The 57,671-nt window shown below is 49.6% G+C and carries 53 protein-coding genes (1 of these 53 only partly in view); 33 read left to right on the forward strand and 20 right to left on the reverse strand.

Going from position 1 to position 57,671, the window contains the following annotated elements; translation table 11 throughout:
* Window positions 1-60 precede the first annotated feature (60 nt).
* The gene (locus tag NY07_RS09870; RefSeq protein WP_033539188.1) at window positions 61-255 is read right to left on the reverse strand and encodes a DUF4250 domain-containing protein; all 195 of its coding nucleotides are present in this window, start codon (window positions 253-255) and stop codon (window positions 61-63) included.
* Between the two features lie 184 nt (window positions 256-439).
* Here NY07_RS09870 and NY07_RS09875 point away from each other — a divergent pair, with 184 nt between their 5' ends.
* From NY07_RS09875 to NY07_RS09890, 4 genes are all read left to right on the forward strand, one after another.
* Window positions 440-1,348, forward strand: a complete 909-nt coding sequence (locus tag NY07_RS09875) for a LysR family transcriptional regulator (RefSeq protein ID WP_033539189.1) — start codon at window positions 440-442, stop codon at window positions 1,346-1,348.
* A 346-nt stretch (window positions 1,349-1,694) separates the two neighbouring features.
* Window positions 1,695-2,141: a DoxX family protein gene (locus tag NY07_RS09880; protein WP_033539270.1), complete on the forward strand. Its 447-nt coding sequence runs from the start codon at window positions 1,695-1,697 to the stop codon at window positions 2,139-2,141.
* A gap of 128 nt (window positions 2,142-2,269) precedes the next feature.
* The gene (locus tag NY07_RS09885; protein ID WP_033539190.1) at window positions 2,270-3,262 is read left to right on the forward strand and encodes a glutathione S-transferase family protein; all 993 of its coding nucleotides are present in this window, start codon (window positions 2,270-2,272) and stop codon (window positions 3,260-3,262) included.
* Window positions 3,263-3,318: 56 nt separating this feature from the next.
* On the forward strand, window positions 3,319-4,209 hold the full coding sequence (locus NY07_RS09890; protein WP_235363915.1) for a DODA-type extradiol aromatic ring-opening family dioxygenase: 891 nt from the start codon (window positions 3,319-3,321) through the stop codon (window positions 4,207-4,209).
* A 112-nt stretch (window positions 4,210-4,321) separates the two neighbouring features.
* Here the strand turns inward: NY07_RS09890 and NY07_RS09895 are convergent, their stop codons facing one another.
* From NY07_RS09895 to NY07_RS09915, 5 genes are all read right to left on the reverse strand, one after another.
* Entirely contained in the window at window positions 4,322-5,683 is a 1,362-nt protein-coding gene (locus NY07_RS09895) for a KAP family P-loop NTPase fold protein (protein WP_033539191.1), read from the reverse strand.
* A gap of 89 nt (window positions 5,684-5,772) precedes the next feature.
* On the reverse strand, window positions 5,773-6,225 hold the full coding sequence (locus NY07_RS09900) for a hypothetical protein (RefSeq protein ID WP_140946884.1): 453 nt from the start codon (window positions 6,223-6,225) through the stop codon (window positions 5,773-5,775).
* Window positions 6,226-6,985: 760 nt separating this feature from the next.
* Window positions 6,986-7,555, reverse strand: coding sequence for a hypothetical protein (locus NY07_RS09905; RefSeq protein ID WP_033539193.1), 570 nt, complete (start codon window positions 7,553-7,555; stop codon window positions 6,986-6,988).
* Window positions 7,548-9,224, reverse strand: a complete 1,677-nt coding sequence (locus NY07_RS09910; protein ID WP_181404209.1) for a choice-of-anchor X domain-containing protein — start codon at window positions 9,222-9,224, stop codon at window positions 7,548-7,550. The genes NY07_RS09905 and NY07_RS09910 overlap by 8 nt, the downstream gene beginning before the upstream one ends.
* Before the next feature lie 957 nt (window positions 9,225-10,181).
* Window positions 10,182-11,471, reverse strand: coding sequence for an alpha/beta fold hydrolase (locus NY07_RS09915; protein ID WP_033539194.1), 1,290 nt, complete (start codon window positions 11,469-11,471; stop codon window positions 10,182-10,184).
* 159 nt (window positions 11,472-11,630) lie between these two features.
* Here NY07_RS09915 and NY07_RS09920 point away from each other — a divergent pair, with 159 nt between their 5' ends.
* The 7 genes from NY07_RS09920 (at window position 11,631) to NY07_RS09950 (ending at window position 19,138) form a co-directional block, all read left to right on the forward strand.
* Entirely contained in the window at window positions 11,631-12,275 is a 645-nt protein-coding gene (locus NY07_RS09920) for an MBL fold metallo-hydrolase (protein WP_033539195.1), read from the forward strand.
* A gap of 146 nt (window positions 12,276-12,421) precedes the next feature.
* The gene (locus NY07_RS09925) at window positions 12,422-13,453 is read left to right on the forward strand and encodes an XdhC family protein (RefSeq protein ID WP_033539196.1); all 1,032 of its coding nucleotides are present in this window, start codon (window positions 12,422-12,424) and stop codon (window positions 13,451-13,453) included.
* Window positions 13,450-14,094: a nucleotidyltransferase family protein gene (locus tag NY07_RS09930; RefSeq protein WP_033539197.1), complete on the forward strand. Its 645-nt coding sequence runs from the start codon at window positions 13,450-13,452 to the stop codon at window positions 14,092-14,094. The genes NY07_RS09925 and NY07_RS09930 overlap by 4 nt, the downstream gene beginning before the upstream one ends.
* Window positions 14,095-14,160: 66 nt before the next feature.
* Window positions 14,161-14,655, forward strand: a complete 495-nt coding sequence (locus NY07_RS09935) for a (2Fe-2S)-binding protein (RefSeq protein ID WP_052125587.1) — start codon at window positions 14,161-14,163, stop codon at window positions 14,653-14,655.
* Window positions 14,652-16,895, forward strand: coding sequence for a xanthine dehydrogenase family protein molybdopterin-binding subunit (locus tag NY07_RS09940; protein WP_033539198.1), 2,244 nt, complete (start codon window positions 14,652-14,654; stop codon window positions 16,893-16,895). The genes NY07_RS09935 and NY07_RS09940 overlap by 4 nt, the downstream gene beginning before the upstream one ends.
* A gap of 229 nt (window positions 16,896-17,124) precedes the next feature.
* The gene (locus NY07_RS09945; RefSeq protein ID WP_033539199.1) at window positions 17,125-17,619 is read left to right on the forward strand and encodes a DUF1097 domain-containing protein; all 495 of its coding nucleotides are present in this window, start codon (window positions 17,125-17,127) and stop codon (window positions 17,617-17,619) included.
* Window positions 17,620-17,689: 70 nt separating this feature from the next.
* The gene (locus NY07_RS09950; RefSeq protein ID WP_033539200.1) at window positions 17,690-19,138 is read left to right on the forward strand and encodes a methyl-accepting chemotaxis protein; all 1,449 of its coding nucleotides are present in this window, start codon (window positions 17,690-17,692) and stop codon (window positions 19,136-19,138) included.
* 74 nt (window positions 19,139-19,212) lie between these two features.
* Here the strand turns inward: NY07_RS09950 and xthA are convergent, their stop codons facing one another.
* The 3 genes from xthA to NY07_RS09965 are packed head-to-tail and all read right to left on the reverse strand — an operon-like array spanning window position 19,213 to window position 20,890.
* The gene (gene xthA / locus NY07_RS09955) at window positions 19,213-20,022 is read right to left on the reverse strand and encodes an exodeoxyribonuclease III (protein ID WP_033539201.1); all 810 of its coding nucleotides are present in this window, start codon (window positions 20,020-20,022) and stop codon (window positions 19,213-19,215) included.
* Between the two features lie 23 nt (window positions 20,023-20,045).
* A complete protein-coding gene (locus NY07_RS09960; RefSeq protein ID WP_033539202.1) occupies window positions 20,046-20,345 on the reverse strand; it encodes a YciI family protein in 300 nt (99 codons plus the stop codon).
* The gene (locus NY07_RS09965; RefSeq protein ID WP_033539203.1) at window positions 20,345-20,890 is read right to left on the reverse strand and encodes a septation protein A; all 546 of its coding nucleotides are present in this window, start codon (window positions 20,888-20,890) and stop codon (window positions 20,345-20,347) included. The genes NY07_RS09960 and NY07_RS09965 overlap by 1 nt, the downstream gene beginning before the upstream one ends.
* 397 nt (window positions 20,891-21,287) lie before the next feature.
* Between NY07_RS09965 and NY07_RS09970 the strand changes: the two genes are divergently transcribed.
* On the forward strand, window positions 21,288-22,469 hold the full coding sequence (locus NY07_RS09970) for an HD-GYP domain-containing protein (protein WP_033539204.1): 1,182 nt from the start codon (window positions 21,288-21,290) through the stop codon (window positions 22,467-22,469).
* Window positions 22,470-22,481: 12 nt separating this feature from the next.
* Here the strand turns inward: NY07_RS09970 and NY07_RS09975 are convergent, their stop codons facing one another.
* The 8 genes from NY07_RS09975 to NY07_RS10010 all read right to left on the reverse strand — a co-directional run bounded on the left by NY07_RS09975 (window position 22,482) and on the right by NY07_RS10010 (window position 30,862).
* Window positions 22,482-22,997, reverse strand: a complete 516-nt coding sequence (locus NY07_RS09975) for a CIA30 family protein (RefSeq protein ID WP_052125590.1) — start codon at window positions 22,995-22,997, stop codon at window positions 22,482-22,484.
* 80 nt (window positions 22,998-23,077) lie between these two features.
* Window positions 23,078-23,683: an HAD family hydrolase gene (locus tag NY07_RS09980; protein WP_033539205.1), complete on the reverse strand. Its 606-nt coding sequence runs from the start codon at window positions 23,681-23,683 to the stop codon at window positions 23,078-23,080.
* Window positions 23,684-24,134: 451 nt separating this feature from the next.
* Window positions 24,135-24,938 carry a tryptophan synthase subunit alpha gene (gene trpA, locus NY07_RS09985; protein WP_033539206.1) on the reverse strand — a complete coding sequence of 268 codons (804 nt, stop codon included), beginning with the start codon at window positions 24,936-24,938 and terminating at the stop codon, window positions 24,135-24,137.
* Window positions 24,931-26,148 (reverse strand): tryptophan synthase subunit beta, encoded by a 1,218-nt coding sequence (gene trpB, locus NY07_RS09990; RefSeq protein ID WP_033539275.1) that lies wholly within the window; start codon window positions 26,146-26,148, stop codon window positions 24,931-24,933. Before trpB ends, trpA begins: the two co-directional genes overlap by 8 nt.
* Before the next feature lie 54 nt (window positions 26,149-26,202).
* A complete protein-coding gene (gene trpCF, locus NY07_RS09995) occupies window positions 26,203-27,672 on the reverse strand; it encodes a bifunctional indole-3-glycerol-phosphate synthase TrpC/phosphoribosylanthranilate isomerase TrpF (protein ID WP_033539207.1) in 1,470 nt (489 codons plus the stop codon).
* Window positions 27,673-28,710: an anthranilate phosphoribosyltransferase gene (trpD, locus tag NY07_RS10000; protein ID WP_033539208.1), complete on the reverse strand. Its 1,038-nt coding sequence runs from the start codon at window positions 28,708-28,710 to the stop codon at window positions 27,673-27,675.
* Window positions 28,710-29,312: an aminodeoxychorismate/anthranilate synthase component II gene (locus NY07_RS10005; protein WP_033539209.1), complete on the reverse strand. Its 603-nt coding sequence runs from the start codon at window positions 29,310-29,312 to the stop codon at window positions 28,710-28,712. The genes trpD and NY07_RS10005 overlap by 1 nt, the downstream gene beginning before the upstream one ends.
* Window positions 29,309-30,862: an anthranilate synthase component 1 gene (locus NY07_RS10010; protein WP_033539210.1), complete on the reverse strand. Its 1,554-nt coding sequence runs from the start codon at window positions 30,860-30,862 to the stop codon at window positions 29,309-29,311. The genes NY07_RS10005 and NY07_RS10010 overlap by 4 nt, the downstream gene beginning before the upstream one ends.
* Before the next feature lie 435 nt (window positions 30,863-31,297).
* On the opposite strand from NY07_RS10010, the gene rnm reads away from it, so the two are divergent.
* The 7 genes from rnm (at window position 31,298) to NY07_RS10045 (ending at window position 39,577) form a co-directional block, all read left to right on the forward strand.
* Window positions 31,298-32,158, forward strand: a complete 861-nt coding sequence (gene rnm, locus NY07_RS10015) for an RNase RNM (protein ID WP_033539211.1) — start codon at window positions 31,298-31,300, stop codon at window positions 32,156-32,158.
* Window positions 32,155-32,775, forward strand: coding sequence for an L-threonylcarbamoyladenylate synthase (locus NY07_RS10020; protein ID WP_033539212.1), 621 nt, complete (start codon window positions 32,155-32,157; stop codon window positions 32,773-32,775). The genes rnm and NY07_RS10020 overlap by 4 nt, the downstream gene beginning before the upstream one ends.
* 156 nt (window positions 32,776-32,931) lie before the next feature.
* On the forward strand, window positions 32,932-33,720 hold the full coding sequence (locus tag NY07_RS10025; RefSeq protein ID WP_033539213.1) for a segregation and condensation protein A: 789 nt from the start codon (window positions 32,932-32,934) through the stop codon (window positions 33,718-33,720).
* A 15-nt stretch (window positions 33,721-33,735) separates the two neighbouring features.
* Complete coding sequence (gene scpB / locus NY07_RS10030) at window positions 33,736-34,347, forward strand: SMC-Scp complex subunit ScpB (RefSeq protein WP_033539276.1); 612 nt, start codon at window positions 33,736-33,738, stop codon at window positions 34,345-34,347.
* Window positions 34,340-35,206, forward strand: a complete 867-nt coding sequence (gene rluB, locus NY07_RS10035) for a 23S rRNA pseudouridine(2605) synthase RluB (RefSeq protein WP_033539214.1) — start codon at window positions 34,340-34,342, stop codon at window positions 35,204-35,206. Before scpB ends, rluB begins: the two co-directional genes overlap by 8 nt.
* Before the next feature lie 134 nt (window positions 35,207-35,340).
* Window positions 35,341-36,276 (forward strand): hypothetical protein, encoded by a 936-nt coding sequence (locus NY07_RS10040; RefSeq protein WP_033539215.1) that lies wholly within the window; start codon window positions 35,341-35,343, stop codon window positions 36,274-36,276.
* Between the two features lie 682 nt (window positions 36,277-36,958).
* Window positions 36,959-39,577: a TonB-dependent receptor gene (locus NY07_RS10045; protein ID WP_033539216.1), complete on the forward strand. Its 2,619-nt coding sequence runs from the start codon at window positions 36,959-36,961 to the stop codon at window positions 39,575-39,577.
* Between the two features lie 115 nt (window positions 39,578-39,692).
* Here NY07_RS10045 and NY07_RS10050 read toward each other — a convergent pair whose 3' ends face one another.
* Both NY07_RS10050 and dusC read right to left on the reverse strand, forming a co-directional pair.
* Window positions 39,693-40,049, reverse strand: a complete 357-nt coding sequence (locus NY07_RS10050; protein ID WP_033539217.1) for a TraR/DksA family transcriptional regulator — start codon at window positions 40,047-40,049, stop codon at window positions 39,693-39,695.
* A 174-nt stretch (window positions 40,050-40,223) separates the two neighbouring features.
* Window positions 40,224-41,153 carry a tRNA dihydrouridine(16) synthase DusC gene (dusC, locus tag NY07_RS10055; protein WP_033539218.1) on the reverse strand — a complete coding sequence of 310 codons (930 nt, stop codon included), beginning with the start codon at window positions 41,151-41,153 and terminating at the stop codon, window positions 40,224-40,226.
* Window positions 41,154-41,477: 324 nt separating this feature from the next.
* Here dusC and NY07_RS10060 point away from each other — a divergent pair, with 324 nt between their 5' ends.
* The 13 genes from NY07_RS10060 to NY07_RS10120 all read left to right on the forward strand — a co-directional run bounded on the left by NY07_RS10060 (window position 41,478) and on the right by NY07_RS10120 (window position 56,000).
* Window positions 41,478-41,951, forward strand: coding sequence for an HvfA family oxazolone/thioamide-modified RiPP metallophore (locus tag NY07_RS10060; RefSeq protein WP_033539219.1), 474 nt, complete (start codon window positions 41,478-41,480; stop codon window positions 41,949-41,951).
* A gap of 106 nt (window positions 41,952-42,057) precedes the next feature.
* On the forward strand, window positions 42,058-42,894 hold the full coding sequence (locus tag NY07_RS10065) for an HvfB family MNIO-type RiPP peptide maturase (RefSeq protein ID WP_033539220.1): 837 nt from the start codon (window positions 42,058-42,060) through the stop codon (window positions 42,892-42,894).
* Complete coding sequence (locus tag NY07_RS10070) at window positions 42,895-43,638, forward strand: HvfC family RiPP maturation protein (protein WP_033539221.1); 744 nt, start codon at window positions 42,895-42,897, stop codon at window positions 43,636-43,638.
* A 287-nt stretch (window positions 43,639-43,925) separates the two neighbouring features.
* Window positions 43,926-44,294 (forward strand): YbaN family protein, encoded by a 369-nt coding sequence (locus tag NY07_RS10075; protein WP_033539222.1) that lies wholly within the window; start codon window positions 43,926-43,928, stop codon window positions 44,292-44,294.
* Between the two features lie 147 nt (window positions 44,295-44,441).
* Window positions 44,442-44,996 carry an adenine phosphoribosyltransferase gene (apt, locus tag NY07_RS10080; RefSeq protein WP_033539223.1) on the forward strand — a complete coding sequence of 185 codons (555 nt, stop codon included), beginning with the start codon at window positions 44,442-44,444 and terminating at the stop codon, window positions 44,994-44,996.
* A 332-nt stretch (window positions 44,997-45,328) separates the two neighbouring features.
* Window positions 45,329-48,358 carry a DNA polymerase III subunit gamma/tau gene (gene dnaX / locus NY07_RS10085; RefSeq protein ID WP_033539224.1) on the forward strand — a complete coding sequence of 1,010 codons (3,030 nt, stop codon included), beginning with the start codon at window positions 45,329-45,331 and terminating at the stop codon, window positions 48,356-48,358.
* Window positions 48,359-48,486: 128 nt separating this feature from the next.
* Entirely contained in the window at window positions 48,487-48,816 is a 330-nt protein-coding gene (locus NY07_RS10090) for a YbaB/EbfC family nucleoid-associated protein (protein ID WP_033539225.1), read from the forward strand.
* A gap of 2 nt (window positions 48,817-48,818) precedes the next feature.
* Window positions 48,819-49,418 carry a recombination mediator RecR gene (gene recR, locus NY07_RS10095; protein ID WP_033539226.1) on the forward strand — a complete coding sequence of 200 codons (600 nt, stop codon included), beginning with the start codon at window positions 48,819-48,821 and terminating at the stop codon, window positions 49,416-49,418.
* Window positions 49,419-49,573: 155 nt separating this feature from the next.
* Window positions 49,574-51,493 carry a molecular chaperone HtpG gene (gene htpG / locus NY07_RS10100; protein WP_033539227.1) on the forward strand — a complete coding sequence of 640 codons (1,920 nt, stop codon included), beginning with the start codon at window positions 49,574-49,576 and terminating at the stop codon, window positions 51,491-51,493.
* 170 nt (window positions 51,494-51,663) lie between these two features.
* Window positions 51,664-52,503 carry a co-chaperone YbbN gene (locus NY07_RS10105; protein ID WP_033539228.1) on the forward strand — a complete coding sequence of 280 codons (840 nt, stop codon included), beginning with the start codon at window positions 51,664-51,666 and terminating at the stop codon, window positions 52,501-52,503.
* Between the two features lie 196 nt (window positions 52,504-52,699).
* The gene (gene adk, locus NY07_RS10110; protein ID WP_033539229.1) at window positions 52,700-53,344 is read left to right on the forward strand and encodes an adenylate kinase; all 645 of its coding nucleotides are present in this window, start codon (window positions 52,700-52,702) and stop codon (window positions 53,342-53,344) included.
* 137 nt (window positions 53,345-53,481) lie between these two features.
* Window positions 53,482-54,495, forward strand: coding sequence for a ferrochelatase (gene hemH, locus NY07_RS10115; RefSeq protein ID WP_033539230.1), 1,014 nt, complete (start codon window positions 53,482-53,484; stop codon window positions 54,493-54,495).
* 200 nt (window positions 54,496-54,695) lie between these two features.
* Window positions 54,696-56,000, forward strand: coding sequence for an inosine/guanosine kinase (locus tag NY07_RS10120; protein WP_033539231.1), 1,305 nt, complete (start codon window positions 54,696-54,698; stop codon window positions 55,998-56,000).
* Between the two features lie 77 nt (window positions 56,001-56,077).
* Here the strand turns inward: NY07_RS10120 and NY07_RS10125 are convergent, their stop codons facing one another.
* The gene (locus NY07_RS10125; RefSeq protein WP_033539232.1) at window positions 56,078-57,397 is read right to left on the reverse strand and encodes a dicarboxylate/amino acid:cation symporter; all 1,320 of its coding nucleotides are present in this window, start codon (window positions 57,395-57,397) and stop codon (window positions 56,078-56,080) included.
* Between the two features lie 216 nt (window positions 57,398-57,613).
* On the opposite strand from NY07_RS10125, the gene NY07_RS10130 reads away from it, so the two are divergent.
* On the forward strand, window positions 57,614-57,671 hold the beginning of the coding sequence (locus NY07_RS10130) for an Ig-like domain-containing protein (protein WP_033539233.1). 2,399 nt of this gene lie beyond the right edge of the window; 58 of the gene's 2,457 nt are visible here — the first part of the coding sequence; it begins with the start codon at window positions 57,614-57,616; its stop codon lies off the right edge, out of view.

The raw sequence follows: 57,671 nt of genomic DNA on the forward strand, positions 1-57,671 counted from the left end.
GAGCAGGGGCTCGGAGGCCCCAAGAGTTGCTATCGTGGCAGATAATTGCTGTGAAAGCCTTTATCTGCAGGCGCGGTATTGGTTGCTGATGGGGTCATATTCAAAGCCTGATGCGGCCAACTTCTGCTCCAGTTGCTCTTTGGGAATATCTAACTGGTAAAAGAGTTCCTGTTTATCCTGGCAGTTCAGCCTGAGCTGCTCGTTAACTATTCCCACAAGTATATCGCCGCTTAGCTGAGTTAAGTGGTAATCCATCTTTGTCTCCTGCTTATCTTGGTATGCATCTGTTATAGGTTTAGCCCAGTTTTTAAGGGCTGACAACGGCGTGCACAGCTTATACTGATTGTTTTACTTATTTTAAATTACCTTCTTTTATTTTGGTAAATGGACTATTTTATCTCTGATTATCAACATAAGCTGACTAATTGAGGAGCGGGCGGTGGATAGAATTGATACTATGAAGGCCTTTACGGCAGTGGTGCAGGAGGGTTCCTTTACCAAGGCGGCCGACAGGCTTGGGCTCTCCTCTCAGTTGGTCAGTAAATATGTGTCTCAGCTTGAGGAGCATCTTAAGGTGCGCCTGCTTAATCGCACCACCCGACGGGTCAATGTGACCGAGGCGGGTAGGGCTTATTTCGAGCGCTGTCAGCAGGTGCTTATCGATATCGAAGAGATGGACAATGCCTTGACCAACCTTAGCGAGACGGCCTCGGGTTTGCTAAAGGTCAGCGCGCCCATGTCCTTTGGCATCCATCACCTGCCAAGCGCACTCGTGAAATTTCAGCAGCAACATCCTGATGTTAAGTTAGATATCACCCTGACCGACAAAAAGGTGGATCTGTTGGAAGATGGCGTCGATGTGGCGCTGCGCATCGGTCAGCTCTCAAACTCCTCGCTGATCGCCAAGAAGCTCACCCCGATCAAGCTAGTTGTCTGCGCCTCGCCAGCATATCTGGCCGAGCGTGGTGAGCCCAAGACCTCGGCGGATCTTGTCCATCACAACTATCTGCATTTTAGCTACTCAGATCTGGGCGCGGCTTTCGGTCGGTTTGGCGAGCATTTCTCTGCGCTCAAGATCCCAAGCGATTTTGCCTGTAATAATGGTGACATGCTGGTAGAGGCGGCTATTGCGGGCCGCGGCATAGTGGTGCAGCCCACTTTTCTCGTGAGTAAGGCATTCCGACGTGGTCAACTCAAGGCAATTTTGACCGACTACGCCCCTGAGCCCTTTGGCCTATACGCCGTCTATGTGCACCGTAAGTTTCTCGCCAGCAAGGTGCGTTGTTTTGTCGACGCCCTGAGCCAATACTATGGTAAGACCCCATACTGGGATGCTATAGACGACTAGCTGGCGCTAATCAGCTTTCTCGCTCTGGCCAGCTTTCTCGCTTTAGCCAGCTCTCTTGTGCTCAAGCCCTAAGCCCAGGTTTATAAGCCCCAGTTCCCCCGGCCTTAGTCTCTGAGCCTTAATCTCTAGGCCTTAATCTCTAAGCTTTAGTCTCTAAGCTTTAGTCTCTAAGCCTTATCTGGCATCTCTACTTATTATCGCTATTTTGTTGCTAATTATTAAATGATAGCGATGTTTATCAATTTAACGTTGAGAGCTACATTTACCTCATCGGCAGCGAATGGCCAATGGCTTATACCTAATCCAAGCGAAAGGCTGCAAACCAAATATCTTTGAGGAGATCATTATGAACAAGCAAACCTTAATCAAACTACTTAACAGCGATGCAGGACTGGCCCCTTTGGTACTGCGCCTGCCCTTAGGGCTTATCCTGGCCGCCCATGGCGCCCAGAAACTTTTCGGTTGGTTTGGGGGTTACGGCCTGGAAGGTACAGGACAGTGGATGGCAAGCGTCGGCTTTGAACCAGGTTATCTCATGGCTCTATTGGCGGGTAGCGCCGAGTTCTTTGGTGGTCTGGCGTTGGTACTGGGATTACTCACTCGACCGGCTGCTGCGCTGGCGGCATTCACTATGGCGGTCGCCATGACGGTGCATCTGGGTAACGGCCTGTTTGTCTCTAACAACGGCTATGAGTTTGCCTTGATTCTACTGGCGGCTTCTTTATCACTGGCGCTGCAGGGCGGCGGACGCTACTCGGTCGATGCCATACTGACAGCGCGTCTTAAAGGCTAAGCATCACAGACTAAGCATCACAGACTAAGCAACACATATTAGGCATCAGGAACCAAGCATAGATTTTGATGCCTTTTGCCTAATAGATTCAACTCAATCCTTGTTGAATAAGAGCTAAGGAGCCATCCATGTTAGTTAATGGTCAATGGGCTGAGGCCTGGCAACCTGTGCAGGCGCAAGATAAGCAGGGACGATTTGTACGCCAGAGCAGTAGTTTTCGCAACTGGATCACCCCGGATGGCAAGGCTGGCCCTACGGGTGAGGGCGGTTTCAAGGCGGAGGCGGGTCGCTATCATCTCTATGTCGCTTATATCTGCCCCTGGGCCTCACGTACCCTGATGGTGAGAGCGCTTAAGGGATTAACTGACTTTATCAGCGTCAGCGTGGTCAACCCCGTGCTTTCGGAGCAGGGCTGGCAGTTTGGCGGGGCGTCAGACAGTAAAGTAGGTGGAGACGACACTAACCTAGAGCACGGTGACAGCCTCAATGGCCACAAGTATCTGCATCAGCTCTATACCCAGGTGGACCCACAATTTACCGGTAGGGCGACCGTGCCCGTGCTCTGGGATAAGCAGCGCCAGGTCATAGTGAATAATGAGTCGGCAGACATCATACGTATGTTGAACAGCGCATGCGATCATCTTACCGACTCGGCATTAAATCCGGCGTTAGACCTCTATCCACAGGATTTACATCAAGCTATCGATAGCCTGAATGAGCGTCTCTATCATCAGCTCAACAATGGTGTCTACAAGGCGGGCTTTGCCACCAGTCAGTTTGCCTACGAAGAAGCTTACCAAGGCGTCTTTAGCCTGCTCGATGAACTGGAGCAGACCCTGAGCGATGGTCGCCCCTACTTGCTCGGCGAGCAACTGACCGAGTCGGATATTCGCGCCTTTGTGACCTTAGTGCGCTTCGATGTCGCCTACTATGGTCTGTTCAAGTGTAACCGTGAGCTGATCGCCCAGAAGCCGCACCTGCAGGCCTATCTGCAGCGCATTTATACCCTCGATGGCATCGCAGCCACGGTCAATTTCGAGCATATCAAGCAGGGTTATTATTCGATCAAGGCCCTGAATCCAGCGGGCATAGTGCCTGTCGGCCCCCAGGTTAGCTTATGAGTTCAGAAAAGAGTTTAAAAGTGAGACCAAGCATGAGTGCAAACATGAGTACAAATATGAGCGCAAGTAAGAGCTTAAGACAGATCTCCCCTGAGGTGAGTGAGCAGCTAAATGCTGCAACCATAGAGACTGCAACCACTGCCGGGCTCATGCCGAGCCTGTTTGTCTCCCACGGTTCGCCCATGCTTGCCCTGGATGATAGCGATAATGCCGCGTTTCTCGCCGAACTGGGCCAGCTACTGCCAAGACCTAAGGCGATGCTGGTGTTCTCGGCCCACACGGATTTCAGTGGCAAGGTGCGTATCGCATCTGGCGAGGCCCCGCGCACAGTGCATGACTTCTACGGCTTTCCCGACGCCCTCTACCGGGTGAACTATCCCGCCCCAGGCGCGCCCAAGCTGGCCGCTAAGATCGCGGATCTTCTGCAGACCGCCGGGGTTGACGCCGAGTTAGATGACCAGCTTGGTTGGGACCACGGCCTCTGGACGCCGCTCTGTCGCCTCTATCCCGAAGCGGATATCCCACTGGTGCTGGTCTCTATCGACAGCCGCCGGGGCGCGAGCTATCACTACCGTCTGGGGCAGGCGATAAAATCCTTGCGCGCCGAAGGCATATTGGTACTGGGTTCGGGTGGCATCAGCCACAACCTAGGTGAGCTGTTTCGCCGACCCGGCGACCCACAAAAGGTGGAGAAGATGCAGAGCTTCGTGAATTGGATCGCCGATAAGCTTTCCCAAGGAGATCTGCCCGCGCTGCTGGATGTCGAGCGCCAGGCCCCACACGCCCGGTTCAACCACCCCAGCATAGAACACCTGATGCCCTTCTACGTCGCCCTAGGCGCAGGACAGGGCGAAGGGATTAATGAGGCTGGTAAGACGCCACTACGACTACACCAAAGCGTCGAACTACAAATCCTCGCCCTCGACACCTACACCTGGGTGGAGTGAATGGTCTGAATAGTTGAATTTAGATGTAGAATATAAGCGATGAAGAAGGGGCTAACATTTGCCCCATTGTCGTTAAAGGTTTATATAACGTAGGGATACCTATTATTTATTTTTAAGTCACGTTAAACATGTTCAATTTATTGATAAAGAATGGAATTATTTGCTCTCTTTCTAAGTTATATGCCCACAATGACTGATCAAAATGTATTATTCGATCATTCTCTTCTAGTTGAGCAAATTGTTCTTTTGTTATAAGAGAGAACTTAAGCCACATCGCAATAAACTTTAGCTTTCTTATGTAGTTATCTTCTTGTAGATATTCCGACAGTTCAGTCTTGTTGCAGAGTTCTTCGTAGGTTAATTTTTGATGTGAAAGAGCCTCGTATAAGTCAGGTTTAATCACTTTTATAACAGCTAGGAAAGAAATTATTGGGACAAGTCTAAATTGATTTTGTGCTGAAGAAGCGTAAAAAACAGCTAGGTATGTGTAGACACGCTCTAGTTGGCGTAGTGATAAATCGAAGTGTTTCGCTAGCGCCTCTATTGATTCAACTAGATGGCTGTTATCACCCCATGTTTCTATCTGATGTAAATCGAAAAGCCTTCTATTATATCGTGCGATATCTGTGTCGCGAAGATTACCTGATTTTTTTGGAATTGAGGTTTCGATGTTAATAAATTTTTGAAGATAGGTATGCGCATCTATATTGGAACCATAGACACACTTGACGGCTTCTTCAAGCTGTTTCCTATGCATAACAAGGATAAATACCACATTTTTTACAGAAAATAGGTGTTTTATTTTTTCGATTAACTCTACAGCATAAGTAGGTTTACAACGATCGAGTTCGTCAATTATTATCACAAAGGGTTTGTTCCCATCTTGACTAAGTAGGCTTGGCATCTCTGATAGTAACTTTTTAAACGATTGAAGCACCTCTACATCTTGTTTATGAGATGCAAGCCTTTCACCGACAAAGTCACCTACGACAGTTGATAGCCCTTTGGCTAAGTCAGATTTAATATCCTTTAGTTCTTCTATATCGCTATCTTTTATCGCGCCCAATGTAGCCGCTTTTATTCCTACTTTAGCAGTCCATGATAATAATTGAACCCCGACTTGTCTTGCTTTTTTATTGAAATTTTTAAGCTTTTCGTCATTTGGCTTTACTGCATTTGTTTCGATGTAAGCCATAATTGCACTAGCAACGGAAATAAATGCATCATCTATATAGTCATTCGCAAAAGCATCAATATAAATGTTAGGCACTTGGTCTTGGGTAAGCATACCTTGCCACATTTTTACAAATGTAGTTTTTTCAACTCCCCACTCCCCGTTGAGAGATATAACAAGTTCATCGCTTGACTTAGATATTAAATTCAATAGAGATTGACAAAAATTTCTTCGATCAAGTAAATCTTGTTCGAAGGATTCATTATCTTCAAGAATGATTGTAGGTGTGACAATGTTCATTTGTATTCCTTTACGTATAAAATCTAGAAGGTTGAAATTTAGTTTTTCACTGTGATCGTTTTAATTGATAACAATATTATAGTTAGATTCTACACTGTATTAACTTGTCGGAGGGGAGACTCTGGATTCAACTTTTCTAATTTTTTCTCTAGTTTTTCTTTGATTTTTGAGTAATTCAAGACAAAGTTTGTCACCCTTATACCTCGGCCCGCAAAGAAACCTGCGAACCAAGAAAGAATAGTAGATAGTAAGACATTTACTGCTTGGCTCTCAAGGCTGGTTTCAGGGAATTTGCTAACCAAAGATGCAAAAAAAACGACAGTGATTAATAAAAAAGTTTGTTTGAAAAGATATGCAGTTAGTATGGCTTGGTCTTTTTTATATTTTTCCAGTTGCTCTAGATCGCACTCTATCTTCTTGATTTTATTTTCAATTCTTTTGTTTGAGTAATGTTTAACTGCAAATGCGAGTTTATCCCATGCACCAACTATGGCTAGTAATAAACCTAGAATGGGAATTACAAAATTGATTAGTACATCCATGTTTGAAAAAACCTCTTGTAGAGTATTCTCTGAATATCTAATGAACTTCTGCCACATATAGCAGAGTTTTTATTAAAGCGAACATAACTTAACATTGCTTTTTTATCGTGACAACTTCTTGTCTTTACAATTTTCGCTAGTTTGAAGAGATAGATAACGAAGTGTAGATACGTTTCCGGACGTCGATGGCAGGGATTTCATCGTCGAGTCTCCATGGATACTCCCTTTAAAACAAAGAGTCGGCGTGTAGCAAATGTATCTGCACCTGCGGCAGCAATTGATAGAGATGAAGGTACGACTTTCCACTTACTTAGCGAATGAGCAGTTCCAAATGGCTATTCGTAACAAATGAAGCCAAATCGAAGAGACGTTAGATACTGAGTGTAGATACGCCAGTGAGCTTCCGAAACAGGGATGTTTCGGTAGAGCCTAAAGGGATTTATTCACGGCGTCTCACGGGTGTATCTGCACATCCCTCGCCGGGCAGGCGTTAGATTGCCATGAAGGTACGACCTTCAAATCACCTTAACAAACGCCAATCCCATTAACGGCGAAAGTAATCATGCTAGAAATGCGATAGAGCATGAACTCTAAAGCTGGGGGTGAGGAAAAATATGGTAATCAAATAAAGTATACTCTGACCCCACATATCACTGACTCCACATATCATATGGCTAGCCCGATTAATTTCTTTTGCGCTCTAGCGACGGGCTTGAATGATGTTGAAGTGTTGTTGGATGGTATCCATAATTTATGCGACTTATTTCTTATGCCAAATATATGAGGGATCGGATGACCATGTTCCACTTTTAATATCCAGAGTACCCCAAAATGATTCTCTAACAGACACCTCAAACCGCCCATACTTTTCTAGATCCCAAGAAACATCAGTTTCTACTTCACTGGGTACTCTATCGGCGTGAACACGAATAGCCCAATAATGAGGCCTAAATGGATCAAATAAGCTTCTAGTCCTTGGAACTGCTATGAAATCGCTATATAAGATATTGTTGTTATCCAAATACTGTGTCGCGGCGGCAACTATCTTGCTTGGGGGCTGATAGGCTCTTTTTTCAACAGGATATAACACGACTACAGCCAGCATGCCTATGGCCCCAAAAATCAACATATTCGGCCATTTAGCAGGCCCGAAATACCAAGCGACAAGACCGGATAATATCAGCCAGATAGCAAAGCATATGTAGAGCGGCTCCAAATCCAGCAACATAGGGAAAAAAGAGACACCTGTATCCCCGGGCGCTGCACTGTAAAACAGTGCAGCGCCGAATAATAGCGAACACAACGCCTCTAACATTCTTAACTTAATCAAACTGAATGCTCCACTGTGTTAATGTGCCAAGATTATCTTTCTTTTGATCGCTAACCTTGAGCAAATCACCGTCATATTCATTTTGGGCTACATGTATATACATGGCTTTTCCAGTAGAAGTGACCTCATCGCCTACCACAACGGGAATGGCATTCTCGGCCGTTGAACAGCCTCGAAAGTCCCAACAGGAATATAATGCACTGGTTGCCACATTCCTTTTAGATATAACATTGCCACCCTTTATTAATGGATACATGGTTAATTGTTTTATTTTCAATGCTGTGTTTGATTGTAATTTTGCAAAATCAGCTGCAGGAATGGAGAATGTAATTCTGTTAATCCCTTTCTTCAGTTCGATGTCAGGATTGCCATAGACTCCGACATGCTCGTCACCGACAGTGGTTATTGTGGCCGAATAGCCAAACTTTGCTGCTGCGGGAAGCGTATCGACATCAAAGGATACGTCAATCATTTCGATGAAACGCCCATCCACGCTGTCAATGGGCTCGAATGTCACATTACCTAAATAAAGTAAATCGTCTCGTTCCCAGGAATCTTGTTCAAAATATGAAGTAGTGTAAAAATTATCTTTATCTTGAATCCTCAAATAACCATAATCAAGCCAGAAATCTGAAACTGTAAATTTACCTGAATATCCTAGGCTCCTTAGTTTCTCCCCCTTAAACGTTACAAAAATTTTATTTTTTGTAGCATCCATTTTGTTCCCTGCAAAAATTTTAGTACCATCTTCGGTCTCTAACGTAACCCTATTGTAATAAAATCCTGTCGATTGAAATGGGCCTGCAGTCTCAAACTCCAATCTGAGTTCATCAATATAACCATCTTTATCTAAGTCGACCAATATCTCATTAACACTGCCGGTAATATATACTTGTGGGAGTATAGATTTAAAGCTTTGGTCAACACTGACTTCAAACCTCTCACCGTTTAAATTAGTACCATTAATTCTGACAAGCACAGTGTACTCCCCCTCAACCTCAGGGATGAAAAAAGCATGATAACTCCCATCACTGGCTTTGAAGTCCATTCCAGAGCCATCATCTACAGCTATAATCTTGCTGACTACAACACCATCTTTCACAAACTCAAAAGAGGCTTCGGCTGTAGCCAGTGGAACGCCATCATCATACAGTTGCACATCGACAGGAAACATATTTCCTACGCTAATTGGTTTTTTATTTGGACCAACCTCGCCAACTGTTAATGCGACATTTATTTTTGATGTAGGGAATTTTATACTGATTGGGATAAGAGTTTGAGAGCCACTCGCCTTTCCTGTAATGACATAGTTACCTGAGGTAACATTATTGAGCTCTATGATAAGGCTCTTTTCTAACGAAATTAAGTGTTCTTGCGGAGTCAATGGGGTAAAGAATAGAAAGTTACAATTGTAATTTGAAGCATTCTCAGAATTAATGACAACTCCACTCGGCATAATTAACTGAATATTGCTAATATTCGTATCATCAACCATAGAGATCGAAATGACAAACTTTTCAAGAGCAGGTGACATAAATGATGTTGAAAACTCACCATTTATAATCTCGCCAGACTTATTAATCTGTATGCTTTGTGGTATTGAACTAGCACTAAAAGTATTGAGTACAGCCAAGATACCTAAAAATGTACTTAAAATCAGCTTGTTCATTCAAATTACTCCACCCCAACATTCCACCAAGCACATCGTCTATGACTTGTCCATCTGTCCAGACCTGGTGCCAAGATTTCCATAAAGTACGATCGCGTGATTCCGGCTGTTTTCCCAATTAAATAGGGTCAGAGTTAACTTATTGAGGGATTTGATTGGTGCTTGTTGGTTTTTTCATTCCCTGTATGGCGTAGTCGATGTTTGAATCGAGTTGGCCAAGCTCTGTCCTTGACTGGTGAAACTTTAATCTAATCTATAGTTGGTATTCAACATGACGCGTCATATTTTATGCACTGTTTTCCTTAAAAATAATAGCTTATATCAACGAGAAACAGACGAAGCTAAATCGAAGAAACGATAGATACTAGGTGTAGATGCATTTGCGGACGTAGATGGCAGGGCCAAAAATGTTCCCTACATTTATTGGCATTTCCTACATCCATGTAGGTTAGATGCCATCGTCGAGCCTACATGGATGACTCTTTTTAAAACAAAGAGTCGGCGGGTAGCAAATGTATCTGCACATAAAGGTCGTTTATTCAAATCCCTGTGATCACTACATTGGTGCATCCATGCACTGCACCTGCTGCAGCAAATGATAGAGATGAAGGTTCGACTCCAAACTCACTTAACAGATGAACAGTTACAAAGTACTACTCGTAGTAAATGAATCCAAATCGAAGAGACGTTTATATACTGGTGTAAGCACACTTTTGGCTCTCGGCGGCATGGACGCCGCCGTGAAGCTCACACGGATGTGCTTGCGGCGTGCCAAAAGTGTGCTTGCACATCCCTCGCCGGGCAGGCGTTAGGTAGCCATGAAGGTTCGACCTTCAAATCACCTTAATTAATGACAATTTCATTCAACGATTAAAGTGAACCGTTACTATGAGCGAGCGAGCGGCCGGCCGAGAAGAGCAGGGGAAAAGGGGCGAGCGATACGCCCCCCGAGCAGATTTACCTAAGTCGTTCTCCACGATTAATCCCAATCAACCTATCCAAAATATGCTCACCATCCATACGGATGCCATTATGCTCATATTCAGAGGTAAGCCAGTACTTCAAGTTACCCACCTGAGCCGCTGTTTCCAGGCTGTAATTCATCTCCACGAACATATCTTCGCTGTAGATGGCCGCGGCCACCGGCACCTGGTTGTCGGCCAGCTTGGCGGGATCGTAGAGCATGGGCCAGTCGGCCTTGTCTGCCAGCAGGTGCGCCGCGTGTTTCAGTGGCTTGAGGTTAGTGAATTGGTCGAAGAACCAGGGATAGACCATCTCGCCAGTAAATAGAAAGGGCTTGTCCGCCTGGTAGTTAAACTCATCATAGGTTTGTCTGACCCTATGGGCCGCCCAGCTTGAGGCGTCTTGCTGACAATAGATGCTCTCGTGCAGTAGGGCGAAGATGGGGTTGGTGTTGTAATCCAGCAGCTGGCAGAAGTGAGCCAAAAACAGTGGGTTGACTTGAGTGCCCTGGGCCGTCTCTATCAAGGCCTGTTCCAGCAGGTAGTATACTGGCTCGCCGCCTTGCTCCATGCCGATGTTGATCCCAAGTAGTTGCAGCATCTCCACCGTGAGTCGCTCGCCGGTGGCGATCCGCACCTCGTTCTCTTGTATATAGGTCGCCAGACGTTTAACTAAGTCTTGAGCGTCCGGGAAACGGGCGAAGAAGTCCTGGTTTTTGGCCAGCACTCGCTTGTAGGTGGCCTGATAGACCTCATCGGCGGTGCGGGTGAGCGAGGGGATGCCGCCCGTGATATAGGCCTCACTGAGTCCTTGGGGCGCATCGTTTAAGTATTTCAATACGCAGAAGCCGCCAAAGCTCTGGCCGAGGATGCTCCATTTTTCATCGCCTATGAGCTGCGCCCTAATAAGCTCGGCATCTTTGATGATGCTGTCGGCGCGAAAATGGCTTAGATAATCGGCCTGGGCCTGTGAGTCGAGATGGGCTAATGATGCATAGTTGATGGGGCTTGAGAGGCCTGTGCCGCGCTGATCCAGCAATAACACTCGGTATTCCTGTAGGGCGCGCTTTATCCAGCCGCCGTTTGCTGCGGGTCTGATGGCGCCAAAACCTGGCCCGCCTTGGAAATAAACCAGATAGGGGAGTTTGCTCTCTCTGTGCTCTGGTGCCACCAGTTCGCGGGCGAAGATGGTTAGCTTTTCACCGTCGCTGGCGCTGTGATCTAAGGGCAGGCTAAAATAATGCTTGATACAATGGATGCCAGCAAGGCGTTGTGAGTCGGACATGGTGAACCTTATGATGAAATGTTGCCTGTAAGCGCAGACTTGTAGGGTACTAAATGACGCCGATAGGTTATCCTAGATCAATCTTTTTGTCAGTGTCATTAGAGAATCCTACCTTGATATCGTAACCTATGCCGAGGTGGATGAAAGTGGAAGAATAAGATGAAGTATCAAATTGTGCCCGTGACACCGTTTCAGCAAAATTGCAGCATTATCTGGTGTGAAAAGAGCAAGCGGGCGGCAGTGGTCGACCCGGGTGGTGATATAGAGCGCATCGAGCAGCAACTGGCCCATAATGGCTTAACCTTAGAGAAGATTTTACTGACCCATGGGCATATCGATCATGTGGGCGGCGCCAAGGCCTTGGCCGAGGCTACGGGCGTACCTATTGTCGGCCCCCATAAGGACGATGCCTTCTGGTTGGAGACATTGCCACAGCAGAGTAAGCATTTTGGTTTTCTGCCCGTTGCGTCCTTTGAGCCAGCGCAATATTTGGCGGCAGGCGATAAAGTCAGCGTGGGCGAGCAGAGCCTTGAAGTGTTGCATTGCCCCGGGCATACGCCGGGTCATATTGTGTTCTACAGCGAGTCGGATCGCTTGGCCTGGGTGGGTGACGTGCTCTTTAAAGGCTCAATTGGTCGTACCGATTTTCCGCAGTCCAGTCATCAGGCGTTGATCCAATCGATTACTCAAGTGCTCTGGCCGTTAGGCCGCGATGTGAGCTTTATCCCTGGTCACGGCCCCATCTCTACCTTCGGCGCCGAGCGGCAGCAAAACCCCTTTGTTGCCGACCAGCTGCTGAGTTGATCTGATAACGGCGACCTTAGGTCGCCGTTTTGCTCTTCATGATGCAATGAAATCTTTTGCAACGTATTGAACCTGTTTTCTTATTCCCGTCTCTGCTAGGTTAAAAGATCACGAATATCTTTTGCGGCAAACAGAGACACAGGGATATGTCACATCACATCGAAGATCTTGTTAGCGCCTGGGCGTCGGCACCCCAAGATGATTGGGTATTGGCGGTGGTGACCCGTGTAGAGGGGTCGGCCTATCGTAAGGTGGGCGCCATGATGCTGATCCATGGTATGGGCAAGAGTGTGGGCCTGGTGAGCGGTGGCTGCCTAGAGGCGGACCTGCGGCGACGGGCCCAGCAGGTCATCCAGACAGGGCAGGCGGTTAACGTCTGCTACGATGCGTCCGACGAGACAGACGCCAGTTATCAGCTGGGCTGCGGGGGGATAGTGTACTTAATGCTGGTGCCCCTCTGCGCAGATAATCATTATTTACACTTTAAGCGCTTAAAAGAGACCTTAGCCAATCAGGGACAGTGTCATTATGAGCTGCAGCTGACCGACCCGGTGACGCCATTACCTCGCGCCATGGTGTGGGGCGATCAGCAGGCCCTGGATGATGCCAAGGCCAACTGGTGTCTCAGAGACTTTCCCCGCGCCGGGATACTGGCAGGAGAGCAAAAATCCTTAATCATTCCTCTGCGCGCCCGTTACCGTATCGCTATTTTTGGCGGCGGCTTGGATGCCCAGCCCGTGAGCATGATTGCGCAGCAGCTTGGCTGGCAGGTCGATGTGATCGATAGGCGCACCAGTTACGCCAGAGAGTATGATTTTCCCGGAGCCAAAGTGATTAAGCAGCCGGTCGATGTGCTCAATGAGGCGTTTTGGGCGCGGATTGACGGCGCCATCGTGATGCAACACAACTTACAGCTCGATGCCGAGGCCTTAGGGCAGATCGCTGAGCACGCAACCCAGCTACAATATCTGGCGCTGCTCGGGCCTGGTCATCGGCGAGACAGGGTGCTGGCAATCGCCAACCTTAAGCAAGATGCCTTTAAAGCCTTCTTTTCTGCGCCCGCCGGGCTCGCCTTAGGCGGTGAGCTGCCAGCCTCTATCGCCTTAAGTATCTTGTCTGAATGTCATGGTGTGTTTCATCAGGGCAAACGGGTGGCGCTTAAAGAGGTGATGGCATGACAGGGCTTAAGCCTAAGGTGATGATCGCGCTGCTGGCTGCCGGTGAGAGCCGTCGATTTGGCGGCGCTAAACTGGCTGAACCGCTTTCTCAATCAGGGGCAGGCCGTGAAGAGCAACAAGCGCTCGATGAGCCGCTCATTCTGGCGCAGTATCGTACCCTTGAGCTGGTGGCGGAAGCGCTTGATGCTAGCCTGGTCGTGATCACCGGAGGTCATCAACAGAGAATAGAAGCTTGCCTGCCGACCTCGGCGCTAAAGGTGCATAACCCAGACTGGCCGTTAGGGCTGGCGCACTCGATTGCCACCGCCGCCCAATATGCCAAGGCGCAGGGGGCTGAGAGCCTACTTATTGCGTTGGGCGATCAGCCGGCTTTAGCCTCCCAGGACTATCTGGCGCTGTTTTCGGCGCGTCGCCGGGAAAATACCCGGGTTTGTGCCTATTATGAGTTAACTTTGGGGGCACCAGCCCTCTTTTGCCATGATGACTTTGAGTCGCTCATGGCTTTATCGGGGGATCGCGGCGCCAAAGCGTTGTTAACCAGGCTATATCGAGAGGGGCAGCTTATCGCCCTGGCGATGCCTGAGGCGGCGGTCGATATCGATACCCGGTCACAGCTTGAGGCCTACCGAGCGCGTTGTTAAGCCTATCTGGCCAAACTAAGTTTAATCGTCACCCTATCTATTTGCGGGGTCAACAAGGAGAAAGTGATGTCCAATCCTCAACTCGGACTGAAGATTAACGGCAAAGATTACACCTTAGATGCGGATCCCAATATGCCAGTACTCTGGGCGATCAGAGATATATTGGGCCTCACGGGCACTAAGTACGGCTGCGGGGCTGGCCTGTGCGGCGCCTGTACCATTCATGTCGATGGTGAGCCTACCAGGGCCTGTCTGACTAGCTTGAAGCAGGTACAAGGCAAACAGGTGACCACCATAGAGGGCTTGGCTGCCGACAAGCTGCAAACGGCGTGGCGCAAGCATAATGTGCCTCAGTGTGGTTATTGTCAGGCGGGGCAGTTGATGTCGGCCGCCGCCTTGCTTGCCCAATATCCAGAGCCCAATGATGCTCAGATAGAAGAAGCCATGGTGGGTAATCTCTGTCGCTGCGGCACCTATACCCGCATCAAGGCCGCAATCAAGGAAGCCGCCGCCGGGCCATCCGCCCTGGTTGACGGCCAGACGAGGGAGGTGGAAGCATGAGCCAGTTCAGCGCTGTACAAAATTTTAGTCGCCGGGACGTATTAAAGCTGTTTGGCGCCGCCGGTGGTGGATTGGCCTTAGGAGCCAGCGGGATCAGTTGGAGCCCCATGGCGCTGGCTCAAGGCGGTGAGACACGCCTTAATCTATTTATCGCTATCGGTGAGGATGACAAGGTCTATCTCACCTGTCATCGCTCCGAAATGGGCCAGGGGATCCGCACCGGTATTCCTCAGGTGTTGGCCGACGAGCTAGGCGCCGACTGGGACAAGGTGGTCGTGGTGCAGGGCTTGGCCGACAAGCGTTACGGCAGCCAAAACACCGATGGTTCGCGCAGTATACGTAAAGGCTTTGACAAGATGCGAGAGATGGGTGCCATGGCCCGTACCATGTTAGAGCAGGCCGCCGCCGAGCAGCTAAAAGTGCCGGTGAGCGAGTTAGAGACGGTCAATAATCAGGTGCGGCATCGCGTCTCTGGTCGCAGCTTACGTTTTGGCGATCTCGCATTGGCGGCCTCGAAATTGCCGCTTCCCGAGGTGTCTGAACTTAAGCTCAAGTCAGCCGATGCCTATACCCATATCGGTAAAGGGCACACCATAGTGGATATGGAGGCGATACTCGATGGCACCGCCCAGTATGGCTTCGATGTGCATCTGGACAATATGCTCTATGCCAGCATAGTGCGCCCACCAGTGTTGGGTAGCCAAGTAGCCAAACTTGATGATAAGGCGGCTAGAGCCGTTGCCGGTGTGGTGGATGTGATCAAACTGCCGACACCTCAGGGCGCCCCCAGTTTTCAACCGTTAGGCGGCGTTGCCGTATTGGCAACAAATTCGTGGAGTGCCGCCCAGGGGCGCGCCGCGCTGGCAATCGAGTGGACCAGTTCGGCCAACGATAGTCATGATTCGAGCGCCTATCTGACAGCTTTGAAGCAGGCGGTGCAAGAGAGCGGTAAGCCAGTGCGGCAAATGGGCGAGCAGCAACAGAGCTGGCCAGCAGACAAGACCATAGAAGCTGTCTATAGCGTACCTTATCTGGCTCACGCCATGATGGAGCCGCCGACAGCAACGGCGAATGTCACCGAGAGTGGCGTTGAGATCTGGGCATCGACTCAAACGCCACAAAGCGCCCAGGGGACAGTCGCTGGTGCGTTAGGGCTAGAGGCCGAAAAGGTGATTGTGCATGTGACTCTGCTCGGCGGTGGTTTTGGCCGTAAGTCTAAGCCTGATTACTGCGTCGAGGCTGCGCTGTTATCCCGTGACGTTAAGCGGCCGGTTAAGGTGTGTTGGAGCCGGGAAGATGAGCTGCAAAACGGCTACTTGCACGCCATCAGTGCCCAGTACTTTAAGGCTAGAGTGGGGGATAATGGGGTCGAGGCCATGCTGCAACGTACCGGTTTCCCAAGTATTAGCTCTACCTTCGCCGAAGGGGTCGATGAGCCAAGTGCCTCTGAGTTGGATCTGGGCTTTGTGGATGTGCCTTTGGCCATCGACAGCCTGCGCTGTGAGACAGTAAAAGCTGCCGCTCATACCCGTATCGGTTGGATGCGCTCGGTTTGCAACATACAGCACGGCTTCGGCATCGGTGTCTTTGTTGATGAACTGGCCCATAAGCGCGGGCTGGATACCATCAGTATGTGGCGCGAACTATTGGGACCCGATAGACAAGAGACCTTTGCCGATCAAGGCTTTAACTATGGCAATTATGGTGAAACCTTGGCCCGTCATCCGGTGGATACTGCCCGCTATAAGGGGGTGATCGCCGCGGTAGAGCAGAAGTTGGCGACTCAGCCTAAGGCGAAGGCAAACCAAGGCTGGGGCTTTGCGGTGCATCGCAGCTTTACCGCCTTTGTGGCGACAGCCAGTTTGGTTGAAGTCAGCAAGGATAAGCAACTTAAGGTGCTTAAGACAATCATTGCCATAGATGCGGGCACTTTAGTTAACCCAGATAGGGTGGCGTCTCAGCTTGAAGGGGCGGTGATGTTTGGCTTAAGTATCGCCTTGATGGGCAGGATAAGCTTTAAGGATGGGCGGGTAGAGCAGTCTAATTTTCATGATTATCCTCTGCTGCGCTTGTCACAATGCCCTGAAATCGAAACGATTTTGGTTCCTTCCGATGCGCCTCCTGCCGGGGTTGGCGAGCCGGGTGTACCGCCTGTTGCACCCAGCATAGTAAATGCAATCTTTGCCGCCAGCGGTGTTCGCGTGCGTGATCTACCGTTAAGTGATCATTTCAGCGTCTAGTTGTTACGGGCCGGTCAGCGTTGTCTGACTGGCCCAGCTTCCCTTTATCTTGTTTGGCTCCATGCCCGGTGGTTTCTCACTCATAAGTTACGTTCTTTTACTACATAGATCGGTTATTTTTTAATCTATTTAGATTAATTCCTGTTTATTTGGCCTGGATCCTATTTTTGTAACTCAAATTGAAGTAATTTAACCAAAAATAATATTCCAATGTAATGAGGGGTCATACATGGAAAATCGTATGCAGGTTGCATTATCTGCAGGGCTGCTTGCTGCCATCTGGGCAGGGGTTGCCGATGCATTTCACTTAGTCACTTGGGTTGGCTTTCTTGCGTGCAGTACCTTTTTTGCTCAGCCAAAGGCGGGGTTTCAAGGGGTACTCATGAGCTGGTTTACCAACCTGTCCGGTGTATTCTGGGCTTGGGTGGTCATTGCTGGCGGGAGTCATTTTGAGACGCCGCTGGTGGGATACCTGCTTACCGGCATAGTCACCAGCCTCATGTGTTTACAAGCCAGTTACCAGCGACTCGCCTTTATTCCCGGCGCCTTTATCGGTTGCTGTATCACTTTTGCCTTAGGCGGCGATATCGCCAGCATCATACCACCACTCCTTCTTGGTGCACTGCTTGGCTATGCCATGACCTTATTGACCGGGCAGCTGGTTGCCTTTACCGGCAGAACTTTGCCAGCCATTAAGTTACGTCTAATCAAGGCTCAAGATTAGAAAATGTGCTTAACTTGATCTGGTAGATCGAAAGTCGTTGTCAATTTAGCCTGATAAGAAGTGGGTTTCCATGAAAGCTATCCAGTTTAGAAAGATAGATGCCTTGCTGATCAAACTCAGCCTCAACGGTAAATTTTGGGTGGTCTGTACCATGGTGACGGCCATCACCTTGACCATCGCCATCCTTAACCTCAACGCGGCAGTGACGCATCTACAGGACGCCTCGGCCGCCAGGGTGCAGGCCAGTGTCGACGCGTACGCCAAGGTGGCTAGCGGTCAGGGGGTAAGCAGTGCTGAGTTGGCGACATTTGCCGCCAATAATGGTCTGACACTATCTAGTCGACCTGAGCAATCGCGTCGGGGTGACAAGGTGACCGCCAGTGCGCCGATCAACGGCCAATATCTGCAGCTCAGCCAAGAGGTGTCTGCCTGGGAAGCTCAGGGTAAAAGTGATGCCTGGTGGATGCTGTGGATTGCCCTTATCGCTCTCTATCCTTTGTATCAGCTCAGTTACTGGATCTCCACCTCTTTGGGGGGCGGACTTTGGGATATGTATATTGCTATTAAGCGTTTGGCCGATGGCGATCTCTCCTTCAGGCTCAATTTCTTTGGCAAAGACGACTTCAGCCTCATTGCTCGGGAGATCGATCGCAGCGCCGATAACATGTCCGAGATGGTCAAGGCGATCGGCAATAATGCCCAGACCCTGGCCAGGGCTTCACAAGAGTTTAATCAGCAGGCCAAGCAGAATGATGAACTGGCGCAATTCCAGCACCAATTTCTCGATACTGTGGCTGTGGCCATGGATCAGATGACAGCGGCTATCGAAGAGGTCTCTCATAACGCTGCCAATACCTCAGATCATACCAAGCAAAATGCAGCGGCCGCCGCAGACAGTAAGCAGCGGATCGCCGAGGCGGTGCGCCGTATTAGCCAGTTAACCGGCCAGATAGATGCGGCATCGAGCGCGGTGGACCAGCTGTCGGGCAATGCCACCGAGATTGGTGCTGTAGTCACTACGATTAACGGCATCTCAGAGCAGACCAATCTGCTGGCGCTAAACGCGGCTATTGAGGCGGCTCGGGCCGGCGAGCAGGGTAGAGGTTTTGCCGTGGTCGCCGATGAAGTGCGCACCCTGGCAGGACGAACGCAGCAGGCAACGGTTGAGATCCAATCTATGATTGAGGGATTGCAGTCGGGATCGGGTCAGCTGGCGGATATCACCCATGAGATTGTGAAGCAGGCCGAACTTGGCCGCACAGCGATTGAGTCTGTGGGCGGTGATGTGGATACTATGGCCGATTCTATCGATCACGTGTTTGATATGAGCTCGCAGATCGCCGCGTCCGCCGAGGAGCAGAGCGTATCGGCGCGGGATATCGCCTCGCAGCTCAATGAGATCCGTGATCAGTCGCAAACCATTAAAGATACCGCCGAGCGTTCGGTCACTTTGGCCAGCGAACTGCAGCAGTCTTCGGCAGAGCTGGATGGGATCTTGTCTCAATATCGTTTGCAGTAGCAGCTGGTTAAATGCTATCGAACAGAAAAAAGGCGCCATTGGCGCCTTTTTTAATGCTTAGTCGTGGCGAAACACTAATCTTTGAAACTGCTCCAGATTGGGGCGTGATCCGACGGTTTATCGATACCGCGCAGATCATAGTCCACATCTGATTCAGTAAGACGCTCGGCCAACGACGGGGTGGCTAAGATCACATCGATACGCAGTCCGCGGTTGTCGTCGAAGCCTTTGCTGCGATAGTCGAACCAGGAGTAACGCTCACCACGTGCCGGATGCAGCTGACGGAAGGTGTCTATCAGTCCCCAATCCAGTAGGGTTTGCAGCCATTGGCGCTCTTCAGGTTGAAAGCTGCACTTGCCTGTCTTTAACCAGCGCTTGGCGTTGACTTCCCCAATGCCAATATCCAGATCCACAGGAGAGATATTGATGTCGCCTATGATGGCAATGTCTTCATCTGGACTATGGTGGTCGTTGAGGTAGCTCATCAGATCCTGATAGAACTTACGCTTAGCCGGATACTTGGTTTCATGGCTGATATTTTCCCCTTGGGGGAAATAGCCATTCAGTACTGTCAGTGGGCGACCATTGGCTTGAGTAAAAGTGCCCATGATCATGCGTCGCTGGGCATCTTCCTCATCTGTGGGGAAGCCTTTTTGTACCTTGACCGGCGGCAACTTGGAGAGCATGGCGACACCATAGTGAGCCTTGCCACCATGATAGTGGACCTGATAGCCCATGGCTTCGACGTCGGCCAACGGAAAGGCCTCATCGTGAACCTTGGTCTCTTGTAGGCCAATGATGTCTGGGTGGTGGCTGTCGATCAGCGCCTGCAGTTGGTGCAGCCTAGCCCTTAACCCATTGATATTGAATGAAACAATTTTCAAAAGCTTGCTTCCTGGATTAAAAACTACGGGAGAACGCGCTTGAACGGCTTCACAATAACGCTTTGATAAACACCTGCGGCGATGTAAGGGTCTTGATCGGCCCAGGCCTGCGCCGCTTCCAGTGAATCAAACTCGGCAACGACTAAAGAACCAGTGAAGCCCGCTTCGCCTGGGTTGTCGCTGTCGATTGCTGGGTGCGGTCCGGCGATCATCAGGCGGCCTTCATCTGACAGCGCTTGCAGGCGCGCCAGGTGATCTGGGCGGGCTTGCAGGCGTTGTTCTAAACTGTTTTCAACATCTTGAGATGAGATCATGTACCACATTATTTGAGTTCCTTTTTATGTTCTTCAGGCATATGTTTATAGAGGTAAACGACAGTGATTACGGTATTGATCAGGGTCAGTGCCGTGAGGCCAAAGACCTTGAAATTCACCCAGGTTTCCTGGGAGAGGTTAAAAGCAACATAGATGTTAACCAGGCCACAGGCGACAAAGAAAGAGACCCAGTACCAGGTGACATGAGACCAGATCTTGTCGGCCACAATCAGTTCTTTACCCAACATCCCTTTGAGGATCGGCTTATTCAGATATTGGCTCAAGGCCAACGCCAGGGCAAACAGGGCATAAACGACAGTGACTTTCCACTTGATAAAGGCATCATCGTGAAAGACTAAGGTTAGGGTGCCAAAGAAGCTCACCATGGCAAAGGTGATTAGGTGCATCTTCTCGATTTTTTTATAAAGCAGATAGGTGACGATTAACTGCAAGGCTGTGGCCGCTATCAGGGCGCCGCTGGCGATATAGATGTCGAAAAATTTATAGACGGCGAAAAAGATCACCAAGGGTAAAAAGTCGAGCAGTTGTTTCATGTAGGCTACTTTACTAAACAATGAAGAGATATGAGTGGCAGTGTAACACGCCTCTTCAATGGGGCAAAAGATGATAGACGGCAGAAGCGCCGCATTTGTGATGAATTAAGTTTAATCTGCGCTGGTGCACATTTTAGCGAGTCACTTATGTTGCCTCACTTGCTGGGGAATCCACTAAAATGTTGTAAAGCACCTTGCTATGTTAATGATTAGATGTGGATTTTTTGACCTTCTTCAAAGCTTGAGCAAATTTGTTTACACTGATTCGCCCAAGGCTGTGATACATTCTGGCATACAAAGCTCATCAGACGATTATCGCCACACATTGACAAAGTGATCAATTGGCGAGGCGCAGGGCAGTAACAACAAATTTCCTCCTGGGGGAGGCGTAAAACGAATGATAGTGGAACTGGATGTTTCTGAATTGGCTGTTGGCATGTATGTGGTTGAGATCTCTCTACCCAAGAATAAATTCCATCTGGCCGAGCAGGGATGGATCGCTAAGCAGCAGGTCATAGACGGATTTAAGCGTAAAGGGGTCGAGAAGCTGTTGGTGGATACCAGCAAAAGACGCCTGGCTGCCACTGAGGTGGCTAAATCTGCTGCCCCGAAGCCCCCACAACGCTCATCAGGTTTTAAGCAGCAATTAACCCAGGCTAAGCAACTGTTTGAAGAGTCAAAAGCGATACAGGCTAGGCTGTTTGATGATGCTAAAAATGGTGTGCCGCTGTCGCTGGAGCCAGTAAAGAGTGTCACCGAGCAGTCGATATCAGCCATCTTTGAAAATCCCGATGCGCTGGCCTGCGTGATCAATATACGCCACAAAGATCAGTATCTATTAGAGCACTCTGTGGCCGTGTCAGTATTGATGACCATTTTTGCCTGCTATCTCAAGATAGATAAAGCGATTGTGCATGAGCTGGCCATTGGCGCCTTCTTGCATGATGTGGGTAAGATCATGATCCCACCCGCCATTCTCGATAAGCCGGGCAAGCTGACAGCCGACGAGTTTGAGGTGATGAAAACCCACGCCAACCATTCGATTCGTATCATTGAAGCCACGCCAAATATTACCCCGCTCAGTTTGGAGGTGGCCAAACTGCATCATGAAAAGCTCAACGGTAAGGGCTATCCCTATGGCGTGCGCGCTGAGCATATCTCGTTATACGGCCGAATGATTTCAATCTGTGATATTTTCGATGCCTTAACGGCAAATCGTTGCTATAAGGCGGGTTATCCCCAGGTGAAGGCCTTTAGTATTCTCAGGGCCTTAGGGGAGAACAAGGAGCTGGATGCTGAGTTGGTGGATCATTTCATCAAATGTATGGGGGTTTATCCCGTGGGCTCTTTGGTGCAGCTGGAGTCGAATCGTCTGGCCATTGTGGAGAGTCATAATCGTCAAGATCCTATTCGACCTAAGGTGAAGCCCTTCTACAGCCTGAATCCGAATCATTTTGAGGTGTCTGCCAATATCGATCTAGCGGCGATGCGTGACGATCTTATCGTAAAAAATGTGCGCGCCGATGATTTTGACCTCAATATGGATGAGATCATCGAGTTCCTCTCGCACCAGGGCTAGTGAGTTTAGCGTTTATTCTTGAATGCCGATCTCTCTTAGTTGCAGCTCGAAGTCGCCCTCTTGGCCATCACCAATGAGCAGGCCAACGGCGATGATCTGTGTAAAGTCAGGAGAGGCACGTTCTGGATAATCGTTACCGCGAAAGGTCTCTATAAAATCACTTGGTTCAAATGACCACTGCCCATCGGTGGCAGCTTGAGTGGTAAATCCCGCTTTATAGCCTACCAGTTGCCCCTGTTTGAGGACTTTAAGTCTTAGCTGATAGCGCTTGCCATCACCTAACGCCTCGATACTGATGCGTCTTGGATTGCTTTGCTGCAGTGTGTGTTGCTCTTCGTGGTTCAGCGAACGGGATACAGAGGCAAAACCGCCATTGTTTTCAAGAGATACCTGACCGCTAAAGCGCAGTATATATTCTTGCTGCTTGGTCAAGGCCTCACTGAGCCGACTCTGGGAGCGTCCGCCCATTACCCCATCGTTAACTATCTCCCAGTGACCAGGGTGGGCGAGTAGTTCTAATCCTTGCATTTTGGCATTGGCTCCTTGAGTCATTAGCAGGTATGGCATGAGCAGTAATGACGTCAGCAATAGGCGGCTGCTCATGGGGATTAAGCGCATAGCGAGATAGAGGGCAAGGCCCTATGGAGTTCAACAAGATCCTTAAAGATAAAGCTGGCACCATGTTGCTCACCATAGGATCGCTGCTTGCTAAGTAACACAGATTGCATACCAGCGCGCTTAGCAGCTTGGACATCATAGTGATGGTCGCCTACATAGGCGATATGCTGGGGGGCGATTTGCCAGGCCTTGGCCAACATCAGCAAGCAGCTGGGATCGGGTTTGGCAGGGCCATCGTCTCGGCTGTAAAGCTGGTCTATCGGTAGTGCACCGCGCTCTATTTTTAACTCGGCGGCCCGGCGACTGTTGCGGGTCACTATTGCCATGGGGATCTGTTGCAGTAGCAGAAAGTCCAATAGGGCTAAGGCGCCATCGAGCGGCTTGGCGCTAAGCGCATCTAAGTGTTCGGCTTGGGTGATGATGGCTAACGCTTGTTCTGATCGCGTCTTCGGCAGCTGTTTTACAAAGGTGAGAATATCGTGCTGTGATGGGCAACCAATCGCCTGCTTGAGGGCCTTAAAGTCGAGAGAACTGCTCACTAAGGTGCCGTCGAGATCGAAAATCACCCCTTTGAATGTGTTGTCAAACCTTTGCATGAAGTGTCCTTTTGTTAATTGAAGACTAAGGGCAAAGCCTTTAGCTCGAAAAGCCATTAGTGCACCAAGAGCCCTCAATATAAGCGCCGTCAGTAAAAAGTATCACTGCTAGAGCAATTATAGTCCTAACGGGTTCAGGCGCTGGGTGTTATCGATTCTCAGGCCCCAATTAGTCAGTTTTAACTGTTAGCGCTGCTTAACGCTGAGTTCAGCACAGCCCTGTTAAGCAAACTCCAGTTAAGCAAACCCCAGTTAAGACCACCCAAGTTAAGAAAATCTTGGGTAAGCGGTACGGGTTAATAAACAGGTACGCGACTCAAGAATAAAAGGATCAGTTAAGAGGAAAGGTTGAATAAAAAATCCCCGCAGCAGGCAGGGATTTTTAGGTGGTCTTGGAGAGCGCTTGGTTGTTAGTCCTTGGCGCTCGCTTTAAGCTTCAGGCGCTGGGGACTTAGGTTGCCGCTTTCATCTCGCGGGTGAACTTGGCTAAGGCGGCGAGCAGCGCAGGCTCATCATCTTGATGGGTCTCGATAATTTTCACCACGGCAGAGCCTGAGATGGCACCAAAGGCACCCGATGCGATGGCCGCCTTAACTTGTGCCGGCTCGGCAATGCCAAAGCCCAGCAGTGGCGGAGGCGCATCGAAGGTCTTAAGCTGCGCGAGAATATCGTCAAGGGGCATGCCCGCCTTTGACTCAGTGCCTGTCACGCCTGCACGGGATAGCAGATAGGTGTAGCCTTCGCCTGCCTCTGAAACTTGGCGCAGTGTCTCAGCATCGCCATTAGGCGGCGCGATAAAGATCGGCGCGATGTGGTGGGCTTTGGCGGCGCTGATAAAGGGCGTAGCCTCTTCTACCGGCACATCGGCGATAAGCACAGAATCGACCCCGGCGGCCTTGGCCTTGGCGTAGAAGTTATCGACACCGTTGGCGAAAACCAGGTTGGCGTACAGCAGCAGACCTATGGGTAACTCTGGGTACTGACTGCGCACCGCTTTGATAATGTCAAAACAGTCGCTTGGCGTGGTGCCTGCTGCCAGAGATCTTAAGTTGGCGCCTTGGATCACCGGGCCGTCGGCAAGCGGATCGGAGAAGGGAAAGCCCAACTCGAGGGCGTCGGCACCGTTGTCGACTAAGGTGTTAATGATCTTGAGTGACAGCTCTTTATTGGGATCGCCTATGGTCACGAAAGGCACGAAGGCGCCGCGATTATTCTGCTTTAGCGCGGCAAAGGCTGCCTGATAACGGTTACTCATTGCCGCTCTCCTTATTTGTGGCTGCTTGATTGTCTTTTTGCTCTAAAATATCGGCGACGGTAAAGATATCTTTGTCACCGCGGCCTGACAGGTTAACCACTAGCAGGGTTTCTTCAGTGGCGGTCTCGGCTAGCTTAATGGCATAGGCCAGGGCATGAGCCGATTCCAGCGCCGGGATGATCCCTTCACTGCGAGCCAGCAGCTGGAAGGCCTCGAGAGCCTCGTCATCTGTGGCCGACTCATAGGTGGCGCGCCCGGTGGCAGCCAGATGGGCGTGCTGTGGTCCCACTGATGGGAAATCCAGGCCTGCCGAGATAGAGTAAGACTCCTCAATCTGGCCCTCTCTATCCTGCATTAGAGGCGCCTTCATGCCGAAGAAGATCCCTGTTTTACCGTGTTTAAGCGGCGCGCCATGTTTTGGGGTGTCTATGCCTAAGCCCGCTGGCTCGACACCGATCAATTTGACTGAGGGTTCATCGATAAAGTCGGCGAACATGCCGATGGCGTTCGATCCGCCGCCGACACAGGCGATCACCGCGTCGGGCAGGCGGCCCTCTCGTTCGAGGATCTGCGCCTTGGTCTCTTCGCCTATCATGCGCTGAAATTCGCGCACTATGGTGGGGAAGGGATGTGGCCCGGCCGCGGTGCCCAATAGGTAATGGGCCTTGTCATAGCTACCGGACCAGTCGCGCATCGCCTCGTTGCAGGCATCTTTTAAGGTGGCAGAGCCAGAGGTGACAGGGATCACCTCGGCGCCCATTAGACGCATACGAAACACATTGGGTGATTGACGCTCAACGTCTTTGGCGCCCATGTAAACCTTACATTTTAGACCCAAAAGGGCACAGGCCAGCGCCGTAGCAACCCCGTGCTGACCCGCGCCAGTTTCGGCGATGATCTCTTTTTTGCCCATACGCTTGGCTAACAGGGCTTGGCCCAATACCTGGTTGGTCTTGTGGGCGCCGCCATGGAGCAGATCTTCACGTTTTAGGTAGATCTTCACCAGTGGGTTAGGGCTGAGATTACGGGTCAGGGTCAGGGCGGTTGGGCGACCGGCATAGTTTTTCAGCAGATCGCTGAATTCCGCCTTGAAGCTCTCATCGTTTTGGGCATCGACGAAGGCGCTTTCCAGCTGCTTAAGTGCTGGCATCAGGATCTGGGGGACAAACATGCCGCCATATTCACCAAAATAGGGGTCCAACTTAGTCATCATTTGTGTCTCTCGTTGCTTGGCGGCGCTGAGTGGGCGCCGCAAAATTAAAATTTAGTATTGTCGTAAGGCGGCAAAGGTGCGGGCGATCAACTCATGATCTTTAATACCTGGCGCCGACTCGATGCCTGAGTTGAAATCCAGCCCGAAGAAGCCCTGTTTGGCAGCGTCGAAGGCGTTATCTGCACTTAGACCGCCGGCTAACATGGCACTTGCCTTATTGGGCAACTGCTGCTGCCAGTTAAAGGATTGCCCCGTACCGCCAAACTGTACGCCGTTTGTCGCGCTTGTTTTGCTGTCGTAAAGCAGGCGATCGGCGTTGGCCGGAATGGTTAATGCTTGTGAGTCATCACTGTCGACATTAACACCGGCATCGACATTGACGGCAACCGCCTTCCAAATTTGGGTTTGGCTTCCTTGTGCGTTTAGGGCAAGTCTGAGTTGGTCGATATCGTATTCGCTCTCACTGCCATGAAGCTGCACCGCAAACAGCTCAAGGCGTTTTGCAAGTGCGCCGATGGTGGCAATATCTTCATTGACGAACACACCAACAAAATGCAGTGCTTTAGCGCTGCTTCGCTGCTGCTCGACCATCTCCTGCGCCTGCTCAGGCGTCACACAGCGAGGTGACTTGCTGGCGAAGATCAGGCCGCCATAGAGGGCGCCAGCATTGGCGACGGCGTTTACGTCTTCGACGCGGGTCAGACCGCAGACTTTATTGTGGCCAAGGGTGAGTGCGCGGCAGGCAAGGTCCAGATCGGCCTCTGCCATCAGCGAGCTGCCTACCAAGAAGCCATCCACCAGAGGACTCAATCTTCTGACCTGCTGCTGGTTGTAGATGCCAGATTCGCTGACGACTACTCGGTCTGCCGGGATATGTGGCGCGAGCGCCTCAGTGGTCGCCAGATCTGTGGTGAGATCTCTCAGGTTGCGATTGTTAATCCCTATGATGGCGGCATCCAAGGCGATGGCGCGTTTAAGCTCCTCTTCATTACTGACCTCGGTCAGCACATCCAACTGGTACTGGGCAGCCATAGTGGCGAGCGTTTTATACTGCTCATCGTCCAACACAGAGAGCATCAGCAAGATGGCATCAGCCCCCTGATGGGCCGCTAGCTTGACCTGATAGGGATCGACGAAAAAGTCTTTACACAAGATGGGCTGAGTGACCCGGGCGCGAACCTTAGGTAGATAGTCCATGTCGCCTTGAAAAAATTGCTCATCGGTCAGCACTGAGATAGCCGCAGCATAATGCTTATAAACATCGGCGATGGCTTCAACGTCGAAGTCTTTACGAATCAAACCCTTAGATGGGCTGGCTTTCTTACACTCGAAGATGAAACCGGCGTTAGGGGCTTTAAGCGCCGCAAACAGGCTGCGATCTGACAGCTTAGGTTGCAGTGAGTCTTCAGGAAATCTGAGTTTTAGGGCGGCAATGTGCTCTGCCTTGGTATCGACAATTCGCGTCAGCACATTGCTGGCGGCCTGTGGGGTGTCGTTCGAACTATTCACGCTGGCTCCCATTTAGTTGTTCCCCTGACTCGCGCTAGCGAGCTGTTCAAGTAGGCTGTAGGCCTTGCCATGTTTTAGGATTTCAAGTGCTAAAGCGACGCCTTGCGCCGGTGTATCGCTCAGGCCGGCCACATAGAGGGCGCAGCCTGCGTTGGCGGCAACCGCTTCAGTGTGCGCTAATTTTCCATTGCCTTGCAATATGGCGCGGGTAATTTCGGCATTTTCTTGAGGATCGCCGCCGCATAAGGCTTCTATGCTGGTTTGATGCAGCCCGAGCTGCTCAGGTGTCAGGCGATATTCGCTGATGGCGCCCTGTTGTAATTCACATACTAAGGTGTTGCCGTGAATGGCGACCTCATCCAGGCCACTGCCATGAACCACCATGGCGCGTTTGACATCCAGCGCCTTGAGCACGTCGCAAATTGGACGAACCAGCTTTTCATCATAGACGCCCAGTAGCATAAAGTCGGGCCGTGCCGGATTGATCAGTGGGCCTAAGACGTTAAACAGGGTGCGGGTTTTTAATGCCTGACGAACGGGCACCGCGTGGCGCACGCCGCCATGGTAGTGAGGCGCAAATAAAAAGCAGAGCCCGAGGTCGTCAAGACAGTCACGCGCTATCTCAGGTGCCATGGTCAAATCGATACCAAACTGCGCCAGCAGATCCGATGACCCTGACTTGCTCGATACGCTGCGATTGCCGTGTTTGGCGACCTTAGCCCCCGCGGCCGCTGCAACAAAGGCTGAGGTGGTTGAGATATTGATGGTGTTGTGACCATCACCGCCAGTGCCAACGATATCGACAACGCCCTGGGCGCGCGTGGTATCACTTGGTGTGGGGAATGGTTTGGCGGCCTGCAGCAGGGCATCGGCGGCGCCGGATATTTCATCTATGGTCTCGCCGCGCATCTTCATGGCGACCAGCATGCCGGCCATAGTTACAGGATCCATCTCACCCTGCACTATGTCGCCAAATAGGACTTTGGTGTCTTCGCGGCTGATGGCGTGGCCCTGGTACAGTCTGTCTAAAATGGGCTGTCGTTCATTCATTACTCTACTCCTTGGCCGTCAGCGTCTTGGGTCAGATAGGTCAATGTTTGCGTGAGCAGTTGGCTACCTAAGGTGGTTAAAATTGACTCCGGATGAAATTGAAAGCCAACGGCTTTTATCTGCTTGTGAGAGATGGCCATCGGCATCTCCTCTGTGGTGGCGATCACCTCTAGACATTCGGGTACCTCGGTGGCGACCAGACTGTGGTAGCGTGCGACCGGCAGCGGAGAAGGCAGCCCTTGAAACAGTCCTTGCCCATTGTGGCTGGTTGGACTGGCTTTGCCATGCACTACCTGTTTGGCTCGTTCGACCTTGCCACCGAAATGTTCGACCATCGCCTGGTGGCCCAAACAGATCCCCAGCATGGGTACCTTACCCGCCAAGAGGGCAATAAGTGGCATTAAGCAACCCGCTTCCTGGGGTGCGCCAGGGCCGGGGGATAGTACCAGGGCAGCCTTGCCTTGTTCTTGCAGCAGTTTGTCGGCAATAAATTGGGCATCGAGATCGTTGCGGTAGATCACCACCTCAAAGCCTAAGCTGCGGAACTGATCTACCAGGTTGTAGGTAAAAGAGTCGAAATTATCCAGTAGGTAGAGCTTCATAGTCCGCCTCCCATCTTAATGGCTGAAATAACGGCTTGGGCTTTTTGGCGGGTTTCATCGGCTTCGGCCTGGGGATCTGAGTCATAGACTACGCCAGCACCGGCCTGAATATGGGCTATGCCCTCTTTGACAAAGGCTGAGCGGATGACGATGCAGGTGTCCATATCACCCAGGCCATTGAGATAGCCGACCGCGCCGCCGTAGCTGCCGCGGCGTGTTTTTTCGGCGGTGCGGATAAGCTGCGCCGCGCTGACTTTGGGAGCACCCGTTAAGGTGCCCATATTCATACAAGCCTGATAGGCGTGTAGGGCGTCGAGGTCGGCTCTAAGCTGCCCCGTTACCCGGCTGACCAGATGCATCACGTGGGAGTAACGGTCGACCTTGAGAAGTTCGGCTACCTTGCGCGTACCACTTTGACTGATGCGGGCCACGTCGTTGCGGGCCAGATCCACTAACATCAGGTGCTCTGACAGCTCTTTCTTATCCAGACGCAGTTCAAGTTCGATGCGGCTATCGAGATCGAAATCTATCTCGCCTGTGGCCGTCTTACCGCGTTTGCGGGTGCCGGCGATGGGATAGATCTCTACCTGATTAGTGCTGGCCTCATATTTGAGTGCACTCTCTGGCGAGGCGCCAAACAAGGTAAAGTCATCGCCGCGAAAATAGAACATATAGGGGCTAGGGTTGGTTTGCCTTAGTGCGCGATAGGCGCCTAGCGTACTGGGGCAGGGAAGGCTGAAACTGCGTGAAGGCACGACCTGAAAAATGTCTCCGGCGACGATATGCTCTTTCAGATCTGTCACTATCGTCTTGAAGGTATCATCTGAGATGTTGACCTCGGCTTCATGGAGCACAGGCTTTAAGGGGGCCACGGGCGAAAGTGTCTGGCAGCTTTGACTCAGTTGTCGCAGGCGCTCGGCGAGCATGGCTTGAGTGCTGTCTTGCTGAGTGAAGTCATGGGTGATGATATCGGCGCTGCGCTGCTGATGGTCAACCAAGATAAGGGTTTCGGCTAGATAAAAGAGATAATCGGGGCAGCTGTTGGCACTGGGGGCGACTTGGGGCAGTGGCTCTATGGTATCGATAAGGTCGAAGGCTAATACGCCACCGAGAAACAGGGTTTCAAATTCGGTCTGCTTCCCGGTATCAATATGGTTAAGCAGGCTGCGTAACCCATCTAGCGGCGAAGTTGACTTAAGTCTGGCATCTTCATCTAACTGCCCGGCATCTTTTTGCAGGGTAAGGGTCAGATGATCACCCTCGAGTTGGCTATTGGCGACGTTAAAGAAGTTGGCGATGGGGGTAAGCAAAGCTCGACCATTGTCGCTCAATGCGCTGAAGGTCAGCTGGTATCCTTCACAACGAATCGCCAAGGCTGCGTGGGTCATGATGATACTTTTTAGGTGATCCTTACTGTCTATTTCTGCCGACTCCAGCAACATGGTATGTGCTGCGTCTTGCGTCAATTGCTGATAGAGGTTGAGGGGATCATCATGATAGGTGATCCGCTCCTTTATCGTGTTGACGCTGGCCAGAATCTCTTGCCCCATATTTGCGCTCCTACTGCCGGTAGTGGACTAACTTCGTTTAGTTATTGAGTTAGTGCTTGTTAAATCTATTAATAAAATTAGGTGATTAAATGCAAAAAGCCCGCATCGAGTGCGGGCTTTTTGTTTGAATCTTGTCTCTTTTACATGAGCACAGATATTCACACCACCCGCTATGTTGGGAAGTGCCACCACCAGTTAATGATGTTGAATAGCTGATTAGTCATTGAATGTTTGTCTCACGTAAAAGTTGAATCTTTGTCTTGGCTATATAAAAACATCCCATCTGTTGCCTTGTCAATTGAATATTTCTCTATTTGTGCCCTATTAACCTGGTTTTGATCTTAAGCTGTACAGATTGACAAGGATATTTAACGATTCTCATCCAATTTCATCCAATTAGATGTTTCTAATAACAAAGTCGAGTAGAATAAAGGGATGACAAATGAAACGCGTTTAATCGATCTTCACAGCCACACTACGGCTTCCGATGGCCAGTTAACCCCCTCAGAATTAGTGGCCAGAGCCCTAAGTAATGGGGTGCAGATGCTGGCGATTACCGATCACGATACCTTAGCCGGTTTAAAAGAGGCACACGAGTTCAACCAGAGCCAGGATGTGCCGTTGACCCTGATTAATGGATGTGAAGTGTCTACCCGTTGGAACAACTTTGATATTCATATCGTTGCGCTCAATATCGACACCGAGCATCAGGGGTTCAATGATTTTCTTATTGAGCAGCGGGCGCTGCGAGAGACGAGGGCTGAGGAGATAGGTACGCGTCTGGCTAAGGCTGGCATTGAGGGTGCCTATGAAGGTGCTAAGGCATTAGCCGACGGCGCCGCGCTGAGTCGCGGCCACTATGCCCGTTGGTTAGCCGACAACGGGTATGCCACCAATGCTGCCGCCGTGTTTAAGAAGTATTTGGCGCGGGGCAAGACTGGCTATGTGCCTAACAATTGGTCTGATATGGCAACGGCCATTGAGCTCATTCACCAATGCGGTGGTATCGCGGTACTTGCTCACCCCAGTGGTTACAAGCTGTCGGCAAAATGGTTGAAACGCTTGGTACGGGAGTTCAAGGAGGCTGGTGGCGATGCCATGGAGGTGGTGCTGGGTCAGCAAACCTTGGACGATCGTAATAATTTAATAGCCTTGAGTCGGCTCAATGGTCTGTATGCCTCGCTGGGAAGTGATTTCCACTTTCCAGGTAGTTGGCTAGAGCTGGGCAAAAATATGTTCCAACCCCAAGGAGTCGATTGGGTTTGGCAAATGGATAATTGGATGGAAACCCCATGAGTCAGTTTTTTTATGTACATGAGGAAAACCCTCAAACCCGCCTGATTAATCAGGCGGTCAATGTGATCAAGCAAGGTGGTGTGGTGGTATATCCCACAGACTCGGGTTATGCCCTGGGCTGCCTGCTTGGTGAAAAGGACGCGATGACCCGCATCGTGCGCATCCGTCAAATAGAGAATGATCATAACTTCTCTTTGATGGTACGTGACCAGTCGGAATTGGCGACCTATGCCAGGGTCGATAATCAGGCTTATCGCGTGCTGAAGCACAATACACCAGGGCCTTATACCTTTATCTTCAAGGCGACCAAAGAGGTGCCTAAGCGCCTGCAAAACCCTAAGAAGAAGACCATAGGTATTCGCGTACCTGACAATGTGATTGCACTGGCGCTGCTTGAAGCACTCGATGCCCCGCTGATGTCTACCAGTCTGATTTTACCTGGCGCTGAGTTTGCGGAGTCAGATCCCGAACATATTCGTGACATCTTAGAGCACCAGGTTGATGTGATCATTCATGGCGGATACCTTGGTGAGAAACCGACTACGGTAATCGATCTCTCCGAGGGCGATATCGAGATCTTACGTGAAGGCGCTGGTGACGTGAGTCAGTTTGGTTAAAGCCCTGTCTATTGGCAGATTTAGCAGGTATAATCGCGCGTTTGGTGTCGTTTAGCACACTATTTTTAGCGCTAAGATTCAAGCCCTAAGAGTCAAGGATTCATGCCCTAAGGTCTGAGTCATAACGCTTTTGGGGCCTGGTAATTGGGAGAGCGGATGCAGGGGACTCAACAAAGTTTACCTTTAGCCGTGGTCAGAGGCGAACCGGTTAAGCAACTGCCGGCGGATCTTTTTATTCCTCCCGAAGCGCTAGAGGTGTTCCTTGAATCGTTTGAAGGACCGCTGGATCTCTTACTCTATCTAATCCGCAAACAGAAATTGGATGTGGTAGAGCTGGCGATTTCGCCGGTAACGGATCAATATCTTGAATATATTGAGCTGTTACAAGGGGCGAGGGTAGAGCTGGCTGCCGACTATCTGGTGATGGCGGCGACCTTAGCCGAGATCAAGTCTAGGCTGCTACTGCCTAAGCCAGAGTTAGCCCAAGAGGAAGAGGACGACCCGCGGGCGCAGCTGATCAGGCAACTGAAAGCCTATGAGGTGATTAAAGATGCCCAGCAAAGGCTCGATGCCTTACCTAGGTTAGAGCGTGATGTGTTTCAGGCTAAAGTGCAACCGGCGCCAGATATTAAACCTGTGTTGCTGCCGCCATCTGTGTCGCTTGTAGAGTTAGCTGGCGCCTTTGCCGCCGTATTAAAGCGTGTGGAAGCGACTGAGCATCACCATGTCAGGCGTGAACACCTGTCGACACGGGAACGCATGACACAAATTTTGGCTATGCTAGAAGGCAAGTCTTATGTGCCTTTCGAGCAGCTGTTTGATGTTTCCGAAGGGCGAGCGGGCGTGGTCGTAAGCTTTCTTGCACTGATGGAGCTGGTAAAGGAGCTATTGGTCGACCTTATTCAGGCGCAGCCACTGTCGACCATACATGTTAGGGCCTATTGATTGTCGAGTAAGAAACTGCAAATAAACCCTGATCAACTTAAGCAATTGATCGAAGCTAGCTTGTTTGTGATGGCGAAAACTGTTTCTATCAAGCAGTTAAACGAGAGTGTGCTGGCAAATTTTAGCGTTTCCCGCGCTAAAGTGAAGGCCGCTATCGAGGAGTTGCAGCAGGACTATCAAGGGCGCGGTATCGAGTTAGTCAAGGTTGCCGGGGGATATCGTTTTCAGTCTATCGAAACCCTGAGCCCCTACTTACAGCCCTTGTGGCAAGAGAAGGCGCCGCGTTATTCACGAGCGACCTTGGAAACCCTGGCGGTGATCGCTTATCGCCAGCCGGTGACCCGTGCAGACATAGAGTTTGTGCGCGGTGTGGCAGTAGGAAGCCACATTATCAAGAGTTTATCCGATAGACATTGGATTAAGATTGTTGGTCATAAAGAGGTGCCGGGCAGGCCCGGGCTCTATGCGACCACAAATGAATTTTTAGCCTATTTTGGCTTGGACACGATAGCGGACCTTCCTCCCTTATCCGATGCCGAGTCATTAGCGGCGCTGTTTGGTCAGAGTCAGGCGATTCCTGATTCTGCTTCGGCGCCTAAAACCGATGAAGAGTCTACTAATGAGTGAAAAATTGCAGAAAGTCTTGGCCCGTGCAGGCCATGGCTCCCGTCGTGAGATGGAGGCATGGATTGCTGCAGGTCGAGTTAGTATAGACGGTGAAATTGCCAAGCTTGGCGATCGTATCGAGGCTGATGCCAAGGTGCGTATCGACGGCCGTGCGGTATCGATTAAGTCTGAGGATGATTTGGTTTGCCGTGTGATCGCCTACCATAAGCCCGAAGGGGAGATCTGTAGTCGTAAAGATCCTGAAGGTCGTCCAACAGTGTTCGATCGCTTACCTAAGACCCGTGATTCGCGCTGGGTGGCGGTTGGACGATTGGATATCAACACCTCAGGCTTGTTGCTGTTCACTTCTGATGGTGAGCTGGCGAACCGTTTGATGCACCCTTCCCATGAGGTTGAGCGTGAATATGCGGTGCGTACCTTTGGTGAGGTGACCGACGCCTGTATTCAGCGTTTACGTACCGGCGTGACCTTAGAAGATGGCCCAGCCCATTTTGATAAGGTGAAGCCTGCCGGCGGCGAGGGAATGAACAAGTGGTGGCATGTGTCGCTAGCCGAGGGGCGTAATCGTGAGGTTCGCCGCTTGTGGGAATCCCAGGAAGTGCAGGTGAGTCGTCTTATTCGTATTCGCTACGGCATGATCGATCTGCCTAAGTCACTGCCTCGTGGCGGTTGGGGAGAGCTGCCAATTGAGCAGGTGAACTATCTGCGTAAATTGGCTGGTCTAGAAGAAGAAACCCGTACTTTGCTAGGTACCGATAAGCACAGTGTGGCCCGTGCTAAGGTGAAGAGTGCTAAGATCCGCCGCGCCGTTCGTAAGCACAAGACCACGGCGGGCAAAACGCCACGTCAACGTAGCTAAAACATTATTTACTTCTAAAAGCCGCCTTGTGCGGCTTTTTTTTATGCCTTGTTCTTAGTGTTGCTTAGGCCACAAGCTTGAGTCATCTGTCACAGTCAGCCATGATGAAGCTTATTACCTAAAGGGAGAGCAAGATGAAATTATGCTCAGTCACCAAGATATGGGATAAGTCGGCTCACAATGCCTTTACCGATCTTGTGCTCTATCGCGATAAGCTCTATTGCGTATTCAGGGAAGCCAGTGCCCACGTTTCGCCTGACGGCGCATTACGTATTCTCTGTTCTGAGGATGGTGGGACACAATGGCACAGTGTGGCGCTCATTCAATTAGATTTTGCCGATCTCAGGGATGGTAAATTACTCGCTGCGCCGGACGGCCTTTATCTGTTTAGTGGCGCAGCGCTCCATTCAGAGCAAGGTTCAGGTATGCGCTCATATTGTTGGCAATCGCTCGACGGCGTAGATTGGTCTGCACCTACCATGGTGGCTAAAGAGAAAGAATGGTTATGGCGGGTAACCTCTCATGAGGGAAAATTTTATGGCATTTGCTACTATCCCCACGAACATGATGGTTATGTGGCCTTGTACACGAGCCAAGGCGATACCGAGTTTCGTCCTCTCGTGCCACGTTTAAGCCAAGCTGGCTATGTGAATGAGTCTGGACTGGTTTTTGATGCCCAAAACAGAGCAATTTGCCTGCTGAGACGAGACCCATTATGGCAGACCGATGAGCGGGCTTTGCTGGGTATCTCGCATCCTCCCTATACTCAATGGCAGTGGCAAGTTACCAATTGCCGAATCGGTGGGCCGGTAAGCTTTATCTATCAGGGTCAGCATTATGCGGTCGTTCGGCTATACGATGGACGGGTACGTACTTCTGTAGTGAGTATTGATCTACAGACTGGACAGATCACTGAAAAGTTAGTCTTGCCGTCTGGCGGAGACACGAGTTATGCCGGTATTGTCTTAGTACAGGAACAACTCTGGCTCAGTTATTATTCTTCCCACGAGGGAAAATGTGCCATCTATTTTGCTAAAGTAACTTTGCAAAAAGTAACTCTGGATAAGTAACTCTGTAAAAATAGCTCTGGAAAAGTGACTCTGAAAAAGTAGCTCTGTAAAAGTGACTCTAGAAAATTAGCCGTAGAAATTAGCCCTGTAATAAACATAAATCTTTAGCCAAGTTAAACGAAACTTGGCCGAAGATTATTCACATAACCTTCTTATTTTTCCCTTTTTTTTAATCGTTAATCAGTCTATTAATTCGTCTTTTTTTGGAGTTTTTCTGGCTACTGAAAGACGATCTTTAATGCGTTTTGATAAATCAGGTTGTTAAAGATGTTATCGCTTACGACTTTGTTATTCATCGCATAGATTTACATTGTTGCATTTGTGTTTTGTTTTTATATTTATTTGATCTCTTGTTAATATTTAAAACGTTTAATAAACAGGTGTATTAACTTGTAACATGCATATCAATTTGATGGTTTATATTTTTTTACATAGGTGTCATTTATATAAATTACATAAAATACAGATACTTATATTTTGATTTTGCTGGTTTTTGTTTGCGGTCAAACCTGTGTTTTGTATCAATTATTATCATTGTCGTTGTTTTAATGTTAATGCCGTTGACTTGTTTTATGTTTTTTCACAATATCTTTACCGAAGGACGTACTTCTTATTTTAAAAATAAAAAATGATTCGATAATTGGGATTTAATTTCTAAGTTTCATTATTGTGAGGGAAACATATGAACTCTTTGACCTTAACAGCAAAAGCGGTTCGCGTAGGCTTATTAGCCGCCGCGACATCGAGCATTGCTTTTACCGGCGTTACTATTGCTGAAGAGCAAAGCGATAAAGTTGAACGCATCGAAGTAACTGGCTCACGTATTAAAAGAACCGACATGGAAGGTTCTTCTCCAGTTACAACAATTAGCGCGGCAGATATTGAGAAAACTGGCGAAATGTCAGTTGCTGACGTATTGCGTCGTAGTAATCTAAACACTTTTGGTTCTTTCTCTGAGTCATCAGGAAGTACATGGCAGAGTCAGGCTAATATTTCACTTCGTGGTGCTGGTGCCGACCGTACCCTAGTGTTGCTAAACGGTAAGCGTATGCCTGGTTCACCTACCATGGGTGGTACCGCAGTAAACCTGAATACTATTCCTACGGCAGCAATTGAGCGTATCGAAGTACTTACAGATGGTGCTTCTGCCGTTTACGGTTCAGACGCTGTTGCTGGTGTGGTAAACATCATCTTGAAAAAAGGTTTTGAAGGATTAGAAGTTTCTGCCACAGGCACGAATCCTTCACAGCCGGGTGGTGATGAATGGAAAGCTCATGTTGTTGGTGGTACCACGAGCGACAAAGGTAGTTTGACATTCTCATTTGAACACCAAAATCGTGAGATTATTTATCAACGTGATCGTTGGTTCTCAAGCTCTACTAACGTGTTAGCCGATAAGTATTCGGACACCACAGGTGTTTCTGCTTATGCACGTAACTTCCTGGATATGACCACATTCCAGTTTAAGCCTATGGCTGCTTGTGATAACGAAAAGATGGTTGGTGGCGGTCATGTTTATGACTATGGTGATGGTGACTTTATCTGTGGTTATGACTATACGTCTGAAGCTGCTGACCACGCTGCTCGTAAATATACAGCCGGTTATGTTACTGCTGACTATGAGATCTCTGATGAAATTCGCTTCGAAGGTCAAGGTCTCTTCAGCCGTAACGAAACCTTTGGTCGTTACGCGCCAGCTGCAGGTTGGTTCAACGTTGATGCGGGTCAGTTAGACGTTCAGAACTATGATGCAGATGGTAACTATATCGATACCACTAAGAATGCAAACGCGGGCCGTGTCTACTACCGTTTCACCGATGTGGGTACTCGTGACTCTACCACAATCGATTACAGCACTGACATTCAAGTCGGCCTAGTGGGTGAGCACGACCAATTTGGTTGGGATTTCACTTATCACTATAACCTAGCTGAAAACAGCAACTATGGTACTGGCTATGTTCACCGTCCAACGGTAGAAGCCTTAGTGAAGAGCGGTGAGTTTAACTTCGGTCCTGAAGGTAACAGCGCTGATGTTGTAGCCTCTATTTCGCACGACACGTTAGCTCAAGATATCATGGAGTTCCATAGCGTTAACGCTGGTGTTAACTTCGAAGCCTTAGAGTTATCAGGTGGACTGATTGGTTGGTACTTTGGTACTGAATTTATGCAGTACAAGTACAACTCAAAGGTTGATGCTGAGTCTGCTGCTGGCGAAGTGATTGGTTCTTCAGGCAATGGTTCAGGCGGCGAGCGTGATGTATTCGCGGTATTTGGTGAGTCTATTTTGCCAGTTACCGATGATTTAGAGCTGAATCTTGCTTTCCGTTACGATGACTATTCTGACTTTGGTACAGCGACAACGCCTAAAGTTGCGTTACGTTACCAAGCATTAGATAACCTGGTTGTTCGTGCTTCTTGGGGCCAGGGTTTCAGAGCACCTGCACTATCGGATCTGTACGCGGCAGACTCATTCAGTGCTGATTACGCCACAGATTACCGTTACTGTGAACTGCAAGGCACTGCGCCATCAGATTGTCGTTCGACCCAGTATGACGTGACTCGTACTGCAAACGATGATCTTGGTGCTGAGACTTCAGATTTCTACAACGTAGGTCTTATCTGGAATATCACAGACAGCTTAAGTACTAAAGTTGAGTATTACAGCTTGTCAATTGACGATGTCATCACCTTCGTATCCTTGGATTCATTGCTAAGAGAAGAAGCTAAAGTGGGTTACGGCAATCTGTCTCGAGGTGAAATCATCCGTGCAGGTGATAGCCCAGACGGTAAGATCCTTGAGGCAACGACACCACTTGTGAATGGTAACGGTTTCGATACTTCAGGTATTGATTTCAACTTGACCTTAGCGCCAATGGAAACTGCAGTCGGTGATTTTGGTACAAGCTTCGACCTTACTTATGTACTGGCTTATGAAGATGAAGAGTACTTTGACGGTCCTGTGAACAACATGGTGGGTCGCAACGGCTTACCTGATTATCGTTTCACTTGGGTGATCGATTGGAGCTATGGCGATCATGGTGTATCACTGCTGACTCAACATATTGCGGGTCAAGCTGAAACTACAGATCCTACTACGTTCGAAGAGATTGGTAGCCTACCTTCTCAAACGACCTTTGACCTGAGCTATAACTATTCTGCGCCGTGGAATGGTAAGTTCGCAGTAGGTGTTCGTAACTTAACTGACGAAGATCCAGTACTGGATTCTAACTTAGCTTATGATTCTGCGCTGTATAACCTCTATGGTCGTACTTACACAGCATCTTACACTCAGAAGTTCTAATCGTTAATCATCTCTCCCTGTGACTTAACGACAAAAGCCTCCTGATTCAGGAGGCTTTTTTTATGTCTATGAAGTTAAAAAAACCGAAGTTTGCGGCTGCTGATGCGTTAAGTGACTAGTGGGTCAGTCTTAGCTCGTGCCTGTGCTCATGGGCGTAATCGGCGGCGCACTGGGTACAGCGCTGCTCGAGTGGATTGGCGTTGAGTCTATCGCTTTCGATATCTGCCTCACAGTCGGCGCATAGACCGTACAGGCCAAGATCCAGCTGGCACAAGGCCGCATCGAGTTGGGTAAGTTTGATAAATAACGGTTCATCGGCCAATTTGGACGCCGTCATCTCATCGATTAGCGCGGTCAGCGAAAGATGCTGGGTGTCGACTGTTATTTGATGTAATGCCAGCAGTGCACCTAACTCTTTCCTGAGACTCGCTTCAAGCATCGACAGTTCATGTCTGATATGGGATCTGCTCACAAATCATTGCCTAGTTGATATTCTTAGTAATCAGTCTAAACCGCTTGGGCGTCTTGGCTATGACTGAGATCAAAAGTCAGTGATATTTATGCTGATTCCGATCCGGCACTTAAATGATCAGACCAGTCTCTATGCAATTTATGACAGCAATTGGCTCAGCGTTATGCTAGGTGACTAAGCCTGCTTGAGTAACGATAGTATACTGGCGGTGTCTTTAAGCACCCTAAGTTCACGAAATAGGGTTTCGCCCTCTGGGTAATGGCGGGCAATAAACCTAAGCCATTGCTTGATACGAGCGGGATAATATTTCTCTTTCTCGCTGACGATTTCAAAATCCGAGTATTGCAACAGCAGGGTTTTAACCTCTGACCAGGCCATGGGGGCTTGATTGCCTTTTACCACATGGGCCAAGTTGGGCACGGTGAGGGCACCACGTCCCAGCATTACATCATCACAACCACTGGCGCTTTGACAGTTGAGGTAATCTTCCCGTCCCCAGATCTCGCCATTGGCGATGATAGGGAGCTTAGTTGCCGCTTTGATCTGGGCGATATATTCCCAGTGGGCAGGAGGCCGGTAAGCTTCCTCTTTAGTGCGGGCATGCACCGTGAGCTCTGTGGCGCCGGCGGCTTCGATGGCCTGGGCAATCTCTGTGCAGCGGCTCTTATCGGCCCATCCAAGGCGGATCTTGGCAGAAACCGGCTTATCACTGGGTACTGCTTGTCTGACGGCTTGGGTGACACGGTAGATGGTTTCAGGCTCCTTCAGCAGGGCGGCGCCGCCTTTACTGCGATTAACCATAGGTGCGGGGCAGCCATAGTTAAGATCGACGCCGCGAGAGCCAAGCTCGACGGCGCGAACTGCATTCTCTGCCATCCAGTTCGGTTCTTGTCCAAGTAGTTGCAATCTGACCGGGGTGCCTGAGGCTGTTTGGCATTGATTTTTCAACTCGGCGCAGAGTCGGTAAAAGACCTTCTCGGGTAGCAATTGATCGACGACCCGGATAAATTCGCTGATCACCATATCATAGCCGCCAACGCTGGTTAGCAGGGCTCGCATAGGGGCGTCGGCAACGCCTTCCATTGGGGCTAGTATGACACGCATGGTTATCGGCTTCTCATCAAAAAGGGGCTAGTGCCCGTGGGTTAGGGCGGTAGGAAAGTCCAGGCCCCAAGTAAAAGGGCGCTTATTCTACGTCATGGCCTGACGAGTTACAAAATTTGTGTATGAGCGCCACTCTATAAGCCCCAGATCACGCGATGATCACTTTCTAGATGCTTGCACTATCATATATTTTGAGTCATAAATGTGATGCCTGATAAGTTTTTTGAAATAAAAGTTCAAGGTGACGGGTCATATTATCCGAGCCAGCAGCAGATAGGTGTTGGCAAACCATTGCATATAAATAGATCAACAAAGGAAGAGATTATGAAATTAGTTAAGAATACTGCTGTTGCTGTAGCGTTAGGAACGGTTTTCGTTGGCAGCGCCTTTGCAGCGCAGGCTCAGGCTAATCCGTTTGGTTATAGTGAAATGCAAGCTGGTTACCAGATCGTCGATGGTGAAGGTAAATGCGGTGAGGGCAAGTGTGGCGAGAACATGAAGAAGAGCGCTAAAGAGGGTAAATGTGGTGCTCAGAAAAAGGCGATGAAAGAGGGCAAATGTGGTGAAGGCAAGTGTGGTGAGGGCAAATGCGGCGAAGCCATGAAGAAAGGCGCCAAAGAAGGCAAATGTGGTGAAGGTAAGTGTGGCGCGCAGATGAAAGCCCAAAAAGAGGGTAAGTGTGGCGAAGAGATGAAAGCCAAAGAAGGCAAGTGTGGTGAGGGCATGAAGGCTGCTGAAGGCAAGCGTGATGAAGCCATGAAGAAGGCCAAAGAAGGCAAGTGTGGTGGTAACAAGTAATAGGCATTGAGGCTATTACCACCAAATCAGATTAGGCCAGTGCAGACTGGCCTAATTAGTTTGTCCCCCCGGGAAACGAGCGAATTTAATCACTAGAGGTGAAGTGATGAAGACACAAGCTAAGGTAGGTCTTGGCCTGCGCCGCGAGATGCTAACTGAGTTTTGCCACAAGGTACCGAGTGAGATTGATTTTTTTGAGGTAGCGCCGGAAAACTGGATGACACTTGGGGGAAAGTTTGGCCGCCAGTTTAGGCAGCTAACCGAAAGGCACAATTTTTTCTGTCACGGGCTCTCTTTATCTATTGGCGGTCCTGAGCCGCTGGATATCAGTTTCGTCAAGCAAGTGAAGGCGTTTCTCGATCTTCACGGTATTGATATCTATTCGGAGCATTTAAGTTACTGTTCGGGTAAGGGGCACCTTTACGATTTAATGCCTATTCCTTTTACCTATGAGGCGGCCCTTCATGTGGCCAGGCGAGTTAAACAGGTCGAGGCGATCCTGGAGCGTCCCCTTATTCTTGAAAATGTCTCCTTTTATGCGGCGCCAGGCAGCGAGATGAGCGAGTGTGAGTTTGTTAATGCCGTGCTCGAAGAGGCCGACTGTAAGTTGCTGCTGGATGTGAATAACATCTATGTGAATTCGATTAACCATCGCTATGATGCCGAAGCTTTCTTAAAAGCCATGCCCACAGAGCGTATCGCTTATCTGCATATCGCTGGTCATTTCGATGAGGCAGAAGATCTGAAAGTGGATACCCATGGTAGTGAGGTGATCGATCCTGTGTGGCACCTATTGCAGCTCTGCTATCAGACCCACGGTGTGTTTCCAACTTTGCTTGAGCGAGATTTTAATATTCCTCCCACCTCTGAGTTGCTCGAAGAGATCAACAAGATACATGAGTATCAGACCGAGATTTTGCAGCCCAGCCATCGGAGTGCCTAGATGAGTTTTACCCGTATACAAGAGTCGTTTATCGACTATATCAAGCAGCCGACCTCATCTTTGCCACCCGGGACAGATGCGAGACGCATGGGGATCTATCGAGAGCTGTTTTTTAATAATATTAAAGGCTTTGTGACCAATGGTTTTCCCGTGCTGAGCTCCTTGTATGATGAGGAGGATTGGCGAGAGCTGGTGCAGCAGTTTTTTGTCCGTCATGATTGCCAGACACCGATTTTTATCGAGATAGCCCAGGAGTTTCTGCTGTTTCTGCAAGATGAATATCAGCCGGGTGATCAAGACCCGCCATTTATGCTGGAGTTGGCCCATTATGAATGGCTGGAGCTGGTGGTCGCGACGGCGCCCGATGATTTAACCCGTCAAAGTCTCAGCGCTGAACAGCTGTCAACCTCGCCTCTGGGACTAAGTCTTTCTGCCAGAGTGGCTCAATATCATTTCGAGGTGCAGCGCATTAGCCCTGAGTATCAACCCACAGCGCCTAGCGAGCAGCCTAACTTTTTTTGCCTCTATCGTGATAAACAAGATGAGGTGAGTTTTCTGCAGCTTAATCCGTTGACGGCTCAGGTACTTGCTTATATCGATCAACAGGATGGGATAAAGTTTGATGCCTTGTGTGACTGGTTGTCACAGCTTTATGCTCAAATGCCAAAGGCACAGATCATCGAAGGTTGCAGGCAACTGCTTGTCGATATGGCGCAGCGGGGCATAGTGGTTGCTGCTAGGTAAATTTTGTGCAATTAGGGCTTTCTATCATACAGGCTTGTCACTATAATGGCCGCGAAAATTGATCTAGATCAATAAAAGTTGTCAATCATGAGTGAGGAAAGTATGAGTCAGCCGTTTAAAGACCCGTTTAATTTTGTTTATTTTCTTGGTTTCTTGCTGGTACTGATGTTGCCTACGCTGCCAGCCACCCTATCATGGTTGAAGCACCTTAACCTGCTATAGCCTAAAACGCTAACTCAGGTATACTAACCACTCATTTTTGAGTGGTTTTTTTATGCGAGGAATTAATGGTTATCAAACGGGGCTTTTACTTAATTGTCGGTCTTAGCAGCCTGTTACTCGGTCTGCTGGGTATCGCCGTTCCCCTGTTACCAACGGTTCCCTTTATCTTGTTGGCGGCCTTTTGTTTTGCCCGTTCCAGCGAACGTCTACATAATTGGTTGATGACCCATCCCTGGTTTGCCGATGCGCTGCAAAACTGGCATACAGAGCGCGCCATTCGCCGAGGGTTAAAACGTAAGGCCTATATCGCCACCTGTTTGAGTTTTAGTCTGAGTATATTTCTGGTGCCACTGCTATGGGTAAAGGTGATGCTGCTGGCGATGTTGAGTGGCCTGTTACTTTACCTTCGTCAAATCCCTGAATTAGATGATTGATCCGGTTCGTGCTTGGTGAGTTTGGTTAAGCTTTGTGACATTCGCTGTTGCAACCCATACCAAAGGAGCTTAAGCTTTAGCCGAAAATTCTAGTCAAAACTGGCCTTATGGCCAGTTTGTCCTTTTATAAGGGCTTAATCGAAAAAGATGGTAGTAATGAATACAGACAAGTTAGCCTTGATCAAGCAGAGCATTAAGACAATTCCAGATTATCCGAAGCCAGGGATCATGTTTCGCGATGTGACCAGTTTAATGGAAAACCCTGAAGCCTATCAGGCGACGATAGCCCTGTTTGTTGAGCGATACAAGGATCTTGGCTTTACTAAGGTGGTGGGTACCGAAGCTCGAGGCTTCCTCTTTGGTGCGCCTTTGGCGTTAGAGCTTGGGGTTGGATTTGTGCCGGTACGTAAGCCGGGCAAGTTACCGCGCGAGACTATCTCTGAAAGCTATGAGCTTGAATATGGTCATGACATGCTAGAGATCCATATCGACGCGATTAAGCCGGGTGATAAGGTGCTGGTGGTCGATGATCTGCTGGCAACGGGTGGTACCATTGAGGCGACCGTTAAACTGATTCGTCAGTTAGGTGGCGAGGTAAACCATGCAGCGTTTGTGATCTCTTTGCCAGAACTTGGCGGTGAGCAGCGCTTAGCCGAGATGGATCTTGCCCTAATGACATTGTGCGAGTTTGAAGGCGAGTAACGCGCTTATCTTACCTTTGCCTAAAAATGCCGTGGCTTAGCCGCGGCATTTTGCTATCTGGGCCACGCCTATGAGCCGCGCACAAACCAATTTTTGCCTTGGTATTAAATGCCTGTGAAGATGGTAAACGATGACAAGGTTAGCCGATTTTTTAACGAAAATGACGGGTGAAAAGCCAGGATAGGTTAAAGATGCTGCAAGCTAGCATCACAAAGATAAATTTAGTCCCGCTAAGCGCTTAGCTTGCTAGCGAGATGGTCTGCACCGTGTTATTGTTTGCTGATTAATGAAGCGCGCTTCGTCATTGTTAGATGCCAACCTTGGGGAGTTCCATGTCATATCAGGTGTTAGCCAGAAAGTGGCGCCCTGCAACATTTGAGCAAGTCGTCGGCCAGTCACATGTGCTGCATGCCTTGACCAATGCCTTAACTCAAAACCGTTTACATCATGCCTATCTGTTTACCGGTACCCGAGGGGTAGGTAAAACCAGTTTGGCCAGGTTGTTTGCCAAGGGACTCAATTGTGAGCAAGGGATCACCGCATCCCCCTGTGGTCAATGCGCCAGTTGCGTTGAGATCGCTCAGGGACGTTTTGTGGATCTTATCGAGGTGGACGCGGCGTCGCGCACTAAAGTTGATGATACCCGCGAGTTACTGGACAACGTGCAGTATCGCCCCAGTCGCGGCCGCTTTAAGGTCTATCTGATCGACGAAGTGCATATGCTGTCTCGCAGCAGTTTCAATGCCCTGTTAAAGACGCTCGAAGAGCCGCCAGAGCATGTGAAGTTCTTACTGGCGACTACTGATCCCCAGCGTCTGCCTGTAACGGTTCTCTCCCGCTGCCTGCAGTTTAACCTTAAGAGTCTGACGCTAGATGAGATCTGTCTGCAACTTGGTCACATCTTGGGCCAGGAGCAGGTCGCCTATGACGATGGCGCGGTGAAATTGCTGGCCAAGGCGGCAAATGGCAGTATGCGTGATGCCTTGAGTTTGACGGATCAGGCGATAGCCTTTGGCGCAGGCCAGGTGCAGCTAGGGCAGGTGCAAACCATGCTTGGCACCATAGATGAGCATCATGTGATCGTTCTGCTTAAGGCCCTTTGTGATGGCGATGTCGATAATCTGCTTAATGTGACCGCAGAAGTACTGTCTTATGGCGCCGACCCTTTCGAGGTGCTGCGTAGCCTGCTTGAGCTGCTGCATCAGATCACCTTGACCCAGTTCGCCCCAAGTGCTGCTCAGTTGTCTCAATATGCCGAGCAGATCAAGGCCTTTGCCAAGCAGCTAAGGCCGGAGCAGGTGCAGCTCTACTATCAGTTGCTACTCAGTGGGCGTAAAGATCTGCCCCATGCGCCGGATCCTAAGTCGGGTCTTGAGATGGCGCTGCTACGTGCCGTGGCCTTTGTGCCCGAGGCGCCGGTGCAGCGTTGGCAAAATGATGCGGGTAGCGAGATCCTGCTGCCAGAAGTAAATACTAAGGCCGCTGATAAGCCTAATCAGGCTGCACCCGCAGCGTCTGTGCCAAAACAGGCGGCGGTTGGTGGCATTGACAGTGAAAAAAAAACCGATGCAGAGAGCCTAAGCCCGGCAACTGTGTCGCCCGCGACGTCAGCTCCCAACACCACTCTTGAACTAACGTCTGAACTAACGCCAGAACAAGCGTCTGAACCAGCACCTGAATCAGATGTGATTCCAGCCCCTGATGTCATGCCTGTTGCTGATGGCGAATCAGCGCATGAGAGTATTGATGATGAAGAGCAGACTCAGGCCTTATTTGCTGAGCAAAATCTGATTTTAAGCCAGGCTCAGAGTCAGGGAATAGCGCTAGAGCGCGAAGCTAAGAGTAAAGCGCAGGAGGCTGAGGAACAGGCTGCTATTAAGCCTGAAGTCAGCGATGTCGATCCGGTTTCATCTCAGAGCGCCCCGATTGCAAGCGATGTTAACGCAAGCGCTATGCCCGAAGAGATGGCCACAAGTTTCGAACCAGACTTCTTTATCGACAGCGATGATGAAGATGCGAGCGACCCTAGCGATTATGAAGCTTACCTTGCCTATCAACAGGGGGAGGTGAGTGCGGCCAAGACGCCTGCAGAACATCAAGTACAAAGCCAAGCTGGCGCACACAGCCCAGAAAGCGGCCAAAGCCAAGGCGAGCGTCAGCAGCCTCAAGCAGAAAAGGCGGCGTCTTCTGAGCCAAGTGTGCTTGAAGATGATCTGCTCGATGCGGTCTTAAATGCGCGTCAGCATCTGCTAAGCGACTTAGAAGCAGAAGCGGAGGCAGATTTGGCCAAGGAGAGTGCCTCAAAAAAGCCGCTACTAGGTTCTAAAAGCCAAGCTGGCGCTCAGCCTTATGTGCCGCCAAAACGGCCTAGCCAGGCTGATGCAAGCACTGATAATGCAAGCGATGATAATGCACAGGGTGATGATCACTTGCTTGGTGATGTCGAGGGCCAAGTCGATGCGCAAGCTAGGAATAACGCCCTGGCGCAGAGCGAGGTAAATGCTCAGACCTCTGCTTCAAACGCTGCGGATATGGCGCAGGCCCGAGCGCAGGGCAGTGACGCTTCAGTTCAAGATGCGCAGGTGAAAGATGAAGACAGGCCTCCCTGGGAATCGCCTGCCCAACCAAGTCACACTGCTAATGAGTTGAGTGACTCTCATACTGGCCCTCATAGTGACTCTCATACTGGTCTTCATATTGATAAGAATGCGCCAAGCATAAAGCCGAGTCCTGAACTTAGTGCTGAGGCGCCGACTGCCGTTGAGAATGAAACCGCCGCTGAGCCGCACAATACAGCGACGAGTGCCACAGCCTCTTCGTCTTTGAGGGCAACAGCCTCACCGCATTTGAGCGCAACAGCCTCACCGCATTTGAGCGCCACGGTGCAGGGGGAGATCCAAGGGCATGACACGGATCTTAAATGGTATCGTTTGATGTCGGCGCTGGATATCGGTGGCCGGGTCAGGCAATTGGCAGTCAATGCCGTGTGTTTGCAATTTAGTGAACCACTGCCGCTGGTACTTAAACCTAACCAGAAACATCTGGCCGCCCCTGGTGCTATCGCGCAACTGGAAGAGGCGCTGGCTAAAGCGCTGGGTGACAGTTGTCAGATTGAGTTTAGTGTTGGGGTAGAGGCAAATCGTGAGACGCCGCTTGAGATCCGTCAGCGTTTTCATCAGGAACTGTTGCAACAGGCCCAGCAGGGGTTATTGCAGGATGAAAATATTCAGTGGCTGACTCAGATGATGCAAGCGGAACTCGATCCCGATAGCCTGAGCTACCTGCCAGAGCTTTTGGGTAAAAGGGGCCAGACGATAGCCCTTGTCAATAAATCGAACTTTGTGTCGTCAGATGAGTCATAACACTGAGTCGTATGGGCTGACAGGGCTAGCTAAGTCATAAGTTTTGAGATTGGTGATCAGCTTTGATTGCTTATTGGTGCTAATTCAGTAAGATTAGCCAGTTTTTTTAATATTGAAGAGAACTCGATATGTTTGGAAAAGGCGGTATGGGCAACCTGATGAAACAGGCCCAGATGATGCAAGACAAGATGGCCAAGGTGCAAGAAGAGATTGCGCGCATGGAAGTGACTGGTGAAGCCGGTGCTGGTCTTGTTAAAGTCACTATGACAGGCTCTCACAGCGTACGTAAGGTCGATATTGACCCAAGCCTGCTCGAAGATGATAAAGAGATGCTGGAAGATTTGATTGCAGCGGCCTGTAACGATGCGGCGAGACGTGTCGAAGAGAGTCAAAAAGAGAAAATGGCAGAAGTGACTGGCGGCATGCAACTGCCACCAGGCATGAAGATGCCTTTCTAACGATGAAATTCAGTCCCCTGGTTGATGAGTTGATTCAGTCGCTGCGCTGTCTGCCTGGGGTTGGCCCCAAGTCGGCACAGCGCATGGCGTTTCAGCTGTTAGAACGTGATCGTAAGGCGGGGCACAAGCTTGCCCAGTCGCTGTCGAGTGCCATGAGTGATGTGGGACACTGCAGCAGCTGCCGTACTTTCACCGAAGAGACTCTTTGTCCCATCTGCGCCAGCAGTCGTCGTGGCAATTCAGATCTTATCTGTGTGGTGGAGACGCCTGCGGACGTACTGGCTATCGAAGCCGGTGGCCATTTTTCTGGCCGTTATTTTGTGTTGCTTGGGCATCTGTCGCCACTCGATGGTGTAGGGCCTGATGAGCTGGGGCTGAGTCTGCTTGAAACTCATTTGGCCGCAGGTGAGGTAAGTGAGCTTATTTTGGCGACTAACCCAACGGTCGAAGGGGATGCCACGGCGCACTTTATCGCCGATATGGCGAAACAACATGAGGTCAAAGTGAGCCGTATTGCTCATGGCGTACCGGTTGGCGGTGAGCTGGAATATGTCGACAGCACCACGCTGGCGCTCTCCTTTAATGGCCGCATTCCGTTATAAGGGTCGTTAAGCTCAGTAATAGAAATCCAGTTCCTTGTGAACTGGATTTTTTTTGAGCAAATAAACCTGATTGTCAATTTTTGGCTTGAAAAGCAAAAATACAGCCCCATCTCTTAAGCCATAAGCGTTTTTGTGAAATAGAGAAGGAAACATCCATGTCACACCAAGAAACCCATGGCTTTCAAACAGAAGTCAAACAACTACTAAATTTGATGATCCACTCTTTATACTCTAATAAAGAGATTTTCTTGCGTGAATTGGTCTCTAACGCCGCCGATGCAGCCGATAAACTTCGCTATGAGGCTCTTACCAAAGATGAGCTTTATGAAGGCGACGGCGAGCTAAGAGTCCGTGTCAGTGCCGACAGTGAAAAAGGCACTGTGACCATTGAAGATAATGGTATCGGTATGACCCGTGATGGCGTGATCGAGCATCTGGGTACCATCGCTAAGTCGGGTACGGCGGAATTTTTCAAGAACCTCTCTGGCGATGAGTCCAAAGACTCACAGCTGATTGGTCAGTTTGGTGTGGGCTTCTACTCGGCCTTCATCGTGGCTGATAAGGTTACCGTACGCACTCGCGCCGCCGGACATGCTGCCGATGAGGCTGTGCAGTGGGAATCGGCGGGTGAAGGCGAATTCACTGTCGAAAACATTGTTAAAGAGAGCCGCGGTACAGAGATCATCTTGCATCTTCGTGAAGAAGAGAAAGAGTTTGCCAACGATTACCGTCTGCGCTCTATCATCACTAAATACTCAGATCATATCTCGGTACCGGTAGAGATGTGGCAAGAAGGTACACCTGCCCAGGAAGCAACAGAGGAGGGCGGTGAAGCCATTCCTGCTACCGAAGGTCACTGGCAGGCGATGAACAAAGCTACCGCCTTGTGGACTCGCAACAAGAGCGACATTACAGACGAAGAGTATCAGGAGTTTTATAAGCATATCTCCCATGATTTTGCCGATCCTCTGCTGTGGAGTCACAACCGCGTCGAGGGTAAGCAGGAATACACTAGCCTGTTATACATTCCTTCAAAGGCGCCTTGGGATCTGTGGAACCGTGACCGTAAACATGGGTTGAAGTTGTTCGTGCAGCGCGTATTCGTTATGGATGATGCTGAGCAGTTCATGCCGAGTTACCTGCGTTTCGTGCAGGGTCTTATCGACTCAAACGATCTGCCACTTAACGTGTCACGTGAGATCTTACAAGATAACAAGATCACTACTGCGCTGCGCACGGCTGTCACTAAGCGTGTACTGGGCATGCTGGAAAAACTGGCCAAGAACGACCCTGAGAAGTATCAAAGCTTCTGGGCAGAGTTTGGTCAGGTATTAAAAGAAGGCCCGGCAGAAGATTTTGCCAACAAGGAGAAGATTGCCGGCCTGCTGCGCTTCGCCTCGACTCACACCAATGAGGCGGCCCATACAGTGTCACTAAGTGACTATGTTGAGCGCATGAAGGAAGGACAGAGCAAGATCTACTATATCGTAGCCGACAGCCATGAGGCGGCGGTGAACAGCCCTCACCTTGAACTGCTGCGTAAGAAAGGCATCGAAGTGCTCTTAATGTCTGAGCGTATCGATGAGTGGTTGATTAACCACCTCACCGAATTCGATGGCAAGCAGTTGCACTCAGTGACCCGTGGTGACCTTGAACTTGGCGACCTCGAAGATGCTGCCGAGAAAGAGGCACAAGAGAAGTTGGAAAGCGAGTCTGAAGGCTTAGTGAAGCGCGTTAAAGAGGTGCTGGGTGATAAGGTAGCCGAGGTTAAGGTCACCAGTCGTTTGACCGATACACCAGCCTGTGTGGTTGCCGGCGCCGGTGAAATGTCATCTCAGATGATCAAGCTGATGCAGGCCGCAGGGCAAGCCGTGCCAGAAAGTAAGCCAGTATTTGAACTTAACCCTGAGCATCCTCTGGTGAAGCGTTTAGACAGTGAGCAGGATGAAGAGGTGTTTGGTCAGTGGGCCGAGTTGCTTCTACAGCAGGCACAATTGTCTGAAAAGGGTAGCCTGGCCGATCCGTCAGCCTTCATTAAATTGATGAACAAGATGTTGTTAGCGGGTGTAAAATAATCCTAAGCTAGAGTGTGTAAGAGGCAGTTTGACTGCCTCTTATGCTATCTACTTATCTATATTCACCACCAGAGACACTGTTCTCTGAGATAAAGAGTCTCTCAGATAAAGAGTCTCTTTCGGATAAAGAGATGCTCTCACATAGAGAGACACTCTTAAAAAGAGACATTATGGATTCAGTATTGGATTTAACCAAAGAAAACATTCAGCAAGTGGTCGATGCGTCGATGCAGCAAGTCGTTGTGTTGACTTTCTGGAGTCAGCAGAGTCCTGAAAGTCAGCAACTTGTGCAAATGCTAACTCAAATCGCTGCGCAGGGGCGTTTCGTATTAGCTAAGGTGAATTGCGACCAGGAGATGGAGATTGCTAACTATTTCCAGATCCAGAGCCTACCGACAACCCTGGTGTTAAAAGAGGGTAAACCTGTAGATGGCTTTGCCGGCATGCAAGAGGCGCCGCAAGTTGAGGCACTGCTTGACCAGCATCTACCAAAAGCCTGGCAAATCGCTTTAAATCAGGCCAAGGTGCAACTGGCCGAGGGCGATGCTGAAGGAGCCTTACCGCTAATAAAACAAGCTTATCAGGAGTGCCAGACGGCTGAGGTATCGCTGGTGTATGCCGATGCATTACTGTCGACCTCTGAGATTAACCAGGCTAAGGTGCTGCTCGATGGTATAGGCCTTGCCGATCAAGACGCCTACTATCAGAGCCTTAAGGCGAAACTCTCTTTGGCGCTGGACGCTGCCGATACCCCAGAGATCAGAAACCTGTTGGAAGACGTTGAGCAAAACCCTGCCGATTATACCAAGCTCTTGTTACTTGCTAAGGCACTGCATGGGGCGAAACGCGACGAAGAGGCGCTCGAGAGGCTCTATCAGGTATTGAAAACCGATCTGCTGGCGGAGCAAGGCGAGATCAAGCAACTTTATATGGAGATCCTTACCGCTTTAGGTCAAGGACATACGCTGGCTAATCAATATCGTCGCAAATTATACACCTTGCTCTATTAAGCAGGGATGTCATTAGGCTGATGGCGCAGTTGTTCATGCTGGCATTTAAATTTGCTGCAGTGGATTGTGTGGTATCAGCCTAAAGTCGAATTAAAACTGGCGCTACAGCCCTTCAAATGGGCGGTCTTTTATGCGAAGATCGCCGCCCAATGATAAAACTAATAATCAAATCTATGCGAAATAAGAGGACTCTCAGATGCGCATTATGCTATTAGGTGCCCCTGGTGCCGGTAAAGGTACTCAAGCCCAATTCATCATGGAAAAATACGGTGTGCCACAAATTTCTACGGGCGATATGCTCCGTGCAGCCGTTAAAGCGGGTACGCCTCTTGGATTAGAAGCAAAGAAAGTGATGGATGCAGGACAGCTGGTTTCTGATGAGCTGATTATTGGCTTGGTCAAAGAGCGTGTCGCACAAGATGATTGTGCTAAAGGTTTCCTACTCGATGGTTTCCCCCGTACCATTCCACAGGCCGATGCGATGGCGGCTAGCGGCATCGAGATCGATCATGTAATTGAAATCGATGTGCCTGACGAAGAGATCGTTAAGCGCATGAGCGGACGTCGTGTACACCCTGGTTCAGGTCGTGTTTATCATATCGTTTACAACCCACCAAAAGTGGAAGGTAAAGATGATGTGACGGGTGAAGATCTGGCTATTCGTCCTGATGACGAAGAGAGCACAGTGCGTAAGCGTCTGGGGATCTACCATGAGCAGACTAAGCCGCTGGTTGAGTATTACGGTAAAGTGGCTGCCCAGGGCAAGCTGACCTACAACAAGTTCGACGGTACTCAAAGTGTTGGTGATGTAAGTGCAGCAATCGTTAAGACGATTGGGTAATTTAAGCGCTTTAAACTTAAGCACTTTATGAACTGCTTCTCATATTTAAAAAAGCCCACCTAGGTGGGCTTTTTTTATGGTAGGGCCGATGCTAGCCTATCGCTATCCTTGCCAGACGAATATGAGCAGAGTCACTCTTGAACAACGTCGACAACTTATCTCCCGCTAAGCTTGGTGTCTTGTTGGTTAACCTCGGCACGCCCGATACACCAACCCCTAAAGATGTTAAGCAGTTCTTAAAACAGTTTCTTAGCGACCCTCGTGTGGTCGATCTGAATCCCTGGATCTGGAAACCGATACTCAATGGCATCATTCTCAATACCCGTCCCAAGGCGGTAGCCAAGCTATATGAGTCTATCTGGTGGCCTGAAGGCTCACCCTTGATGGTGATCAGCGAGCGTCAGCGTAGCGCCTTGAGTGAGCTGCTAAGCGTAAGACTCGGGGTTGATATCCCAGTTGAGTTGGGCATGAGTTATGGCAATCCTTCACTGTCAGCTGGTATTGATAACTTGCTGGCCAAGGGGGTTGAACGCCTTGTGGTATTGCCTCTGTATCCCCAATATTCCTGCTCGACGGTAGCGCCTGTGTTTGATGCGATTGCCAGCGATTACAAGGGTAGACGTAACTATCCAGAAACCCGTTTTAGTAAAGAATACTATCAACATCCCGCTTATATAGCGGCGCTGGCCGATTCGGTGCGTCGTCATTGGCAAGCTAACGGGCAGGGTGATTGTCTGTTAATGTCCTTTCATGGGGTTCCGCTGCGCTACGTGACCGAGGGCGATCCCTATCAGGCGCAATGTAAGCAAACCGCCGAACTGCTAGCCGAGGCATTAGGCTTATCTGCATCCCAGTGGCGCCTCTGTTTTCAGTCTAAGTTTGGCAAGGAGGAGTGGTTGACGCCTGCAACCGATACACTGCTGGAAAGCTTGCCTGAGCAAGGTGTCAAACGGGTTGATATTCTCTGCCCTGCGTTTGCGGTGGATTGTCTCGAAACCCTGGAAGAGATATCGATAGGGGGTAAAGAGAGCTTTATGGAGGCTGGCGGTGAGGCCTATCATTTTATTCCCTGTTTGAACGATGATAAGGCTCATATTCACCTGCTTGCGGAGTTAGTTGCCGAACAGGCCGCAGGTTGGCTTAAATCTTAAGCAGTGATGCGGAATAGAAAGGCATAAATCACTGCCCAATGCTATTTTATATGGTACGATCTGCCGCCGATTTTTAAAGGCGATGGTGCCCGCGTCAATTTGTTCAATCAACGCGGCATGGTAAGCAGTGCGCTAAGGGGGTCTAGCGTGCTGTTTATGCGAATTTGATTTTGCATGGATGCGATAAGAGTGAGTTCTGTATGAAATTTCCTGGTCAGCGTAAGTCGAAACATTACTTTCCAGTTAAGAATCGTGATCCATTAATGGCTCAGTTAACGCTGCAGCCACAGCATGTTTCCACTCACATCAGTGGGATAGACCAGACGTTGGTCGATATAGAGGCGAAAGTTGGCGATGAACTACTAAGCCGTTATGCCTTGCCTAAGGGCAATTCCACACTGATAGATGACGACAAAGCACATCAGCTCTACAACGAGCTTAAAGCCTCTGATCTGATCAGCGATGAATTTGCTGGCGGCACCATAGGTAATACAGTGCACAACTACTCGATATTAGCTGACGATCGCTCAGTGTTGTTTGGCGTGATGAGCAATCATATAGAAGTCGGCAGCTATGCCTATCGTTATCTGTGCAACACCTCTTCCAAGGTGGATCTCAACTATCTACAACCGGTTGATGGACCTATTGGTCGTTGTTTTACGCTGATTTCTGAGTGCGGCGAGCGCACTTTTGCTATCAGTAAGGGCTCGATGGATAAGCTCACGCCTGAATATATCGATCAAGAGATTGTGCAGTCATCGTCTGCATTGGTTTTAACCGCGTACCTGATGCGCGCCAGCGGTGGCGATAAGATCACCGATGCGGCGATGAAAGCAATTGAGTATGCCAAGGCGGCGGATGTTCCTGTGGTGTTGACCTTAGGCACACGTTTTTTGATCGAGGAAGATCCTAAGTGGTGGATAGAGTTTATCAAAGAAAATGTCACCATATTGGCGATGAACGAAGATGAAGGCGAAGCCCTGACAGGTTTTAGAGACCCGCTAAGTGCTAGCAATGCGGCGCTTGAGTGGTGTGATATGGTGCTAAGTACTGCCGGACCACTGGGACTTTATACCGCAGGTTATACCGAAGATTCAGAAAAGCGTGAAACCAGCCATACACTGCTACCAGGTGCGATACCTGAGTTCAATCGTTATGAGTTTTCCCGGCCTAAGTTAAAGAGTGATTGTCAGACGCCAATCAAGGTGTTTGCGCATATCTCTCCTTATATGGGCGGGCCAGAGATCATTCGCAACACTAATGGCGCTGGCGATGGTGCTTTGGCTGCCTTATTGCACGATCTTGCCTCTAATACATATCACAAGGCGAATGTACCTGGTTCTAGTAAACATAAGCGTGATGGCTTGTGTTACTCCTCTTTCTCGCAAATTTGTAAGTACGCGAATCGCGTGGCTTATGAGGTGTTGGCTCAGCATAGCCCTAGGTTATCTCGCGGTCTGCCTGAGCGTGAAGATAGCCTAGAAGAAGCTTACTGGGAAAGATAAGTTAGCGTTTTAATCAGCACTGATTAAATACAAAAAAGGCGTCCAATGGACGCCTTTTTAATGGGAAATATTCGGCCTTACTCTTTCAGTTCGGCGTTAACCTGATCGACGAAGCTACCGGCAGTTTTACCTGCTTGAGGGTCATCAAAGGTCTCTTGATTAAAGGCATTTTCCGATTTGGCAATGATAAGCGTTGCAACCGAGTCACCGGTGACGTTGACTGCGGTGCGAACCATATCCAGCAGTCGGTCAACACCCATGATAAGCGCGATACCTTCGACCGGAAGTCCAACCTGGTTAAGTACCATAGCCAGCATGATAAGGCCTACTCCAGGGACACCCGCGGTGCCGATAGAGGCGAGGGTAGCTGTTACCACGACCATAGCATAATCGGTAATAGTCAGATCGATACCAAATACCTGGGCGATAAAGACAGTCGCGACACCCTGCATAATGGCGGTACCATCCATATTAATGGTGGCGCCCAGAGGCAAGGTGAATGAAGCCACCTTATTGTCGACCCCCAGACGATGCTCAGACGTTTCTAAGGTGACCGGCAGGGTAGCGTTAGAGCTGGCGGTGCTAAAAGCAAACAGCTGCACATCACGCATTTTGCGAATAAAGGTAAATGGGCTTAACCCTGAGAAGAGTTTTAATAGCACTGGATAGCTGATAAAGGCGTGCACTAATAAAACCGCTAGCACCACCATGAAATATTTCACTACGCTTTCAAAAGTCTCAAGACCTAAGGTTAAGGCCAGTTTACCCATAAGGGCAAATATACCGTAAGGCGCCAGTTGCATGATTAGGGTGACCACGCGCATGATCACTTCGTTTAAATCGTTAAATAGTGCCGCGACGCGTTTACCGCGCTCACCAATATGGGAGATAGCGAAACCGAAAATCACCGCAAAAATGATGATCTGCAGCATATTCCCTTCAGTCATCGCCTGTATTGGGTTACGGGGAACGAGATTGATCAATACATTCGATAGGCTAGGGGCTTCTTTGACGCTGTATTGCATGTTTTCGGCGGCCAGAGAGGCATTGCCTGGATGAACTAAGAGTGCGACCAAAATGGCCATTGAGAGAGCAATCGCTGTGGTAAATAGATAAAAAGCGATGGTTTTTCCGCCTAGCCTACCTAAGGATGAGGGGTCACTGAGTGAACAGGTACCACATACCAAGGAGATAAAGACCAGAGGGACGACCAACATCTGTAAACTGGAGATAAAAATACTGCCGACCACGTTTAACAGGCCGTTAGTAATATACTCTTCGATAAACTCGCTACCGGGAAAGAAACTGCGAAGAAGCAGCCCGGTTAAAATGCCTCCACCCATACCAATGAGTATTTTTCCGGTGAGGCCAATCTTCTTGTTTTGCGTGCCAGACATAGTGCTTCCTGTATTATTTTTATGCTTTTCAATTTGCCCCTAAAGCCTAGCAAGAAACCTAAGGTGATGAAATGGGAAAATAGTTAAAGTTTTTACCGCTTTTACGTCTTTAATCGCGATTAGTGATGGAAAAGTTATGGGAAAATTGTGTAATGTTAGCCTATAAGTAATAAGCAGATGCTTTTAATGATAATCTGAGTAACAGGGAGTCTGACAATGAAGTCAGCGTTTAAAGTTTTTACCTCATATTTATTTTTACTTTTTATTGTTGCCT

The sequence above is a fragment of the Shewanella sp. ECSMB14101 genome, from assembly GCF_000773485.1.
Taxonomy (GTDB): domain Bacteria; phylum Pseudomonadota; class Gammaproteobacteria; order Enterobacterales; family Shewanellaceae; genus Shewanella; species Shewanella marisflavi.

Bases quoted from the DNA above. Each gene is read 5' to 3' on its own strand.
- recR (WP_033539226.1), top strand. From the start codon at position 48,819: ATGAAATTCAGTCCCCTGGTTGATGAGTTGATTCAGTCGCTGCGCTGT.
- NY07_RS09870 (WP_033539188.1), bottom strand. From the start codon at position 255: ATGGATTACCACTTAACTCAGCTAAGCGGCGATATACTTGTGGGAATA.
- NY07_RS09930 (WP_033539197.1), top strand. From the start codon at position 13,450: ATGACAGGGCTTAAGCCTAAGGTGATGATCGCGCTGCTGGCTGCCGGT.
- adk (WP_033539229.1), top strand. From the start codon at position 52,700: ATGCGCATTATGCTATTAGGTGCCCCTGGTGCCGGTAAAGGTACTCAA.
- dusC (WP_033539218.1), bottom strand. From the start codon at position 41,153: ATGCGTGTCATACTAGCCCCAATGGAAGGCGTTGCCGACGCCCCTATG.
- NY07_RS10040 (WP_033539215.1), top strand. From the start codon at position 35,341: ATGAAATTATGCTCAGTCACCAAGATATGGGATAAGTCGGCTCACAAT.
- NY07_RS10075 (WP_033539222.1), top strand. From the start codon at position 43,926: ATGGTTATCAAACGGGGCTTTTACTTAATTGTCGGTCTTAGCAGCCTG.
- trpB (WP_033539275.1), bottom strand. From the start codon at position 26,148: ATGACTAAGTTGGACCCCTATTTTGGTGAATATGGCGGCATGTTTGTC.
- NY07_RS09940 (WP_033539198.1), top strand. From the start codon at position 14,652: ATGAGCCAGTTCAGCGCTGTACAAAATTTTAGTCGCCGGGACGTATTA.
- NY07_RS10105 (WP_033539228.1), top strand. From the start codon at position 51,664: ATGGATTCAGTATTGGATTTAACCAAAGAAAACATTCAGCAAGTGGTC.
- NY07_RS10065 (WP_033539220.1), top strand. From the start codon at position 42,058: ATGAAGACACAAGCTAAGGTAGGTCTTGGCCTGCGCCGCGAGATGCTA.
- NY07_RS10020 (WP_033539212.1), top strand. From the start codon at position 32,155: ATGAGTCAGTTTTTTTATGTACATGAGGAAAACCCTCAAACCCGCCTG.
- NY07_RS09885 (WP_033539190.1), top strand. From the start codon at position 2,270: ATGTTAGTTAATGGTCAATGGGCTGAGGCCTGGCAACCTGTGCAGGCG.
- NY07_RS09970 (WP_033539204.1), top strand. From the start codon at position 21,288: ATGATAGTGGAACTGGATGTTTCTGAATTGGCTGTTGGCATGTATGTG.
- NY07_RS10010 (WP_033539210.1), bottom strand. From the start codon at position 30,862: ATGGGGCAAGAGATTCTGGCCAGCGTCAACACGATAAAGGAGCGGATC.
- NY07_RS10070 (WP_033539221.1), top strand. From the start codon at position 42,895: ATGAGTTTTACCCGTATACAAGAGTCGTTTATCGACTATATCAAGCAG.
- trpD (WP_033539208.1), bottom strand. From the start codon at position 28,710: ATGAATGAACGACAGCCCATTTTAGACAGACTGTACCAGGGCCACGCC.
- NY07_RS09910 (WP_181404209.1), bottom strand. From the start codon at position 9,224: ATGAACAAGCTGATTTTAAGTACATTTTTAGGTATCTTGGCTGTACTC.
- NY07_RS09880 (WP_033539270.1), top strand. From the start codon at position 1,695: ATGAACAAGCAAACCTTAATCAAACTACTTAACAGCGATGCAGGACTG.
- htpG (WP_033539227.1), top strand. From the start codon at position 49,574: ATGTCACACCAAGAAACCCATGGCTTTCAAACAGAAGTCAAACAACTA.
- NY07_RS09980 (WP_033539205.1), bottom strand. From the start codon at position 23,683: ATGCAAAGGTTTGACAACACATTCAAAGGGGTGATTTTCGATCTCGAC.
- NY07_RS09975 (WP_052125590.1), bottom strand. From the start codon at position 22,997: ATGCAAGGATTAGAACTACTCGCCCACCCTGGTCACTGGGAGATAGTT.
- apt (WP_033539223.1), top strand. From the start codon at position 44,442: ATGGTAGTAATGAATACAGACAAGTTAGCCTTGATCAAGCAGAGCATT.
- NY07_RS09895 (WP_033539191.1), bottom strand. From the start codon at position 5,683: ATGAACATTGTCACACCTACAATCATTCTTGAAGATAATGAATCCTTC.
- NY07_RS09945 (WP_033539199.1), top strand. From the start codon at position 17,125: ATGGAAAATCGTATGCAGGTTGCATTATCTGCAGGGCTGCTTGCTGCC.
- NY07_RS09920 (WP_033539195.1), top strand. From the start codon at position 11,631: ATGAAGTATCAAATTGTGCCCGTGACACCGTTTCAGCAAAATTGCAGC.
- NY07_RS09950 (WP_033539200.1), top strand. From the start codon at position 17,690: ATGAAAGCTATCCAGTTTAGAAAGATAGATGCCTTGCTGATCAAACTC.
- NY07_RS09915 (WP_033539194.1), bottom strand. From the start codon at position 11,471: ATGTCCGACTCACAACGCCTTGCTGGCATCCATTGTATCAAGCATTAT.
- NY07_RS10005 (WP_033539209.1), bottom strand. From the start codon at position 29,312: ATGAAGCTCTACCTACTGGATAATTTCGACTCTTTTACCTACAACCTG.
- NY07_RS09890 (WP_235363915.1), top strand. From the start codon at position 3,319: ATGAGCGCAAGTAAGAGCTTAAGACAGATCTCCCCTGAGGTGAGTGAG.
- NY07_RS09900 (WP_140946884.1), bottom strand. From the start codon at position 6,225: ATGGATGTACTAATCAATTTTGTAATTCCCATTCTAGGTTTATTACTA.
- rnm (WP_033539211.1), top strand. From the start codon at position 31,298: ATGACAAATGAAACGCGTTTAATCGATCTTCACAGCCACACTACGGCT.
- trpCF (WP_033539207.1), bottom strand. From the start codon at position 27,672: ATGGGAGCCAGCGTGAATAGTTCGAACGACACCCCACAGGCCGCCAGC.
- NY07_RS09925 (WP_033539196.1), top strand. From the start codon at position 12,422: ATGTCACATCACATCGAAGATCTTGTTAGCGCCTGGGCGTCGGCACCC.
- NY07_RS09965 (WP_033539203.1), bottom strand. From the start codon at position 20,890: ATGAAACAACTGCTCGACTTTTTACCCTTGGTGATCTTTTTCGCCGTC.
- NY07_RS10025 (WP_033539213.1), top strand. From the start codon at position 32,932: ATGCAGGGGACTCAACAAAGTTTACCTTTAGCCGTGGTCAGAGGCGAA.
- trpA (WP_033539206.1), bottom strand. From the start codon at position 24,938: ATGAGTAACCGTTATCAGGCAGCCTTTGCCGCGCTAAAGCAGAATAAT.
- NY07_RS09935 (WP_052125587.1), top strand. From the start codon at position 14,161: ATGTCCAATCCTCAACTCGGACTGAAGATTAACGGCAAAGATTACACC.
- NY07_RS10120 (WP_033539231.1), top strand. From the start codon at position 54,696: ATGAAATTTCCTGGTCAGCGTAAGTCGAAACATTACTTTCCAGTTAAG.
- NY07_RS10125 (WP_033539232.1), bottom strand. From the start codon at position 57,397: ATGTCTGGCACGCAAAACAAGAAGATTGGCCTCACCGGAAAAATACTC.
- NY07_RS09960 (WP_033539202.1), bottom strand. From the start codon at position 20,345: ATGTGGTACATGATCTCATCTCAAGATGTTGAAAACAGTTTAGAACAA.
- rluB (WP_033539214.1), top strand. From the start codon at position 34,340: ATGAGTGAAAAATTGCAGAAAGTCTTGGCCCGTGCAGGCCATGGCTCC.
- NY07_RS10060 (WP_033539219.1), top strand. From the start codon at position 41,478: ATGAAATTAGTTAAGAATACTGCTGTTGCTGTAGCGTTAGGAACGGTT.
- NY07_RS10045 (WP_033539216.1), top strand. From the start codon at position 36,959: ATGAACTCTTTGACCTTAACAGCAAAAGCGGTTCGCGTAGGCTTATTA.
- dnaX (WP_033539224.1), top strand. From the start codon at position 45,329: ATGTCATATCAGGTGTTAGCCAGAAAGTGGCGCCCTGCAACATTTGAG.
- NY07_RS10090 (WP_033539225.1), top strand. From the start codon at position 48,487: ATGTTTGGAAAAGGCGGTATGGGCAACCTGATGAAACAGGCCCAGATG.